General features: G+C 51.3%; 51 protein-coding genes (2 of these 51 cut by a window edge). 21 read left to right on the top strand and 30 right to left on the bottom strand.

Going from position 1 to position 57671, the window contains the following annotated elements:
• From purD to era, 7 genes are all read left to right on the top strand, one after another.
• Positions 1–295 carry the 3' end of a phosphoribosylamine--glycine ligase gene (gene purD, locus ACO08I_RS08100; protein ID WP_282775853.1) on the top strand. Its footprint begins 974 nt before the window's first position, so 295 of the gene's 1269 nt are visible here — the last part of the coding sequence; its start codon lies off the left edge, out of view; its stop codon occupies positions 293–295.
• Positions 296–310: 15 nt separating this feature from the next.
• On the top strand, positions 311–1840 hold the full coding sequence (gene alr, locus ACO08I_RS08095) for an alanine racemase (protein ID WP_421949026.1): 1530 nt from the start codon (positions 311–313) through the stop codon (positions 1838–1840).
• A gap of 100 nt (positions 1841–1940) precedes the next feature.
• Positions 1941–3929 (top strand): peptidylprolyl isomerase, encoded by a 1989-nt coding sequence (locus ACO08I_RS08090; protein ID WP_421949025.1) that lies wholly within the window; start codon positions 1941–1943, stop codon positions 3927–3929.
• Positions 3930–4008: 79 nt separating this feature from the next.
• The gene (locus ACO08I_RS08085; protein WP_044229894.1) at positions 4009–4863 is read left to right on the top strand and encodes a hypothetical protein; all 855 of its coding nucleotides are present in this window, start codon (positions 4009–4011) and stop codon (positions 4861–4863) included.
• Positions 4864–4865: 2 nt separating this feature from the next.
• The gene (locus ACO08I_RS08080) at positions 4866–6236 is read left to right on the top strand and encodes a peptidylprolyl isomerase (protein WP_282775859.1); all 1371 of its coding nucleotides are present in this window, start codon (positions 4866–4868) and stop codon (positions 6234–6236) included.
• A gap of 90 nt (positions 6237–6326) precedes the next feature.
• Positions 6327–6920, top strand: a complete 594-nt coding sequence (locus ACO08I_RS08075) for a hypothetical protein (RefSeq protein WP_282775861.1) — start codon at positions 6327–6329, stop codon at positions 6918–6920.
• 13 nt (positions 6921–6933) lie between these two features.
• Positions 6934–7824, top strand: coding sequence for a GTPase Era (gene era / locus ACO08I_RS08070; protein ID WP_421949024.1), 891 nt, complete (start codon positions 6934–6936; stop codon positions 7822–7824).
• Between the two features lie 4 nt (positions 7825–7828).
• Here the strand turns inward: era and ACO08I_RS08065 are convergent, their stop codons facing one another.
• Positions 7829–8143: a hypothetical protein gene (locus ACO08I_RS08065; RefSeq protein WP_421949023.1), complete on the bottom strand. Its 315-nt coding sequence runs from the start codon at positions 8141–8143 to the stop codon at positions 7829–7831.
• A 35-nt stretch (positions 8144–8178) separates the two neighbouring features.
• On the opposite strand from ACO08I_RS08065, the gene ACO08I_RS08060 reads away from it, so the two are divergent.
• A complete protein-coding gene (locus ACO08I_RS08060; RefSeq protein WP_421949022.1) occupies positions 8179–10017 on the top strand; it encodes a right-handed parallel beta-helix repeat-containing protein in 1839 nt (612 codons plus the stop codon).
• Here the strand turns inward: ACO08I_RS08060 and ACO08I_RS08055 are convergent.
• The 7 genes from ACO08I_RS08055 to ACO08I_RS08025 all read right to left on the bottom strand — a co-directional run bounded on the left by ACO08I_RS08055 (position 10014) and on the right by ACO08I_RS08025 (position 17290).
• Entirely contained in the window at positions 10014–10883 is an 870-nt protein-coding gene (locus ACO08I_RS08055; protein ID WP_421949021.1) for a biotin-dependent carboxyltransferase family protein, read from the bottom strand. The two genes, ACO08I_RS08060 and ACO08I_RS08055, sit on opposite strands and share 4 nt — an antisense overlap.
• Before the next feature lie 4 nt (positions 10884–10887).
• A complete protein-coding gene (pxpB, locus tag ACO08I_RS08050) occupies positions 10888–11517 on the bottom strand; it encodes a 5-oxoprolinase subunit PxpB (RefSeq protein WP_421949020.1) in 630 nt (209 codons plus the stop codon).
• Positions 11514–12272, bottom strand: coding sequence for a 5-oxoprolinase subunit PxpA (locus ACO08I_RS08045; protein WP_421949019.1), 759 nt, complete (start codon positions 12270–12272; stop codon positions 11514–11516). Before ACO08I_RS08045 ends, pxpB begins: the two co-directional genes overlap by 4 nt.
• Positions 12269–12745: a hypothetical protein gene (locus ACO08I_RS08040; protein ID WP_421949018.1), complete on the bottom strand. Its 477-nt coding sequence runs from the start codon at positions 12743–12745 to the stop codon at positions 12269–12271. The genes ACO08I_RS08045 and ACO08I_RS08040 overlap by 4 nt, the downstream gene beginning before the upstream one ends.
• A gap of 54 nt (positions 12746–12799) precedes the next feature.
• Positions 12800–13273: a hypothetical protein gene (locus tag ACO08I_RS08035; RefSeq protein ID WP_421949017.1), complete on the bottom strand. Its 474-nt coding sequence runs from the start codon at positions 13271–13273 to the stop codon at positions 12800–12802.
• 170 nt (positions 13274–13443) lie between these two features.
• Positions 13444–13878: a hypothetical protein gene (locus ACO08I_RS08030; protein ID WP_282775878.1), complete on the bottom strand. Its 435-nt coding sequence runs from the start codon at positions 13876–13878 to the stop codon at positions 13444–13446.
• Positions 13879–13972: 94 nt separating this feature from the next.
• Positions 13973–17290 carry a T9SS type A sorting domain-containing protein gene (locus ACO08I_RS08025; RefSeq protein ID WP_421949016.1) on the bottom strand — a complete coding sequence of 1106 codons (3318 nt, stop codon included), beginning with the start codon at positions 17288–17290 and terminating at the stop codon, positions 13973–13975.
• A 145-nt stretch (positions 17291–17435) separates the two neighbouring features.
• Between ACO08I_RS08025 and ACO08I_RS08020 the strand changes: the two genes are divergently transcribed.
• On the top strand, positions 17436–18389 hold the full coding sequence (locus ACO08I_RS08020; RefSeq protein WP_421949015.1) for a phosphoribosylaminoimidazolesuccinocarboxamide synthase: 954 nt from the start codon (positions 17436–17438) through the stop codon (positions 18387–18389).
• On the opposite strand, the gene ACO08I_RS08015 is transcribed toward ACO08I_RS08020, so the two are convergent.
• On the bottom strand, positions 18386–19597 hold the full coding sequence (locus tag ACO08I_RS08015) for an NAD(P)-dependent oxidoreductase (protein WP_282775884.1): 1212 nt from the start codon (positions 19595–19597) through the stop codon (positions 18386–18388). The genes ACO08I_RS08020 and ACO08I_RS08015 overlap by 4 nt on opposite strands.
• Before the next feature lie 256 nt (positions 19598–19853).
• Between ACO08I_RS08015 and ACO08I_RS08010 the strand changes: the two genes are divergently transcribed.
• Both ACO08I_RS08010 and ACO08I_RS08005 read left to right on the top strand, forming a co-directional pair.
• Positions 19854–20036, top strand: a complete 183-nt coding sequence (locus ACO08I_RS08010) for a DUF5690 family protein (RefSeq protein WP_421949714.1) — start codon at positions 19854–19856, stop codon at positions 20034–20036.
• Positions 20037–20145: 109 nt separating this feature from the next.
• Complete coding sequence (locus tag ACO08I_RS08005) at positions 20146–21204, top strand: alkaline phosphatase D family protein (protein ID WP_421949014.1); 1059 nt, start codon at positions 20146–20148, stop codon at positions 21202–21204.
• On the opposite strand, the gene ACO08I_RS08000 is transcribed toward ACO08I_RS08005, so the two are convergent.
• Positions 21176–21820 carry a hypothetical protein gene (locus tag ACO08I_RS08000; RefSeq protein ID WP_282775888.1) on the bottom strand — a complete coding sequence of 215 codons (645 nt, stop codon included), beginning with the start codon at positions 21818–21820 and terminating at the stop codon, positions 21176–21178. The genes ACO08I_RS08005 and ACO08I_RS08000 overlap by 29 nt on opposite strands.
• Before the next feature lie 178 nt (positions 21821–21998).
• Here ACO08I_RS08000 and ACO08I_RS07995 point away from each other — a divergent pair, with 178 nt between their 5' ends.
• Positions 21999–22895, top strand: coding sequence for a prohibitin family protein (locus ACO08I_RS07995; protein ID WP_282775890.1), 897 nt, complete (start codon positions 21999–22001; stop codon positions 22893–22895).
• Between the two features lie 98 nt (positions 22896–22993).
• Here ACO08I_RS07995 and ACO08I_RS07990 read toward each other — a convergent pair whose 3' ends face one another.
• Entirely contained in the window at positions 22994–24112 is a 1119-nt protein-coding gene (locus ACO08I_RS07990) for an alkaline phosphatase (RefSeq protein WP_421949013.1), read from the bottom strand.
• Between the two features lie 75 nt (positions 24113–24187).
• On the opposite strand from ACO08I_RS07990, the gene ACO08I_RS07985 reads away from it, so the two are divergent.
• The gene (locus ACO08I_RS07985) at positions 24188–24883 is read left to right on the top strand and encodes an HAD family hydrolase (protein WP_421949012.1); all 696 of its coding nucleotides are present in this window, start codon (positions 24188–24190) and stop codon (positions 24881–24883) included.
• Here ACO08I_RS07985 and ACO08I_RS07980 read toward each other — a convergent pair.
• A complete protein-coding gene (locus ACO08I_RS07980; protein WP_421949011.1) occupies positions 24861–25808 on the bottom strand; it encodes a sterol desaturase family protein in 948 nt (315 codons plus the stop codon). The genes ACO08I_RS07985 and ACO08I_RS07980 overlap by 23 nt on opposite strands.
• Positions 25809–26175: 367 nt before the next feature.
• On the opposite strand from ACO08I_RS07980, the gene ACO08I_RS07975 reads away from it, so the two are divergent.
• Entirely contained in the window at positions 26176–27210 is a 1035-nt protein-coding gene (locus tag ACO08I_RS07975; RefSeq protein WP_421949010.1) for a hypothetical protein, read from the top strand.
• A 541-nt stretch (positions 27211–27751) separates the two neighbouring features.
• On the opposite strand, the gene ACO08I_RS07970 is transcribed toward ACO08I_RS07975, so the two are convergent.
• The 3 genes from ACO08I_RS07970 to ACO08I_RS07960 all read right to left on the bottom strand — a co-directional run bounded on the left by ACO08I_RS07970 (position 27752) and on the right by ACO08I_RS07960 (position 30418).
• The gene (locus ACO08I_RS07970; protein WP_421949009.1) at positions 27752–29284 is read right to left on the bottom strand and encodes a T9SS type A sorting domain-containing protein; all 1533 of its coding nucleotides are present in this window, start codon (positions 29282–29284) and stop codon (positions 27752–27754) included.
• Positions 29285–29357: 73 nt separating this feature from the next.
• Positions 29358–29951, bottom strand: coding sequence for a T9SS type A sorting domain-containing protein (locus ACO08I_RS07965; RefSeq protein ID WP_421949008.1), 594 nt, complete (start codon positions 29949–29951; stop codon positions 29358–29360).
• Positions 29952–30262: 311 nt separating this feature from the next.
• Positions 30263–30418 carry a hypothetical protein gene (locus tag ACO08I_RS07960; protein WP_160213991.1) on the bottom strand — a complete coding sequence of 52 codons (156 nt, stop codon included), beginning with the start codon at positions 30416–30418 and terminating at the stop codon, positions 30263–30265.
• 533 nt (positions 30419–30951) lie between these two features.
• Here ACO08I_RS07960 and ACO08I_RS07955 point away from each other — a divergent pair.
• Positions 30952–33063, top strand: coding sequence for a hypothetical protein (locus tag ACO08I_RS07955; protein ID WP_421949007.1), 2112 nt, complete (start codon positions 30952–30954; stop codon positions 33061–33063).
• On the opposite strand, the gene ACO08I_RS07950 is transcribed toward ACO08I_RS07955, so the two are convergent.
• A complete protein-coding gene (locus ACO08I_RS07950) occupies positions 33007–34146 on the bottom strand; it encodes a transposase (protein WP_421948965.1) in 1140 nt (379 codons plus the stop codon). The genes ACO08I_RS07955 and ACO08I_RS07950 overlap by 57 nt on opposite strands.
• Positions 34147–34386: 240 nt before the next feature.
• On the opposite strand from ACO08I_RS07950, the gene ACO08I_RS07945 reads away from it, so the two are divergent.
• From ACO08I_RS07945 to ACO08I_RS07935, 3 genes are read left to right on the top strand one after another with little or no spacing between them, the layout of a single operon-like run.
• Entirely contained in the window at positions 34387–34905 is a 519-nt protein-coding gene (locus ACO08I_RS07945; RefSeq protein WP_421949006.1) for a T9SS type A sorting domain-containing protein, read from the top strand.
• 60 nt (positions 34906–34965) lie between these two features.
• Positions 34966–36402: a T9SS type A sorting domain-containing protein gene (locus ACO08I_RS07940; protein ID WP_421949005.1), complete on the top strand. Its 1437-nt coding sequence runs from the start codon at positions 34966–34968 to the stop codon at positions 36400–36402.
• A 46-nt stretch (positions 36403–36448) separates the two neighbouring features.
• A complete protein-coding gene (locus tag ACO08I_RS07935) occupies positions 36449–37474 on the top strand; it encodes a T9SS type A sorting domain-containing protein (RefSeq protein WP_421949004.1) in 1026 nt (341 codons plus the stop codon).
• A 244-nt stretch (positions 37475–37718) separates the two neighbouring features.
• Here the strand turns inward: ACO08I_RS07935 and ACO08I_RS07930 are convergent, their stop codons facing one another.
• A complete protein-coding gene (locus ACO08I_RS07930; RefSeq protein ID WP_421949003.1) occupies positions 37719–38159 on the bottom strand; it encodes a cytochrome B in 441 nt (146 codons plus the stop codon).
• Between the two features lie 235 nt (positions 38160–38394).
• Here ACO08I_RS07930 and ACO08I_RS07925 point away from each other — a divergent pair, with 235 nt between their 5' ends.
• Both ACO08I_RS07925 and ACO08I_RS07920 read left to right on the top strand, forming a co-directional pair.
• Positions 38395–38799 carry a DUF983 domain-containing protein gene (locus ACO08I_RS07925; RefSeq protein ID WP_282784593.1) on the top strand — a complete coding sequence of 135 codons (405 nt, stop codon included), beginning with the start codon at positions 38395–38397 and terminating at the stop codon, positions 38797–38799.
• 36 nt (positions 38800–38835) lie between these two features.
• Complete coding sequence (locus tag ACO08I_RS07920) at positions 38836–41190, top strand: prolyl oligopeptidase family serine peptidase (RefSeq protein WP_421949002.1); 2355 nt, start codon at positions 38836–38838, stop codon at positions 41188–41190.
• 2 nt (positions 41191–41192) lie between these two features.
• On the opposite strand, the gene ACO08I_RS07915 is transcribed toward ACO08I_RS07920, so the two are convergent.
• The 13 genes from ACO08I_RS07915 to ACO08I_RS07855 form a co-directional block, all read right to left on the bottom strand.
• Positions 41193–41819 (bottom strand): chromophore lyase CpcT/CpeT, encoded by a 627-nt coding sequence (locus ACO08I_RS07915; RefSeq protein ID WP_421949001.1) that lies wholly within the window; start codon positions 41817–41819, stop codon positions 41193–41195.
• 67 nt (positions 41820–41886) lie between these two features.
• Complete coding sequence (gene aceK, locus ACO08I_RS07910; RefSeq protein ID WP_282784598.1) at positions 41887–43614, bottom strand: bifunctional isocitrate dehydrogenase kinase/phosphatase; 1728 nt, start codon at positions 43612–43614, stop codon at positions 41887–41889.
• Between the two features lie 12 nt (positions 43615–43626).
• Positions 43627–44346 (bottom strand): VIT1/CCC1 transporter family protein, encoded by a 720-nt coding sequence (locus ACO08I_RS07905; RefSeq protein ID WP_421949000.1) that lies wholly within the window; start codon positions 44344–44346, stop codon positions 43627–43629.
• A gap of 9 nt (positions 44347–44355) precedes the next feature.
• A complete protein-coding gene (locus ACO08I_RS07900) occupies positions 44356–44892 on the bottom strand; it encodes a heme-binding domain-containing protein (RefSeq protein WP_421948999.1) in 537 nt (178 codons plus the stop codon).
• Positions 44893–45025: 133 nt separating this feature from the next.
• The gene (locus tag ACO08I_RS07895; RefSeq protein WP_282784604.1) at positions 45026–46252 is read right to left on the bottom strand and encodes a TolC family protein; all 1227 of its coding nucleotides are present in this window, start codon (positions 46250–46252) and stop codon (positions 45026–45028) included.
• Between the two features lie 94 nt (positions 46253–46346).
• A complete protein-coding gene (locus ACO08I_RS07890) occupies positions 46347–47120 on the bottom strand; it encodes a DUF2202 domain-containing protein (RefSeq protein ID WP_282784606.1) in 774 nt (257 codons plus the stop codon).
• Between the two features lie 95 nt (positions 47121–47215).
• The gene (locus ACO08I_RS07885) at positions 47216–48322 is read right to left on the bottom strand and encodes a cytochrome-c peroxidase (protein WP_421948998.1); all 1107 of its coding nucleotides are present in this window, start codon (positions 48320–48322) and stop codon (positions 47216–47218) included.
• A 63-nt stretch (positions 48323–48385) separates the two neighbouring features.
• A complete protein-coding gene (locus tag ACO08I_RS07880; protein WP_421948997.1) occupies positions 48386–50707 on the bottom strand; it encodes an ELWxxDGT repeat protein in 2322 nt (773 codons plus the stop codon).
• 20 nt (positions 50708–50727) lie between these two features.
• Positions 50728–51648, bottom strand: a complete 921-nt coding sequence (locus ACO08I_RS07875; RefSeq protein ID WP_421948996.1) for a hypothetical protein — start codon at positions 51646–51648, stop codon at positions 50728–50730.
• A gap of 3 nt (positions 51649–51651) precedes the next feature.
• The gene (locus tag ACO08I_RS07870; RefSeq protein ID WP_282784613.1) at positions 51652–52143 is read right to left on the bottom strand and encodes a hypothetical protein; all 492 of its coding nucleotides are present in this window, start codon (positions 52141–52143) and stop codon (positions 51652–51654) included.
• Positions 52144–52187: 44 nt separating this feature from the next.
• Entirely contained in the window at positions 52188–53657 is a 1470-nt protein-coding gene (locus ACO08I_RS07865) for a RagB/SusD family nutrient uptake outer membrane protein (protein ID WP_421948995.1), read from the bottom strand.
• Complete coding sequence (locus ACO08I_RS07860; RefSeq protein WP_421948994.1) at positions 53654–56629, bottom strand: SusC/RagA family TonB-linked outer membrane protein; 2976 nt, start codon at positions 56627–56629, stop codon at positions 53654–53656. Before ACO08I_RS07860 ends, ACO08I_RS07865 begins: the two co-directional genes overlap by 4 nt.
• Before the next feature lie 183 nt (positions 56630–56812).
• Positions 56813–57025, bottom strand: a complete 213-nt coding sequence (locus tag ACO08I_RS07855; RefSeq protein ID WP_421949713.1) for a T9SS type A sorting domain-containing protein — start codon at positions 57023–57025, stop codon at positions 56813–56815.
• A 155-nt stretch (positions 57026–57180) separates the two neighbouring features.
• On the opposite strand from ACO08I_RS07855, the gene ACO08I_RS07850 reads away from it, so the two are divergent.
• Positions 57181–57671, top strand: partial view of a hypothetical protein gene (locus ACO08I_RS07850; RefSeq protein ID WP_421948993.1) — the beginning only. Its footprint extends 913 nt past the window's final position; only the first 491 of its 1404 coding nucleotides appear in the window; it begins with the start codon at positions 57181–57183; its stop codon lies beyond the right edge, outside the window.

Raw genomic sequence — 57671 nt, 5'->3', positions numbered from 1 at the left:
ACTGGAAGTGGAAGAGCAAAGTGCCGCCACCGTCTTTTTGGTATCCGGCGGTTACCCGGAAGCCTATGAAAAGGGTAAAATCATCACGGGACTGGAGCAGGTAGAGGGCAGCCTGATCCTGCATGCCGGTACTAAAACCGAAGATGGGGCAGTGAAAACCAACGGTGGCCGCGTGCTGGCCCTGACTTCACTGGCAGGCAATTATAAAGAAGCTGTAAAGCAATCGCTGGAAAATGCCGCCCGTGTACAATTTGAAGGAAAATACTATCGTACGGATATTGGATTTGACCTGTAGCAGAAAGTTAGTTTGATGGGCCCGGTACAAGTGGAAATTATTGGAGGTGAAAACGGTAATGCTTATGCCCGGTTGCCAGCCGGTAGCCTGCCGCAGTTGCAGGGGCTGCTGCTCTATGCTCAGCAACGCCCGGCTTACGGCGGGCAATGTGTGCTGGTGGGGGACCGGGAAGCGCTCCCCGAATATTGGCAGTTACAGCTTCAGGATAGTACCGTGGACCAGATTATAGGCTGGGGGTTTAAGGAAGAGGTCAGCACGGGGCGTCCTTTTGTTGCGCTGAGCAGCCCTGCGGCAGCCCGCCAATACTTTGGCAGCCATCGTTTTTCGAATACTTTATTTCTTGTGTTTGCGGGTAGTGAGCCGGTATATAGCGACTTGTTGGGCTATTTAGGGGCGCCCCTGCATCAAGCCACACTGCTGGTAGACCTGGATGCCCTTTGCCATAATCTTGAGGTACACCGGTCGGCGTTGAAGCCGGGCATAGCGGTTGCCGTGATGGTCAAAGCCAATGCCTATGGTTCCGGTTTGATTGAAACGGGGCGGGCATTGGAGCGGGCGGGTGTGGATTATCTTGCCGTTGCTTATGCAGATGAAGGGCTTCAGTTGCGCCGTGCCGGGGTGGAATGCCCGATTATGGTCCTGAATACGGAACTGGCTGCTTTCGGGCATTTGGTGCAGGGACGGCTGGAGCCTGTAGTATACCAATACTCATTGCTCAGCGCGTTGGCTGCCCGCCTGGACGAATATCAGGTTGATATGTCAGTGCACCTGGAGTTCAATACAGGAATGAACCGCCTGGGTTTTGAGCCGGAAGAAGCTCAGGCCGTTGGTGATTTCATTTCAAGGCAAGCCCATCTCCGGGTAGCTACCACTTTTGCTCATCTGGCGGCAAGTGGTGCTCCGGAGCATGATCGTTTTACGGAGCAGCAGATGTTCAAATTTGCGGCAGCTTGTACTGAACTTGACCGTCACCTCGGCTATCGGCCCCGGCGCCACCTGCTCAATTCAGGAGGGGTTGCCCGTTTTCCGCAATACGATATGGACATGGTGCGTTTGGGGATCGGTGTTTACGGCGCAGATGAGACGAGCGTGCTGCAACCCAAACTGCAAACGGTCATGCAATTGCAGGCTTGTGTGTCGCAAGTTCGTACACTGCAACCGGGCGAGACCGTAGGGTACAGCCGGGCGGGGCAGTTGCCAGCTGGTGCAAGGGTTGCGACTCTTGGGATCGGCTATGCTGACGGTATGCCAAGGGCGCTTAGTCAGGGGCAGCATCAAGTGGTGATCAACGGGCAGCTGGCACCTGTTGCGGGCAACGTATGCATGGATATGTGCATGGCTGATGTAACGGGTATACCTGATGTGGAAGCTGGCAGCCTGGCTACCATTTTCGGGGTAGAACCATCTGTGCAGGTGGTGGCCCGGCGGCTAAAAACCATTCCCTACGAAGTTTTTACGAACGTGGGGACACGGGTGCGCAGAGTCTACCGGCAGACAGTTCGGAGGCATTCGGGAACAAGAGCAGCAGCTGCAACCCCGACTTAAACTAATAAGGAAGGCAGCAATATTTTTTAGGGTGCGGTATTTTGCTAATTTTGCGGCGGTCTCCCCCAATGCGAGAAAATTTAAACAAAAACGATCATTCATGCTCAACCTAATGATTAAGCGCTTTTGGATGCTAATGGTAGCAGTAGTATGCCTACCCGGGCTTAGCTCCGGACAGGATGACCCTGTCCTGTTCACCATTGATGGCAAGCCTGTGCATCAGTCTGAGTTTGTGTACATCTATTCCAAAACCAATGGCAAGAATGCCGATTTTTCAGAAACTTCTCTGGAAGAGTATCTTGACCTGTACGTGAAGTTCAAGCTGAAGGTGGCCAAAGCCCGCGAAATGCAGTTGGATACCATTCCTGAACTGATGAATGAGCTTAATGGGTACCGCCGTCAACTGGCCGATTCCTATCTGATCGACAAGGAGGTAACAGAAAAGCTGATTAAAGATGCCTACGAGCGTTCTAAGCAGGATGTAGATATCAGTCATATTCTTGTATCCGTTAAGCCGGAAGCGACGCCGGAAGAAGTTGCGGCTGCAAAAGGTAAGCTGGAACGGGCTATGAAGCGTATTCAGGAAGGGGAGGACTTTGAAATTGTTGCCCGTTCTGTTTCTGATGATCAGTCTGCAAAGAACAATGGCGGCCGGATCGGCTACGTCTCCGTACTTTTCCCCAATGGTTTCTACGAGTTGGAGAAAGCTGCTTATGAAGTACCGGTTGGCGAGCTAAGTGGGCCGATACGCACGGATGCAGGCTTTCATGCCTTGCTGGTGCATGACCGCCGGCCTGCCCGGGGAGAAGTAGAGGCCGCCCATATTTTGTTGCGCACAGATGGTGACGAAGAGGAGAAAGTGGTTAAGGCCCGTATCGATAGTGCTTATCAGGCACTGGAAGCAAGGGCGGACTTTGACGCTATGGCGAAAGCTATTTCTGAAGACTCACGTACAGCCTCGAATGGTGGGTATATAGGGTTCTTTGGTATTAATCGTTTTTCCAAAGATTTTGAAGAGGCGGCATTTGGACTAAAGGAGGAGGGGAGCTATAGCAAGCCTGTCAAAACCAGTGTTGGCTGGCATATTCTTAAACTAATTTCCCGCAGGGGCATACAACCTTACAACATCGAGCGGGGTCGTTTAGAAAACGAGATTAAAAAAGATAATCGTTTTGAGCAGGCTAAAGCGGCTATGGTGGCTCAGATCAAGGAAGATGCCGGCTTGAAGGAATACCCGGAAGCACTCAGTAATTTCACGGAAACACTGACGGATACGTTCCTGACTTTCCGCTGGCGAGCGCCGGAGACCCCTTCTGATGCTTTGTTGTTTCAGTATGGGCCTGATTTTCAGGTTACGGTAGGAGATTTTGCGGATTATTTGGAGCGTGCTTCCCGCGAGCGTATCCGGATGGGCCGGGGAAAAGATGTAGCTTCAGCAGTAAATACGCTGTATGGCCAGTACCTCGACGAGAGCGCAATGCGATACGAAGAGAAACAACTGGAGGCGAAATATCCTGATTTTAAGGCACTGATGCGGGAGTACGAAGAAGGAATACTGTTGTTTGAAGCCACTAAGCGGCTGGTTTGGGACAAAGCATCTCAGGACACCGTAGGCCTCGAAAAGTTCTATGAAAAGGTTAAAGGCCAGTACCGCTATGGTAACCGGGCGGAGACCAGTATTTACCGGGTTTCCAACGAGCTTAAAGATCAGATGGAGGACGTTCGTGCCTTCATCGCAGACAATGAGCCGGAAGCTGTGCTGGAAAAATACAATGATCCGGATGCCACTTTCCCTCTGATTACGCATGAATCCAAAAACCTGGACAAAACCTTGTACCCGGAATTTAAAAGCATGGAGTGGAAGAAGGGCGCCATGTCGCAATCAGAGCCCAACCCGCAGGCACAAAAGTTCAAGATTGTAAAAATTGAAGCGCTGCTGGAGCCCCGGACGAAAACGCTTGATGAAGCACGCGGCTATGTGGTAGCAGATTATCAGGACTATTTGGAGGAGCAGTGGGTGGAAGAGCTACGTGAAACTTACGAGGTGGATATTAACCGCAAAGTATTCAAAAAGCTCATTAAGGAATAGGAGGTATGCTGCAGGTGCGAAAGCCGGGCGGGCCCTTCGCCGTCCGGCTTTCGCCGTTTTATTATCCAAAAGACCGACAATGAGAAGGATAAGGTTTTCCGTGTTATTTCTGGGCGTATTGCTTGGCCTGTCCTCTTGCACAGCAGGGGATTGGGAAGCTCCTGCCGAAGACCAATTACTGGCTAAGGTCCATAACAAAGCGCTCTATATCTCTGATATGGAGGGCATGTTCCCGGAAGGTACCTCCGGCAAGGACAGTACCATCATCATTCAGATGTTTACCAACCGATGGATGCGGGAAGCGCTGCTATTGCACGAGGCCGAGCAAAATATCCCGGGCGATCTGAATATTGACAAGCTGGTACGGGATTACCGGGCTTCGCTGATCCGGCATAACTACGAGAAGATACTGGTTCAGGAACTGCTCGACAGCACAGTGACCGACGAGCAACTGGCGGAATTTTATGAGCGCAATAAACAACAGTATCAACTCGAAACCCCCATCGTCCGTTGTTACTTTGTCAAGGTGCCTATGCCTGTGCCGGAAGCGAACGAGCTGCGGCAGTTGTGGAATAACAAACAGGAAGATCTGAAGCCACTGGTTGATTACTGTTCCCGGCACGCTGAGGCATATTTGCTGACAGACAGCATGTGGTACAAAGTGGAAGACATTGCCCGGGAGATGCCCAAGGGCACAGTAACGGCTGATAACATCAGCGCCAAGCAGGACTTTAGTCAGCGTGACGATGAGTACCAATACTATTTTAAGGTATTTGAGGTAAAGAACCGGAAAGACATCGCGCCGCTTTCGTATATTAAAGGTCAGGCCAGGAAGGTCATCCTGCGCAACCGGAAGGAAAAATTACTGGAAGATAAGATCGAAGCTATGTATCAACGGGAGCTTCGTCGCAATAACATCAAGACATATTACTGATTATGGATACAGCAATGAAATATTGGATTAGCGCTCTGTGCTTTTTGTTCATTGGAACGAACAGCTGGGCACAACGTGAGGTGATTGACAAGGTCGTTGCCACCGTTGGAGGGGAGCTGGTCCTACTCTCTGAAGTGGAGGAGCAGCGTGCACTAATGGCTTCGCAGCAGTCTAATCTGCCTGATGACATCCGCTGCGACATTATGGACCAGATTATGGCCAATAAGCTGTTGCTCAATCAGTCTAAGCTGGACAGTATCATGGTCTCAGATGAAGAGGTGGAAGTACAGCTGGATGCCCGTATTGAGCGTATCCTTGGTTTTATGAACAATGATGTAAACCAGTTTGAGGAATATTACGGGCAGTCGATCAATGAGGTTAAAGCGCAATTTCGGGAAGACCTGAAAAATCAGCTGCTTGTAGAACGTATGCGGGGTAACATTATGGCGAGTGTGACCGTGACGCCATCTGAGGTGAAGACCTTCTTCAACTCCATTCCGAAGGACAGCCTTCCTTATTTCAATTCTGAAGTGGAGATTGGGGAGATCGTATACAAACCCAAAGTGAATAAGGAAGAGCGGGAGCGCGCCGTCAACTTGCTGGAAGAACTGCGCGAGCGGATTGTGGAAGGAGGTGAGAGCTTCGCTGAGCTGGCCGGAAAGTATTCCGATGATGGTTCTGCCCGTGCCGGCGGTGATCTGGGCTGGGCCAAGCGGGGGCGCTATGTGCCTGAATTTGAAGCGGCTGCCTTCCGGTTGGAAAAAGATGAAATCTCTCCGGTGATCGAATCTGAATTTGGCTTCCATATTATTCAAATGCTGGAGCGCCGGGGCAACTCTATACGGGTGCGCCACATCCTCATTAAGCCCGATATCACGGATGCCGACCTGGAGCTGGCCAGAAACCGCCTGGACAGCGTCCGCCACCTGGTGATGAATGACTCCATCAGCTTCTCTCTGGCCGTAAAGCGGTTTGGTAATGAAGATCAGCAGAGCTACAATAACGATGGGCGGATGGTGAACCCGGCGACTGGCAATACCTTCTTCGAAATCGGTGACCTGGACCCCGATATTTACTTCACGGTGGATACGATGGATGTGGGTGAGATTTCTGCCCCATTTATGTTCCGTGATCCAACTGGGGAGCGCTATTTTCGGGTAGTCCAGCTACAGTCCCGGTCCAGCCCGCACAAAGCGGACCTGAGAAAAGATTATTCCAAGATCCAGATGGCGGCTATCGAGGCTAAAAAAAGCGAGTTTATCAGCGACTGGGTGGGGGACAAGGTAGGGTCAACTTACATCGATATTGACCCGATCTTTAATGGTTGCCCGGTGTTAAGGAAGTGGACCGTCGATAAGACGGCAAGGCCCTGATTTTTGGCCGGGGAAAGGTGCTCCGGCCAAAACTTTATGCATTACTGTTGGTTGATTGCAGTAACAGAACATGCAAACTGCGAGAGCTATATGCACGATATAGAGCCTTACTACCGCTGGAGAGGGAAATATATTTCGGCTCATGATGAGCGCTCCCCATTCTATGGGCGGACCTACAGCGAATTTACCTTTTCCAATAAAGTCTACAATTACTTTATCCACCCGCAGTGGGATGAGTTTGGCTCGGATACGCTCTACCTGAAGGTCCTGTATGCCGATTATGATGAAGCATTCGCTATTATTGAGCTGATAGGTGAGTGGAACGATGCCCTTTCCAATGATATCATGTACCTTAAACGCGAGGTGGTAGACCGCATGTCTGATCAGGGCATCTACAAGTACATTATGGTTTGCGAAAATGTACTCAATTTCCACGGCTCTGATGATTGCTACTACGAAGAGTGGTATGAGGATGTGGTGGAAGAAGGCGGCTGGATCTGCTTTGTCAATACCCTGCCCCATGTGAAAGAGGAAATGAAAGACACCCAATTGCATCAGTTTGTTAACTTTGGCGATGCATTCAATGATATCAACTGGCGCCCCCACAAGCCTAAATTGTTTTTCAAGGCTATGGATGCGCTGGTACACGGTGAACTTCAGCGGTATTTGCCGGAGGAGCTGTGATTAATACAACTTCATGCATCAATCCGGATTTGTAAATATTATCGGCCGGCCCAACGTCGGCAAATCCACGCTCATGAATGCCCTTGTGGGCGAGCGTATGTCCATCATCACTAATAAGCCACAGACTACCCGCCACCGCATTATTGGGCTGGTGAGCGGTGATAACTATCAGGTGGTCTTCTCCGATACGCCCGGCGTGATTGAGACGCCTTCCTACCGTATGCAGGAGTCGATGAACCAATTCGCCTTCTCTACCTTTGAGGATGCTGATATCATGATGTTCGTCACGGAACCGGGCGAGCATTACGCGGATGACGACCCAATTATTCAGCGCCTGCAAAACGTCAAAGTTCCGTTCTTTCTGGTGATCAATAAGATCGACACAGTGGATGACGGTAAGGTGCTGGAGTTGATAAAACTCTGGAATGACCGGATTTCCTTTACAGAGACTATCCCGGTTTCTGCGCTGCAAAAGGTCAATACAGAGCGCCTTATGGAAGTGGTTATGAAATACCTGCCTGAGGGCCCTGCCTTTTATCCAAAAGACCAGCTGACGGACCGGCCGGAGCGCTTCTTTGTGAGCGAGATCATCCGGGAAAAAATTCTGCTGCTCTACCAACAGGAGATTCCCTACTCCTGCGAAGTAATCGTCACCTCCTTTAAAGATGGGGAAACGAAAAAGGGCGAACCACTTGTACGGATCGGAGCAGAGATCTTTGTTGCCCGGAAAACCCAAAAGTCCATCATCATTGGCAAGGGCGGGAGCGCCATTAAGAAGCTAGGCACGGAAGCCCGCAAAAGTATTGAGGAGTGGCTGGAAAGCAAGGTGTTTCTGGAGCTGCATGTCAAGGTGAAAGACAACTGGCGGGATGATGAGCGGTCTTTGAAGCATTTTGGGTATTAGAAATTCATCGCCTCACCTCATAATCTTTTCCAATCTCCACCTTATACTCCCGTATCGCCATCGCCTGATCATACTGCCGGGGATCAATACCGGTTTCCAGTAATTTCTCTATTGGAGCGCTGCAGTGGGCACAGCTCCCTTCCACGATCACATCACCGGCAGGGTTAAGCCAGAATTTTTCCGGCAACACTGCGTTGTCTTCCTTTTGGCGGCAGGCCGGGCAGAAGACGTCCCTGAGCGCAGCGGCGTAGCGGGGTTTGAAATTCCTGCCCATAATCAGTTGCAGGTCCTCTTCGGTGATGGAAATATCGACGTACATACGGCTTTTGTTATCTTCGGCGTAAATCTGCGTTTATGAAAATCTATGTATACAACGGTCTGGCCTTCGTATGGTTTGCGATGGCAATGGTGGCTTGCAGCCCTGATGTATCCAAAATTGAGCCCGGTATGGTCATCACACAGTCCACCAGCTTTGAGGCAGACACCCTGGTCTTGCCAAGCGATACGCTGGGCCGCCCGGTCCTCGTGATAGAAGGGGAAGGGCTCACGGTTGACTTTGGGGGTACCCTTCTTCGGGGGAGTTTGGCCGATAGCCTGCCTGATACCTTCACCGGCCTGTCGGTACTCGTGCGCAACAGCAAAAACGTGACCATCCGCAACCTTAATGCCCGGGGGTATAAGGTCGCCCTCATGGCGGAAAATACCGACAGCCTTTTGCTGGAAGACTGCGACTTCAGCTACAACTACCGGCAGCGGATGAAAAGCACCCCGGAGGCTGAAGACCTTAGCGACTGGCTCTATTACCACCACAACGAATCGGACGAATGGCTGCGCTATGGGGCTGCGGTCTACCTTAAAGGATGCGATGCGGCTACGGTACGCCGCCTCCGCGTCACCGGCGGGCAAAACGGGCTGATGATGACAAACTGCAACAACGGTACGTTTTACAACAACACCATTCACTTCAATTCCGGTATTGGGATTGGGTTGTACCGAAGCAGCCACAACCGTGTGATGCACAACCGGCTCGACTGGAATGTGCGCGGCTTCAGCTATGGAGTGTACAGCCGGGGACAGGACAGTGCTGGCATTTTATGCTATGAGCAAAGCTCAAATAACGTTTTCGCCTACAACTCTGCCACACACTCCGGAGACGGATTCTTCCTTTGGGCAGGCCAGCATACGATGGATACGGGCGAGGGCGGCTGCAACGACAACATCATCTTTGGCAACGACTTTTCCCATGCGCCCACCAATGGCATCGAAGTGACCTTCAGCCGCAATATCATAGCAGGAAACCGGCTGGAAGAGTGCCGCTATGGTATCTGGGGCGGCTACAGCTACGAAAGCCTGATGTGGGCCAATACCCTCAGCAACTGCGACTATGGCATCGCCATTGAGCATGGGCAGGACAATACCATTTTGTACAATAGCTTTGATAGCTGCGAGGTTGGGGTTAAGTTGTGGGAACGGGCAAAGCAGCCCGAAGACTGGGGTTATGCGCAACAGCGGGAGGTAGAAAGCCGGGACTACCGCATTCAGCACAACCTTTTTTACAAGACAACGGTACCGCTTGCCATTGCTGGTACGGACCGGGTTGCCATCAACGATGACAATCAGTTTTATGCTTTCCAAACCTTACTAAAGGCAGAGCAGCCGAACGACCGCCTTGTACTGGTGAAAAACCGGATTGGCGAGGGTAGCCTTGGAGATGCTGCGCCCTTTGCCCGGGATAATCCCCCGGCAGCGCTGCCTGCACCCGATGATCGCCGTGACCTGGCAAAGTTTGTGCTGGAGCAAGCGCCCCTGGAAAATTACGCACCCGCACCCTTACCTGATGGGATGGACGCCCTGCTTTCGGAATCGCATCTGCGAGGCAGGAAGTATATACTGGTCACTAAGTGGGGCCCTTATGATTTTCGCCGCCCTATAGTGTGGAAGCGGGCTGCGGATGATGAAACGATGACCTTTTTGCTGCTCGGGCCACAGGGCAACTGGCGCCTTACCGGAGGGGAGGGCTTTACCCGGGTGACGCCAAAAACGGGCACCTTCCCCGCTACCGTCACCGCCCGGATAGATCCTGACGCTACCGGTTATGCTCTTGATTTTGAGTTTGTAGGAGAAGCGGTTACTACGGAGTTTGGCAAGCATTTGAAGCGGGGCGCAGGCGTTTCCTTTCATTGGAGGAATTAAACGTGAAGCCTGAACTGAACCTGGTCTCCGGGGCGGCATTGAGCCAGTATGGGTAAGTCGTTGGTGGAGACCTGTGCAATCCGCAGGTAGCCACCGGTCGTCTGTGCATCCGCCATCAGGATAATGGGCTGGCCAGAGGGCGGAACTTGCACTGTTCCCGGCAGCACAGCAGAAGAAAGGAGCCCGGGCAGGTGGCCTGTTTCGGGCAATTGTTCTTTTAGGCGCAGCCCCATCCGGTTGGAATCTTTGCTCAGGGTAAACGGTTGGTCCAGGAATTGCGCTCTGGCTGAGTCGGAAAAAGCCCCCCACTCCGGCCCGGGAAAAACCCTGACTTCACCGTTTTTTGGGAAAATGGGCTGATCCTGTGGCGGAAACTGCCGGATTTCGATGTTTGGAGCGTTCTGAATTTTCAAAAGCTGGCCAGGTTGCAGTTGGCTATCTGGTGTAAGCACCTCAGACTGATAAGGTGGCGGGCTGCAACTGCCCAGCCATTTCTGCACCTGCCAGTCACCTCGGATAGCGAGATAGGTACGGCAACCCTGCTGCATGCTACCGATATTAAGAATGGCCTCAGGAGATACATTTACGGTAGTGTAACGAGGCATGGGATGCCCATTTAGGGTAGAACGGGCCAATGCTCCCGTCAGCGCAATCTGCGCCGGGCCGTGGAAGTAGAGCTTTGAGCCCAGGAGTGTACTTTCCACCACCGGCGTGCCAAGAGGATTGCCCACCAATTGATTGGCCAGGGCTGCGGATTGCCGGTCCATGGCACCACCCAAAGGCACGCCTTGTGACTGATAGCCGGGACGCCCTTCATCCTGTAGCGTATCAAACAATCCGGTCGATATGATTTCCACTTTCAGCATGACTTCAGGCTGGTTTGAAAATAACGGTGTCGCCGGGGCGCAGCAGGAAGGTATCCTCAGCTTCTGCATCAAATACTTTTAGGGAGGTTTGCCCAATGATCTGCCATCCGCCCGGTGCTTCAAAGGGATAGATGCCAGTTTGTGCACCGGCCAGCCCCACGGCTCCAGCGGGGACGGACTGCCGGGGTGTCTGTTTGCGTGGGCAGTGGATGGCTTCCGGCAATGGGCCCAGATAGGGAAAGCCCGGTAGAAAACCAATCAGGTAAACCCGGTATGGACGATTGCTGTGCAGGCTGATGATCTCCGGTTCGGAAAGGCCGGTGCGCTGCGCGACTTCCGGCAGATCGGCGCCATTGTAATCCACCGGGATTTCGAAGGTACGCCCGGCATGCCGGGTAGATGGTTCGGGGATTTTTAAAGCCTGGATTTTTTCAGCCAGTGTATCGAATGCAATTTGTAAAGGATTGAACACCACGGTGAGGGAGCAATAAGCCGGAATACTGTACTCCACACCTTTGATAGCCGCTTGCTCAATGGCTTGCTGCCAGGCATGCACTTTGGCATTTAGCTCCGGGTCTATACGCTGTTCCCAGTTGATGAGCAGGGCGCGGTCGCCAAAGGGTTGGAGGGTCATAGGTTGCCTTTTTGAATGCCAGATTGCCGGAAAAAGTGGTCGAGTGCCTGCAGGATGGGTACAGCCATGGGGTTGTCTCCGTGTATGCAGAGGCTATCGACCTGAAGAGGCAGGCGGGCACCGGTATTGGTGGTGACCATCCCTTCCATCAGAATTTGGCGGACTTGTTCGACGACTTCAGCAGGGTCGCGAAGGACTGCCCCCGATTGCTTTCGGCTTAGCAGTTGCCCGTCGGCGGCATAGCGGCGGTCGGCAAAGCCTTCCCGGATATAGCCCAAACCGGCATCGCTGGCAGACCGGGCAAGTGCGGAATCAGGCAGCCCCATCACTTGTAAATTAGGGTCAATGGAATGGAATACCGCCACAGCGAGCTGAGCCTGCTTTTCATCCCTGCAAAGCGTGTGGTACAGCGCACCGTGCGGTTTGATATAGGACAAATGCCCGCCGAGGCTTTCCACCATACCTTTAAGGGCACTGACCTGATACCGGAGCATCGCCTGTAGCTCCGCTTCCGGTAACTCCATAGGCATCCGGCCAAAGTTTTCCCGGTCGGGGTAGGAGGGGTGGGCACCGATGCGTAAGCCATGTTTTAGAGCCTGCCGGATAGCCTTTTCTATGTAGACCGGGTCTCCACCATGGAAACCGCAGGCGATATTGCAGGAGGACAGGTAGGGAAAGATATCCGCTTCATGCGGGAAGCGTTTGGTGCGGGTGCTTTCGCCCAGGTCAGCGTTGAGGTCTATTCCTAGATTCATCCTTCTTTTTTCGGAAAACGGTAACCTACGTTTAGTTTAAGGTAGGGCGTAATTTCGACACTTCTAAACCCTGTTAAGGCAGATATATCGCTTCCCCCAAATAAAGTACGGCCCATTCCAAAGCCGAAATCTAAGATAAAACCACGTTCTGAAACAGTTTTATAACCGACGTTAAATCCTAATCCAGAGCCCATTCTACTACCCCCACCGGCAAATAGTCCAATACTAAACCCATCGTTTCCTCTTTTCGGCATTAAATAATGTTTTGGGCCTACATAGCCTGCAAAGAAACCTGCAACTGGAAAGGTTATTAGATATCCCTCCAAACCGAAAGATGGATTTAAGGGGTATTCTACGCTGGCGGCCAGGCCCAGGGCAATTAAGGGAACTGGCGAAGCGCCGACATCTATTTGGGCATGTAGGGTAGATTTAGCTGTCAGGAAAAGTGCAAGAATGAATATGGTTTTTCGCATTGTACTGGGGCTTACTTTAAAAAGTTTCAGTGCTGATGAATAACAGGTGGATTCCTATTTATCCCGTTTCCGGAAGCGGTATCCTATGTTCAATTTGCCGTATGGCCATGCGTCTCCATCTCCGGTAAGGGTGCGGCCAGCACCGGTGGCTACGTCCAAAAAAATACGTTTTTCCGAAATGATTTTATAGCCAAGGCTGAAACCGGCACCAAGACTAAATCCGTTGGTAGCCCCCCCGGCTAAAAATCCAAGATAGAAACGGTCGTAGCCTCTTTTGGGGTCCAGATAATAACGGGCACTGGCATTGATGACCATGGAGTAACGACGGTTTAATCCGAAGGGGTCTGTGGTTTTATCATTTAGTCGAAAGTGCCCCTCCAAGCCTACCTGCCTGGCGATGGATTGTTCTATTGAAAAAGCTGGCTGAGCGATGATAATAGAATAAGGAGAGATACTTACATCAGTTTGTGCACGAGTCAGTCCTTGCGAGCAGGTTAAAAGAAGAATAGTAAAGAAAAAGTTTTTCATTGGGTTTGGGGGTTACTTTCCTAAAATGATCAGGGCAAACCAAATTTGCCCTGATCATCGGAGGGGTTAGTTTTTAATGACTTTAAACATCCTGGGCAGCCTGTCATGCGGGAAGCGTTTGGTGCGGGTGCTTTCGCCCAGGTCGGCGTTGAGGTCTACCGCATGCCGCATCAGTCCCTCTTTTGAAAACGGTAGCCAAAGTTGAGTTTCGCATAGGGCAATGGCAGGCCTCCATCCGAGAGTGAACGCCCGATACCAAAGCCCACATCAAAGAGTAACCCCCTTTCAGAAACAGTCTTATAGCCAAAGGTAAAGCCTGGCCCGACACCTAATTCCGTAGCCCCTCCAACGAAGATGCCGATGTTGAATCCATCGTAGCCCCGTTTGGGATTTAGGTAGTAACGGCCATTCAGGTTGGCAACAGCACCACCTTCAATTACCAGGAGATAGCCTTCGAGCCCAATGTAATCAGCGACAGGGACTTCAACTGTCCCGACAAAGGCTGGAATCAGCAAGCCAAATGGCGAGATACTGACATCAGTTTGTGCACTAAGGAGGCTTTTGGAAGCGGTAAACAAGACAATAACCAGGATTAGTTTTCGCATGATAAATACATTTTTTGATGAGGATGATAGAATTAAAATATACAGAGAGGGGCAGAGGCTTGTACTTCAGCCTCTGCCATCCTCTATTGTTTTTTTACTGTTTTACGACTTTGAAAAGCCGGGGCAGGCCCACATGCTCAAATCGTAAAAAGTAGGTGCCGGCTGGCAGGTCATACAAAGATACAATGCCGCGGGTAATTTCGCCATAGTTGACCAGTCGGGCATGCCGTACCGTCTGTCCTGAGGAATTGATAATCCGTACGGGCAGGAAATTGGTATTGTCCAGTCCGCGGATTTCCACCTGCACAAATCCATCGGTTGGGTTAGGATAAAGCTTCACTTCTTTTCCGAAGAAGGTGTGGCTCAGGGAGGATGTCATCTCGACCGTTACCAGCAGGCTTTGCTCACACCCTGCTCCGTCGCGTACCCTGATCGTATAGTTGCCGGGGGCTAGCCCTTCAAATAAATTACTGTCTTGAAAGGACCCATTGCCAATTTGGTAAGTCAGGTCGCCCTGCCCGCCGGACACATTGACCAGAATACTACCGTTTGGCTGACCTTCAGTAGCATTAGTGACCTCCGCCGACAGCTCAAGGGCGCAAGTGGCTAAGGTCACGAGTGTATCTGCCAGGCAGCCGTTGATGTCCCGGCCTACACATTCATAGGTGCCACCGATAAGATTGGAGAATACCGGGCTGCTTTGGAAAGTATCTCCACCGTTGATGCTGTATTCAAACTCTTCCAGGCCATTGGAGAGGTTGAGGATGATGCTGCCGTCCTCTGCACCAGGTGCAGATTCGTTAAGGATTGAGGCATCTATGGACAGCAGGCAGTTGAAGGTTGCACAGAAGGTACGCTGTGTCTGTGTTCCAAAGTTGATGTCGTCCCCAAGTTGGGCAAGGATGTTTCCTTCTCCATCAACGATTTCAAAATCACCGGCAGGCGGGCCGATCAGGCCGTCGCCCCAGCTGTCATAGAGGATAAACAGGTAACAGGCATCTGGCAGGCAAAATTTGGCTTCTTCCAGCGTGATTTGTTCCTGGTAGGGCCCTCCTTCGGCGATAATATTACCCATAAGGTCACGGATTTCCCAGGAGGTTTCCTCTGGATAGGAGTCTGTCAGCAGGCGCACGGTAACTTCCTGCCCATCGAGTACCGCTTCAAACTGTATTTCCCGGCTGTCGTTGGTCTGGTTTTCGTCATTGACCTCATTGGGGAAGCCCACGCTTACGGCAAATTCGTTGATGCCGTTGTTAAGCGGTGAAAGCTCAATAACGATGGTTTCTGTGGCTCCGGGAGCCAGACTGCCTTCCCATTCGATATCATCACCAATCATTCCATTTAGCCCGGTGGAGATAAAGGCAGAGAAGAGGGTGTCCACGCCGGCATTTTGAATGACAATCTCAACGAGGGCTGAGGTGTCACAGATATTCTGCTCCAGGCCCAGCACTTCGGCAATAGCGACATCATTACGGGGGAGCTGTTCTACCTGAACCCGGAGGGTATCATTAAAGTTAGCGGTATCCAGCGGGTGGCTGGTGAAAAGCAGAAAATCATAAGAGTCGATTGGCGTCATATTTACGGTTTCCGCAAACGTATGAAGGTACACGCTGTCTGAGGCGAGCGTATCCATAATGGTATCGGTGAAAACCATACCGTTTTCAAACTGGAAGCCAATGGTATAGCCAGACATAGGCTTGTAGCCAAAGTTCCGTACGGCAACCTGCACCGGTTCTGCATCAGTAAGGTAGCCGGAGGACTGCGGCGAGGTGAGGGCCTGAATGCCTACATCGTTGGAGTCCCGGCGGAGCTTTGCAGACATGATTTTGGTACTCCAAAGCCCATCCGGCCCCATGTATTCGCCGGTGAACCAGAAATCGGTACCGGTCAGGGGGTCGATGGCCATAGCCGCATAGTCCCCCCAGCGGGCGCCATTTTGTGAGCTCAGCCCTTCGGCAAATTCGTATTCTTCCACTGTCATAATGCCCAGGGGGTCTCCGTTGAGGCGGCCGGTGTAGCGCAGGGATAGCTCGCGGGTGGGCCCGCCAACGGAATAAGCCATGAGGATGTTGCCGTTGAAATCCATAGAAATCCCTCCGGCAAACCGGCTCAGCCCGTCATCTTTACTGTAGGTGCCCTCCTGGTAAATGGACCAGTCGCTGTTGCTGTTTTTTCGGAGCTCCATCCAGCGCAGCCCCGCCCGGTCCATGCCATCCACATCCACTGCGAAGTGGAGCAGGATGGATTCATGGGAACCGAAGTTGAGATAAGGCACCCGATGGAGGATGATGTCCTTAAGGCCGTCCACCAGTTGCCCGTTAGGTTGTTCTATGCAGTCGAAGAAGCTTCCATTAGGGCAGATTTCAGCATCAAAGGGTGCCCCAACCATATCTGAGGGGCCGGACACAAAGTTGGCGGCATCATCTGCCCAGTCGAGGTGGACTTCCCACAATTCCACTTTATCCTGCCCGCCATCCCAGGCATCATCGTACATTCTTACTACGTAGCCGGGTGCATCAGTAGGTGGAGGATTGTTGCCGTCCCAGTCTACCGGGGTAGCGACCTGGAAACCTCCGCCGGGGAATTTGGGGATGCCCAGGCGCTGCACACCGGGCGTTGCACCCTGAAGCATAGCTTCGCGCTCCAGGGCATAGATCGGCACATTATCATCAGAAGGCTCGTTGGTGGTGACGAGGTAGGCGTTATGCCAAATAGAATACTTGGGATAATCCGGGAAGCTTGGCGTTTGAAAGCGGTAGGCATACCACTCGCCCGCCGGGTCATCCGTTACTGAGACAGCCACGAGGAGGGCATTGCCCCCAAAATCCTGAAATTCCGAGATCATCCACCGTTCTGCGGCATGGTCCCAGAGCACGATGGGGTCGCCGAGGCCGGAAACACCAAACTCGGCCCAAAGTGCAGAGAGTGAAGGTAGGTTAAGGGTCAGGTTACCCTCAAGGTCATAGACGCGCAAAGTAGCTCCTCCGCTGGAGTTAGCCATTTGGATGTAGTGCTTGCCATTGAGGTCGCCGCAGGGGTCTGGAGGGGTAATTCCACCGGAGGCTGGCCGGTCGATGCCTTCGAATACGATAGACGGCTCCACCATCAGGTTTTGGCTGCGTAGTTGCTGGGCTTCGAATCTGGGGTCAGCGCCCTTGGGTAGTGCCGTAGCTGCGGCGTTGCGCGGAATATGCTGGCGCTGGGTGAAGTTTGGGATTTCCTTTGGAATCACCTTGCGGAGTTTGGCTTTTCCGGTGCGGTCCCGGCTGAAGTCAGCAAGTTCTGTAAGGGCAGGGCTTTTGCCTAAAAATTCAGCAGTGCTCCGCTCGGCGGGGAAAGTACGTTGCTGAGCCATTAATAGGGTGGGGAGGCTGAGCAGCAGCAAAAGTAGGGTTGTAGTCCGGTTTTTCATTATTCTTACAATGGTTTTGAGTGGGCAAGCGCAGTAGTGTATGGTTCGCTTTTCCCTGTTTTAAGACCTGAATATAGCAGATTGAAGGGGGCTCCGGGTAATTTGCTTTCAAAATTGTATTTACCTTTGCCAAAAATCTGAGCCAATGTCTAATCTAGCTGATGCTGTACTGGAAACGCATATGAATTTACCGGGCCAAACGGCGTTTTATCGCGGGAAGGTGCGCGATGTCTACACAGTAGGTGAAAAGTTGGTAATGGTTGCTTCCGACCGTATCTCTGCATTCGATTATGTACTGCCCTGCCCCATTCCTTACAAAGGGCAGGTGCTGAATCAGGTCGCCACCCATTTTTTGCAGGCTACAGCCGATATTGTGCCCAACTGGCTGGAGGCCGTGCCCGATCCCAACGTGGCAGTAGGGGCAGCCTGTGAGCCTTTTAAAGTGGAGATGGTGATCCGCGGCTACCTGGCTGGTCATGCCTGGCGGGAGTACAAGTCCGGCAAGCGCGAATTGTGCGGGGTCCCTATGCCGGATGGCTTGAAGGAAAGCGACCGGTTCCCGGAGCCCATTATCACCCCGGCGACCAAAGCCGAAGAGGGGCATGACGAGGATATCAGCCGGGAAGAGATTATCGCGCAGGGCATTGTGAGCGAAGCCGACTACATCCAACTCGAGCAGTACACCCGGGCGCTTTTTCAGCGGGGCACAGAGATGGCTGCAAAGCAAGGGCTGCTATTGGTGGACACGAAGTACGAATTTGGCAAGCGGGACGGTAAGATTTACCTCATTGATGAAATCCATACGCCGGACAGCTCCCGCTACTACTACGCAGAAGGGTATGATGAGCGGCAGCAACAAGGCGAGCGGCAGAAACAGCTCAGCAAGGAATTCGTGCGTGAGTGGCTCATGGCGCACGGCTTTCAGGGCAAAGAGGGCCAGATCATGCCCATTATGCCGGATGCATTCATTGAAGAAGTCTCAGCGCGGTACATTGAGCTCTATGAGCGCATCACCGGACTAACCTTTGAACGCACCGATACAACGGGCATTGAAGACCGCATTGAGCGCAATGTCCTGGCTTACCTGAAAAAAGCTTAGGCACTTACGCCCTCCACGTACCCCTTCAGGTATTGGAAGTGAGGGCCTAGTTTGCCGCCGGCTGCAACGGTAGCCCGCTCTATCACTTTGCTGTCCGGCTTCAACAGTTCGGGCAAAATATAGTCCATAAACTGTTGCCCAAAAGCCTTGGAGGCATCCCGGGGCAGCTCATTAGGCAGGTTGTCAATCGTCATCATGTCCACTGCATCAGGCTGATAAGGGGGCGTTTCGGTTCCGGTAGACGGATCAAAACCGAAGACGGGCTCCGGGATGGTACTGGGCCGCAGGGTTGAGGGGATGGAGGAAACCGGTGCAATATCGCAGGTTACATCCGCAATGACCTGAATGTTGAAGTCTGGCGCCTGCATATCTTCTTTTGTGAAAAAGGCGGGGGCTTCGTTGTCCCAGTAGATGCCATTGATCATCACGTCGGCCGCGGCAGCATAGGGCCCGAATATGCTTTTATAAGCAGCTGGGTTTTCGTAGAAATCCTGCTTTCGAAAGGGCTTTCCATCTTTGCGGGCAGCATAATCGGCGCAGGCCAGCACGGTGAATACGGCTTCGTCGTAGCTGTTGTTCAGGAAGTCATCAGGCTCCACTTCGCGCAGCCCCATATCGCGCAAAACGAGGGCCGCACCTTTGCCTACCCGTCCGGTACCGGTCAGCACGACCTTCATAGGGGGCCATTGCATCCGTTTATAAATTTGGCGGGCTTCGGCATAATCGAGGCAGTCTTTCATGCGGATCAGGTCGAACAGCCCGGTGCGCTTTCCGTACGTCAAAATGCCATTATGGGCGCCTACCATGCCAGCAAATTTACCAAAGGCAATCAGGCGCTTGCCCCGGTCATCGGTCAGGACTTCGTAGTCGATCAGGCGGATATTTTTTTCCAGGACCGCCTGCAGGAGCCTCCGGTTATAAGATTGCTCCTTGATGGTATGAGAGAAAAAGAAGTAAGTTTTGTTGGGGATCAGCTGGTCAACGGGCACTTCCTTGACGCCCATCAGTACCTGACAGGACTGCATATCCTCTGTCAGCCTTATGTTTTGGTGCCGGTAGGCCTCATCCGGGTAGCAGCGCCCCGGGGAAGGCTGAACGACGATATCCACACCTTCATACTTTCCCATAATGGAGGCACATTGTTCAGGAATGAGCGGAACGCGGGAGTCTGGCGGGATTTTACCCTCACGGATAATGCCAATTTTCATGAGCTATAATTTTGGTGACTGAAGGAGCTTTACTCCTCGTTTTATTTGGTTGCGGGTAAAAATATGGAAATCGGTGGGAACTGAAAGCAGGCAGGGCGATTATTCTGTTTCCTGTTTTTTGGCCAAGAGATACACCAATAGGCAAACAGCAGTATATCTTTTTGATTTACAAGGGTATGCCAAATATTTTTATAAAAAAAAACAGCATGTTGCCGTTATGCTGCAGCGCTTTGAAAGCCCTTGGTTTTGAGATACCCTGATTTACACTTTCTATCATAACATATTTCTTCCCCTGTTTCGGTACAAGAGCAATATCGGTTATCTGATGTATGTGGCAGATGCTTTTGGGGATTTATCAAGTGTGGCTATCTTTTTTTCAGGAACTTTGGGGCAGGCCATGTCAGATCGGCTGAGGTTCTTCACAGCAGGGGTATTTTAATCCTGCTTCTCGGTGTGCTGGCATTGGTGTGCTTTAAGCGAAAGGAACAAAGCTTATCGACACCGTTTTATGGTCTGAAACCTGCTTTATCATAAAACAAAACACCATCATGAAAAATCAACTGATTTTTTTCGTTCTGGCAATTTTTGCAGCAAGTTGCAATACGCAGGCATCAAAAGAAGCGCCCGCTGCTGCGCCGGTCACCCGCATTGCCTTTGGTTCCTGTGGGTATCAGGATCAGGTGCAGCCTGTGCTGCGGCTGGCGGCAGCGCAACAGCCTGATGCCTTCGTCTTTCTGGGCGACAATATTTACGGGGACACGCACAATATGGACACCCTCCGCAATAAGTACGAGCGATGGATGGCTAAGCCGGAGTATCAGGCGCTGAAAGACAGTACCACCATTTTGGCCACCTGGGATGACCACGACTACGGCTGGAATGACAGCGGGCGGCACTATCCGGAAAAGGAGTTGTCCAAGGCCATCTTTCTGGATGTCTTTGAAGTACCGGAAAGCGACGAGCGTTATACCCGCCCCGGGATTTACACGGATCACATGCTAAAAGCTGGCGACAAAACCGTTCAAATCATCCTCCTTGACACCCGCACCTTCCGGGATGATGTACGCCCTTACGAAGGGCAGGAAGTGGATACGGTAGCTTTTCACTACGAGCTTGGGTACTGGCCGTACGAAACGAAAGATTCCACGATGCTGGGCGAGGCGCAGTGGGCCTGGTTGGGCAAGGTACTGGAAAAGTCAGCGGATCTGCGGGTTATTGCCAGCAGTACGCAGTTTGGGATAACCTATAATGGCTATGAAGCCTGGGCCAACTTCCCGCACGAGCAGGAGCGCATGCTGGAACTCATCAAAGCCAAAAAAGCCAATGGCGTCGTCTTTATTTCCGGGGATGTCCATTACGCGGAGGTGTCTAAAGTGTCTTATCCGGGCTTGTATCCGATCTATGATGTCACCTCAAGCGGTATCACCTCTACCTGGGGTTTTGCCACACCCAACGACAATCGTATTCAGGGCCCGGTGATGGAGAATCACTTTGGCTTGCTGGAGATGGATTGGGGAAAAGAGGAGCTGCACATGAAGGTTATCGATGTGGCAGGGCAGGAACGCTTTACGGAGACGGTTAGCTATGATGAATTGAAGAGCTGGTAATTGCTTTGGAATATTGATGGTGGGCATCCTTGAAGCTTGATCGTCCCCCGAAGCTGCTCAGAAGTTCGGTTTTTTCAATAAAAGAAGTGTAGTCATAGATGTAATCTTCATAAGAGCTGTAGGACCAATGTTCCGGGTGTTTTACGAATCCGTGATGTACAGGATTGAAGTGAATGTAAAGGCAAACCCTTCTTAGGTAAGCTTCGTTGTCGATGAGTTTTCGTTTTGTGTTTTGCTGAAGTAGGCTACCCCTGCGCTTGTATTTTTTGTTATAGGCTTTGGCATAACCGATCATCAATTTTGACAATTGCCGGTGCACTATGAATCCTGCTTGGTTTTCCATTGATAGGTTCTTAATGGTAGAACTAATGCTCTGTGTGCCATCTTGATCTTTGTTGTACTGCATTATTGTCCCCTCGTCTTTGAGGCGGATTAACAGGTGAAAGTGATTTGGCATAAGGCACCAGGCAAGAATTTTAAGCACCGGATGGGTTCGTTCTACCAATTTAGTCATGAAGTAGCGATAATTGTCTGGTTCGCGGAAAAGGTTTTCGCTGCCATTGGCTCTGTTGTAAATGTGGTAGGCTTCACCGGGAATTAGAGGGTCTTTATGCATGGTTTTGGGGTTGGGTTCTATCTATATGTCGTGGAAAGTGGAAAATTCCATAAATCAGGGTAGTATTTTTTTTGCTCCCCCCAGACCGTGGAGGTTTTTTAAACCTCCACGGTCTGGGGGGAGCTAATAATGAACCAAATCCCCCCTTCAGAGGTCATTAATAAAAAACTTTGAAGCTATGAAGATAAAAACAATGTTAACCCTGGCGCTCTTTAGCCTCTTTTTCAGTAGCTGCGTTGTTATCCGCCCCGGTGAAGTGGGTGTGAAACAACGCCTCGGCAAGATCAGCAATGAAGCGCTATCAGAAGGCCCGAGGGGCTATAATCCTTTCACTACCAGTATCGTAACCCTGCCTACGCGAACCGTCAACCTGGAGATCAAAAGCAATTTGCCATCCAAGGAAGGACTGACCATTACTTCGGTGATGTCCATTTTGTATCGTATCCGCCCTTCCAGTGCCCCTACTTTGCTGAGGGATGTCGGCCGTGCGTATGAGAGCGAGATTATCCTGCCGGTTTTCCGTTCGGCAGCGGCGGATGTCAGCTCCCGTTTTCTGGCCAAGGATATGCACTCGGGCGAACGCTCAGTGATCGAAGCTCAGATACGTGACAGAATGGCCGAGATCCTGGAGCCCAAAGGGCTGATCGTTGATAATGTGCTGATGAAGAGCATTGTCCTGCCAGCCGGGCTATCCCGTTCCATAGAGGAAGTTTTGCAGGCAGAGCAGGATGCACAGCGTATGGAGTTTATCAAGCAGCGGGAGCAGCTCGACGCGGAGCGGCGGATTATTCAGGCACAGGGCGAGCGGGATGCTGCGGTCATTCAGGCGGATGCAGAACGGCAGCGGGTGGAAATACAGGCAGCGGGTGATGCAGCCGCTATCCGGCTTCAGGCGGAAGCACAGGCAGAAGCCAACGCCAATCTGCAACAATCCCTCACCGATGAGGTGCTCCGCAACCGGGCGATTCAGGCCTTTTTGGACATGGCGCGTTCGCAGAATACGAAAATTATCATCACCAATGGAGAGTCTCCCTTCCTGGGTTTGCCTGCCGAGGAACTGAATGTCGGGAATTAGAAAGATGATATGACCGTTACGCCACTTCAACACTGGCGCAACGGTCATATTTTTTCATATAGACCTGCAATTATTCTTTACTTATCAGGCCAAATCCATTAGGGTTCAGATGGAATGTTCAGCAGTTGCATTATGCGGCTGTGAACGGCTGTATTGTCAAGTGTGCCGGTAAATTGCTCTGCTCCGGGGCCGTAGGCAAAGCAGGGAATGGCAACGCCGGTGTGGTCGTTGGTGCTGAAATGCCCTAAGACCCAGCCGTCTTCCAGGTTGCCGTCCAGCAAAGACAGCCCGCCAGTCTCGTGGTCTGCCAGCACGATCAGCAGGGTTTCCGGATGGGTGTCGATAAAGCGTAGGGCCCGGGCTGCCGCTGCGTCGAGAGACAGGGCTTCATCAACTGTCATTTTCATATCATTGCTGTGGCCCCCACCGTCTACGCGCCCGGATTCGGCGACCAGAAAGAAGGGGTTGTCTGGCTGATGCAGAAAAGCCAAAGCATCTTCCAGCAAGTTGGCAAAAGCTTGTCTCGAGACTTCACTGCTGTCAGCTTTGAAGGTGTCTGCTGGAAAGATAACCACCTGACTGGAGTCGCTATCCACCCGGATGCGGTCAGTCAGGAGTTGGCGGCCTGTTGCCTGTAGTGTATCAAATGATTCTCCGAAGAGCTCCAGAAGGGCATCGCCTTCGCCGGCCAGCAAATGTAATGGAGCCCGGCGCATACTGCTTACGATTTCCCGGATTTGATCGCGCTCCGGCACCTGCGCATAGAATGCCGCCGGGGTGGCATCTCCTATATTTACGGAAGTGATAACGCCGGTGCGGTACCCTGCCTCTTGTAATCGTTTGGGCAGTTGGGGGAGGGGAGTATGGTCAGTTGCGACACCAATTTTGCGGTTGTCGGTTTTTTGCCCGGTGGCGTAGGCGCTCGCACCGGCGGCGGAATCGGTGCAGTAAGCATCTGCACTGCGCGTGTGTACCCGTCCGGTATGTTTTAGGTTGAAAAGCGTGAGCTGCCCGGCATTGGCCGTGTAGGCGGCATAAAGCTGGCTCAGCCCGGTGCCATCCCCGATGAGGAGGATGATGTTTTTTGGGGATGCTGGAAAGGTAGAATTTTGGGGCGTGTAGGCTGATTGGGGCAAAGGGTTGTGGTAGAAGCTTTTGGCGTACGCCTCTACGAAATGCCGGGCCCGGTCTACTTCGTCTGTACCAATGATGTCCACACCGTTTTTGATGAGTAGCTGCCAGGAGGAGGGAGTGTCCGGAGTACCCCAAAAGCGGAAGGGCTTGCCTTGCTCATGAGCACGCGCAACGATTTCTTCCAGGATCCGCTGCCGGTCGGGCGTAAGCTGCCCCTTGCCATTCCAGGAGGCAACGTCGTCTACAGGGATGCCGTCAACGCCACTGGAGGCTATCAGCTCTCTCTACAGGAAGTACTGGCTTCTGCGGCCGGTAAGGAAAAACGGGGTGCCATTGCGGGGCTATTGGGCAGGAACGGCACAGTGGCCGGGGAGCAGGTAGATGCGGCCTATCAATCCTTCAAAACGGCACTTGAAACGGCTTATGCCAATCTGGATTTAAAACCCATCATCGGCGCAACAAGCTTTCTGAAGCAATTGCGTAGCGCTGGCATTAAAGTGGTGCCCAACACCGGGTACAATGCGGCCACCGCTCAGTCGCTGAGTGACAAAATGGGCTGGAAAGCCGGTCAGGAATATGACTTGCTGGACACCGCAGATCAGGTAACGCAAAGCCGCCCCGCACCGGATATGATCGTACTGGCGCAGGCTAAGCTCGGTATAGCATCTGCGCAGCATATTATAAAAGTAGGGGACTCGGCTATTGATATTGAGGAGGGCAAAAATGCCGCCTGTGGCTACACGGTAGGCGTAACCACAGGCGCACAGACTGCTGCTCAAATTAGCGAAGCAGGGCCTGACTTCATTATTGACCGCCTGGAAGACCTGAAACTTAGGCTTCCGCTTTCGCTTTGACCTTTGCTGTGGCCTTCTCCTCTTTGGAGTCGGTTACAGGCAGGCCTGCCGCTTCCGCGTAGGCTTTCTTGTTCAATGTCAGGTTGGGGCTGCCAAAGAGAATCTTATACCAGGCTTTGGGAGACCGGTAGGTCGATAGGTCCTTGACGATGTCTATGGCTTCGTGGAAGACCAGGTAAACGGGGTTGTAAGAACCAACAGGCTTCAGTATGCCATAATCCGGCGTTTCCTCCTCCTCTGTAAAGGTGCCGAAAATCCGGTCCCAGATAATCAATGTGGAGCCGTAGTTCTTGTCCAGGTACTTCTCATTCGTAGCGTGGTGGACCCGGTGATGGGACGGCGTGGTAAAGATAAATTCAATAGGGCGGGGCAACTTTTTGATCAGCTCGGTATGCAGCCAGAACTGGTACAGGACTTCGATTTGGTGCACGATAAAGAATACCACAGGGTGAATGCCCATCAACGCGATAGGCAGGAAGAAGATGATTTTCAGTTGCTGAATCCAGGAAAGCCGGAAAGCAACCGTGAAGTTGTACTGCTCGGAGGAGTGGTGCGTCACGTGCGTGGCCCACCAGAAACGTTGCTCGTGCGCTACCCGGTGCGCCCAGTACCGGCAAAAATCCAGAACGACAAAGCAAAGCGCAAAGGACCACCAGGTAATGGGGATGCTCCATGGGACCAGATTATAACATACCAAGACCAGTCCGAAGGTAAAAACCTTTGTCAATGCGGAGGAGATAATATTGCCTATGCCTACGGCAGTAGCTGCAAAGGCATCTTTGGTGTCATAGTTGCGGCGCAATTTCCGGATCCGGATAAAGTATTCTACGAAGACCAACGCAAACATTACCGGGGCTGCGTAAATAATTATAGGAGGCAAGTCCATTGCGAAGACTTGCTCCAGGGTCAATTTTGGTTCGTTCATTTCCTGTTATTTGATAAGATTGATAGCCGAATATGCAAAGAAGGCCCTAAATACATGGAATCACAAAGATGTAGCGTAGAAATTTTGTCAACTAAGGCGGCTTGTACGAAATCAAACCTCAATAGAAAAAACGGGCGCTGCAACTTTTCGGCTTTTTAAACGCCTTTACGATAGTATGATGCATGATTACCTCTTCAACCCTTATTCCGGGCCCAGGTTCGTTGAATTTTTCTGGATGCTAATCTAAAAAATTGGGGGTTGAAGGCGCCTAACCGCATCTTTGAACCATAAAACAACCCGACACCGGGCCTTTAGCTCAAAAAGCTGCAGGCTCAAATTTTTGAAATCACCACGACAATCTGAAATTATGAAAACCATTTTTAGAACCCTGCTATTAGTCATTTGCCTGACCCCAATCGGGCTTAGCGCAGGAACACCTACCTTGTTTGACCAGTTTGGGCATACCGAGCTGCTGAAGCTGGAATTGGAGTTCAGCCTTGACACCATGTACGCCAAAGTGGATACCAATGAAGAGTACCCGGCCATCTTCCGCTACCAGGATGCGCATGGAAAATGGGTGGAACTGCCCAGCGAGATCCGCGCCCGTGGCCGCTACCGCCGCCGGGTATGTGATTTCCCGCCGCTGAGAATTGACTTTTCCAAAAGCGATCTCAGAGCTCGCGGGCTGGCAGAACACGATGATATGAAACTGGTCACCCACTGCCAGACCGGCAAAAAAGGAAAAGAAGCAGTCCTGCGGGAGTACCTCGTCTACAAAATGTACCAGGAATTATCCGATCATGCGCTTCGGGCACAATTGGTCGAAGTGACTTACAAAGACACAGAAAGTAATCAGGAACTGGTCAAATACGGCATTCTGCTGGAGGACATCGACGAACTGGCCGCCCGTAAGGCAAGTGTGGAATGTGACGAATGCTTTGGCTTGTCTACTGTCGAGTTTCAGCAGGAGAACCTGCGCACCCATGCCATGTTTCAGTACATGATTGGCAACGTAGACTGGTCTATCCCCATGTCGCGCAACCTCAAAATCCTGAAGCCTGTGGATGGCGGATTGAACACGGTCGTCCCCTACGACTTTGACTTTTCCGGCATCGTGAACGTAGGCTACGCTGTGCCAGCCCGTGATATTGGGCAGCACAAGGTGGGCGAAAGGGTTTATCTGGGCGCTGAACTCAGCAGCAGTGAATTGCATTCGACTGTTCAGCTTTTTAAGTCCAGGCAAGGCAATTTTGAGGCAATGGTAAGTGATTTTGACCTGCTGAGCCGTAATGACAAACGTGAAATACTGGAATACCTTCAGTCTTTCTACACTGCTCTGGACAATGGCACCGTTTGCGCTGAGTTCACAGCGAAAAACTGCCCCACTGTGCCGGGGAAGTAGAGGGAGCAATTGAGCAAAAGTAAAACAAAAGCCTGCCCGGCAAACTGTGGGGCAGGCTTTTGTTTTTGCATGGCATGCAAATCTATTCCGAAGGGCTGAAGGAAGCCCTGGCAAGTAGGATTTACGCAGCGCGAGCGAACCGAAACTGGCCTGTATGGCGCTGCTTAATAGAGTTTATTAACGCAAATTTTGTATGTCTCTGAATGGTCTTTTTCACCAGCTCTGCATCTCGTCCTCACCTTCGTAGCTTAGGCTACGAGGTTCCGGGCGTTCTTTGATCTGGCAAAAAATACTCATCCATACCCTATACAAAACCTACCTTAATAAACTCTAATGAATGGTTTTTTTGTACTACATGGTACAGTTGGAAATCAATACGTTGCACAATACTAAGGTTTAACAGGAGCCGTGTACCTTCCGTTGCCGGCAGGCAGGCGAGGACCGTACGCACGGTAATATGATGAGGGTAAAGCAGGAGGGCGTAGCGTCCTGCTTTATCCCTACTCAATTCAAGCTGTATGCCGCTCGTGGCAGATCTCTACTACTCCACCTTCACCACCTTCTCCTGCTGCAACACCCGCCCGGCAGAGGTATACTGCAAAATGTATAGCCCGCCCGGCAAGCCGCTGGTGGACAGCTCTGCGGATTGTGCCCCGCGCTGTAGGCGCTGGTGCAAAACTTGCTGCCCCTGTAGATTGAATAAGCGCAGCGCTGGCTCCTCGTAGCGGATGGCGTTGAGGAACTCCACTTGTATAGGGCCCCGAGCCGGGTTGGGGTAGGCTTTGAAGAAGACTTCCTTAAGCGCCGTCTCTCCCGTGCCTGGGATTTCCTCTACGCTGACGTAAAGGATGCTGTCTTGACAGCCGGGGGTGATGCAGCCATCGGCATCGGTCTTGACCAGCCATACGTCGGGGTCGGGGATGGGGTTGATGCTAAAATCTTGTATATAGCTACAGGCGATAATACCCCCATCGGAAGTTTCGGCAACCGCATTAAATGGTTGAGTGTCTGAAGGCAGATGCAGACCTTGGTAGTACCGTTTCCATATCAGCTCCCCATCGGCAGAGACCCTGGCCATCCAGGCTCTGTCTGAATCTTCTGAAGAGAGGCCTGCTCTAGGGGCTAATCCACACATTACAATATCCCCATTCTCTGTGACCGTCATATTCATGATCCCCGCGCTGCGCCAATCCAGGTATTTATACTCCCATATGACTTCCCCATCGCTGTCCAATCGTCTCAATAAAGGCCCTTCATCCGGGTGCACAAAGGGCTGCTGTATGGTATCGAAAGCCCAGCCCGTGACGAAGCCGCCGTCCGGGTAAGGGGCAATAAGGGCGGGCCAGTCATCCGATCTATCCACCTCATCGTAGGTGCGCACCCATTCCACTTCTCCTTCACTTGTTAGTTTTGCCACATGATAAGCTCTTCCGTAGTTGGACCAATCCAGTCCAGTGTAAAAAGCGAGCATGATGGAGTTGTCGTTTAGGATGGCGAGCTGACCGACAGTGGCATAGTCTATGCTATCTTCGATGGTTGTACTCCAGAGCATTTCCCCTTCCCCATCGGTTTTAATAACCGTACAATCCGAGAATCCCCCGAAGCTGCCTCCCTGGACTGCTGCAATAAGGTTCCCATCGTTATCTTGCTCTATTTCCACGGCTGAGTCCCAAAATGGTGCATAATACGTTTTCAACCATAGTGTATCTCCCCATTTATCCATTTTAGCAATGAAAGGAAGCTTATCTTCTATTGTAAGCCTACCACAAGCGTACATAAATTCCTCATTGCTATCAATAGAGTAATCAAAAATAGTATAATCCTCTACGTCATAATTGTACACTCTATGCCAAAGGCTGTCCCCGTAATTGTTTATTTTAAATAGGATAGGACAGTACTTAAAGTCTTCGTTACAATAGGTGCCACAATCTACATAAACTCCGTCTCCCACTGGGAATACCTTGAACGCGTTTTCTCCTGCACCATTGGTCAAATCATAGGTGTTGTGAAAGGTAGGCTGAGCAATACCCGCTATGGAAATGCATAAGCCAACAATCAATAATTGAAATTTCATGTCAAAATATATTGAACCTGCCCGGGCAGCATTAATTGGTTGCCCAGGCAGGTAAATGAGTCAAGAATTTTAGTTAACGGATTATCAATTGCTGTTGATAGCTTTCACCACTGCCAGCTTTGCTAGCTCGCATGAAATACAGCCCGGAAGGCAGACCTTGTAGTTTGATCTCCACTTGGGAGCCTTGCACTTGCAAAGTTTTCACACCAACTCCATGAGCACTAAATAGATCAATTGTCCAGTTTGCATCAGGTTCGCCAGGTAATAGCACACTAACCTGGTCTTGAGCCGGGTTAGGGATTACAGAAATTTGCTCTTTGCTCTCTTTGAGTTGAGAGGCAGGTAAGTGATTTTGATTAGACTGCATCAGCCCTTCTACCGTATCATCTTGGGCGATAGGCAGGTGAAATTGTGCTCCTGTCAGCCTACCCAACAATGCGCGGCTATACGTATAGGTAGCCGAAAGTGTATCCTCTGCCAGAAGTTGGAGGAAGGCCTCGTCTCCGTCCGAAAGCGTGTAATCTATGGGGTTAGAACGGTAGGCTACTTCCAGTTCCAACAGATCAGCAACGATTGATTGATCATCAGTCTCAACCGGTAATGCCTGTAAGTAGGCTTGTGCTGCTTCGTAACCTGTTACCCCGGAGGCGCTCCAATAGCTAAACATAAGCAATAACATTGTCAGAAAAAGCCCGCGGGGGGGGTGAAAAAGCGTAAAGATTCATATTAAAATAGTTTATTAAGGTAAATAATAGGTTGAGCGGTGTAATTGAGCTTTCGCGTAGGCTAATTGAGCGCTTTCTTTGTTGTGCCTAAAGGTACACTAATTACAGTGGCATTTCAGGAATGGGGCGCTGTTTATTTTGCTCACCCTGTGTTTTGTCACCAGGGCGACAATGTTAAAAAGCGCTTTCGTGAACCATCTCAATTATTTGTCCGCATAGTACTTACCACCAAAACCTATAGCACCCTCTCCAATTAATCAACAGTTCCGTATGCTTCCACATCACCGGCAATGAAGCCTTTCAAGCGTCGTACAATGCGGAATAGTGGAAGGAAGAACAAGCTCGCGCCCAGGCACAGGGCTGGTAATTGGCCAAGGGTAGGGGAGGCGTGCATTTGTGGCAGCTTCATCAATCAGTTAATAATTCAGAGTCGCTTTTAAGGAGTACTATGGCCCGGGTGGGAAGATAGAGATCGGGAGGAGCGGCAAGCCTGCCTGGAGTCTTACTACACTTATAAGATCGACTCAATGGCGTTGAGGTTCTACCACGAAGCCTTTAATCGAAAAAATTGACAAGGCTAATTAGATACGCAGGTTTGCGCGTTTTTATTGCGGTTTGCCGGGCGCAGGCCAATATTTTAGGCTGCAATTTTTGAGCTGATCTATCGGTATGCCGGAATTCATACCCCCTTTCTCCTTGTTAACATTGCACCTTTGCTATCATTTGCGTATCTTACCAAAAATCCGGACGCGCCCGTTCGCTCCTTTCTCTGAGGTGGATGGTTTACTTCCGCATCAGTTCTGCGCTCGCGTTTATTCGGTTGCCCGATAGATATGCCTGTTGCTGCTTTTTGAGGACTTGTGCTTCGGAAAGACGGAGGCTTTATGCCCTGAATCTGGCACACTTGATGCTTTATTTTCTTAACCGATAAATATATTACCTATGAAAAAAAGGCTGCACAGCAAAGACGATGAAGCGGCCTCTATCGCATTAGATGGTGAAGGCGGCTTGTCCGTACTGGGCAAAAACGGGCTGTCCGGCGGCAAAACAGAATACATGCTGGTGCGGTATGCGAAAAAAGAGCTGACCATACCTCCGGGGGATGGGGCTGCTTCGCCAGCATTGGCTTTTACAGAGCAGCGGGGGCAGCTGACAGATACTTCCGGTACTTCGGTAGAGGGTGTGCGCTTTTACAGTACAGGTAGTTTTCCGCCCTTGTATGTGCAGAACGACACACTAAGCTTTGTGACCGCCAGCGTAGACACGAGCAGCGCTACGCCAGACACTTTGCACCGCGTTGACATTACGTTTTTTGACAGCAAGACTTCCCTGATGAGCGCAGCCGGGCTGGACAAACTGGACAACTACCGAAATTATTATCTGGGGCACATCCCGGAAGGCCGGTCACGTGTCGGCCAGTACGGCAGGGTAGCGGTAACAGACTTATATGACGGCATCCACCTGCAAATGTTTGCTGATGAGAGCGGCATAGTGTACTACTTTGTCATAGAGCCGGGCGGGGACCCCGCAGATATAGAATTGGAGTTCAACGGCCAGGATGCCCTTTCCCTCAACGGCAGCAAGCTACAGGTAGGCAACTCGGTGGGCAGTTTTGACCTTCCGGCCCCAAGTGCCTTCCAGGTCAACAGCCAGGGGCAGGAGGTATCTACGGTTTGGGCCCCGGCGTACAGCATCGCGGGCAACCGGGTGAGCTTTAGCAGTACGGGGACTTATGACAGTGGAGAGGTGCTGGTTATTGAATTACGGCGAGGGGGAGCAACCGCTCCAGGTTTAACTGGTAACCTGGACTGGTGCACTTATATAGGAGGGTCTGCTAAAGGCCTGTATCAGGATGAAGCATTGAGTGATATTGACAGTGACGGTGAGCATATATATGCATTAGGAATCACAAATAATTTAGATTTTCCTGTAGAGACAGGGGCTATTGTTGACTTTTCAGAAAACAAAGAAAGTGTGTTGTTGAAATTTTCAACAGGTGGAGTTTTACAATGGGGTACTTTCTATGGAGGAAGCAGTGTTGAGAGTAGTTCTGCATTATTATCAGATGGGTCTAGGGTATACATAGGAGGTAGCACTACTAGTAATGATTTACCGCTACTTTCATCAGGGCCTAATGCTTATGTAAATAGTTCTTCTGGAATAGGAGGTTATCGAGGGTATTTGGCGAGGTTTAATTCAGAGCTTGGTCAATTAGCTTGGTCAACATATTTTGGTGATAATAATGCTAATTTTAATGAAATAAATGCTCTTGCAAAGAACCCTGTAACCTCAGCTCTAATGGTTACTGGAAATGCAGGAACTGGTTCAAATTTTCCTCTTTTGGATATCGGAAGTGGTTTTTTTGAGTCAAGTGGGCTTGAATTCTTATCAGAATTTAATATTGAAGAAAAAATAATTTGGTCTTCAAGGTTCGGCTCGACGAGCTGTGATATTTTTGATATTAAATATGATTCAAAAGGTAATTTATTTCTTACAGGAGTAGATAAAGACCTAACCTCATCATCAGATGATCTTCCTATTATTGGAAGTGGAACTACTTATACCCAAAGTCACACGAACGAAACTCTCAATGATGCAATTATTGCAAAAATTGATACTGATAGAGAGCTAGTTTGGAGTACGTTTTTTGGAGATTTAGGGAGTGATTCTGGTCGGTCCTTGGCTATTTCCAATGATGATAAAGTCTTTCTTTTAGGTCAGGTTCAAGGGGGCTTTTCAGCGTTCCCTCTATTAAACTACTCTTCTAGTTCTTATTTCGATGATATAAGGAACGATAACGATATGTTTATAGCGCGATTTTCAAATAAAGGTGAACAAGAATGGACTTCTTATTTTGGCGGGAGTCAAAATGATTTTGCATCTAAACTTGTTTATGATGAGGACAATGATCTTATTATTGTTGCAGGAATAACCCAAAGCACTGATATATCATCATCCTTTTTTAGTTCATCACTTTATCCAATAGTCCGTGGCAAATCAGGCGGCAATTTTGCCGATAGCCCTGAAGCGCTCGCGGATGGAATTAATTTTTGAAAGCTGTGCGCCGATGCCGAACGTGGCAATAAATCGGTCCAGCAATAAATCGTTGGCATACTGGGTTTTAACGTCTGCCATAGAAAACGCTTTGCGTTCCTGCGGCGGGGCGCTGAGGTAGTATGCTGCTTTAGCAAGCGATACGGCTGTGAGGGCCGTGTTGATATGGAAGTGCAGCTTTTGCGGACTGCGTGCCTGGCAGTGGGCCAGCCCTGCATGTTGCTTGCCATCCCTGTACAGGAACTCAATCTGAAAGCGGCACTGATAAGCGTGCAGTACCTCTGCGCCATCCATGCCCGTATCGGTGCAGGCATAAATCTTCGCGGATTTTACTTGCCCCTGATCGTCCAAGTGATGTACGATGACAACTTTAGCGTTGCGCTTCCAAGACTGTACATTTACAGTGGCCTGGTAAGCAACCCACGAACCGTCTTCTGCTTGTGCGCATGGCGTGAAATGGTCTTCGCGAAGGGCATAAGGATTGATCCGGCCGTCATATGTTTTAGGGCGCCCCCTTCTTCTTTTCAGCCTTGGCCCATTATAAAGGTAGCGCAGCCTTGCATCCTTGCGCAGGCGGGTGATCAGTTGGAAACCTTCGCCAAGCAGCGTATCCACGAAAGGCTCCCTGGCGAAATAGGCATCCGCAGTGACATACTTGGAAAGCCTCAACAGGGCTTCTTTGCGCTCACAAAGGATACGGGCATAGAAAGCAAGCTGCGATTCCCCCTCTTTCAGGCCTACTGTCTGGACGGCTTCGAGATGGAGGGCTGCTTTGTCCGCCAGGTCCACAGCAGCTATACCCGAAAACTCCAGGCCGCGCAGCTCGCGGCCGGCGCAGCCAGAGTAGAAGTAGCCTATACCCGCTGTATGCTTGCCGCTCTTTGGTACAAAGCAAGGGTCAAAAGCAATAGCCAAGTGCTGCCCAAGCTGTTGCGAAGCCAGCTCAGCATTGAACTCCAGCCAGCTAAAGGGGCGGGCGAAGTTCTGCCGGTAGGTATCTTCCCCGTATTCGCCCCAGCGTGAAAGGTTAGTGAAGTTGTACCGGCCTCGCACGGCTAGCCATAATGGAAACAAGTGCAGCATAAATCGGTATTGCCAACGGTTATTTGTAGAAATTTTTCGTAATATTTGTTCCGTGAGTGCTTTGACGCTCATAGGGGCAAAGTTGGTTTGAGTGTGTAGGAACTCCCAAATTACAACTTTCCCCTTTTTTATGCCTATGCGTCATTTTCCCCACGGACTATTGTTTATCAACAAGATGATTTAAATACTAACGGGCAGGATGACTCACTAGATGGAGTCTTAGTAACGTTTGATAGTGATTTGGCTCAGGGGTGGACTACTTATTTTGGAGGTTATGGGGATTTAGCACAATCAGGAAATGATATAAATGATAGAATTTTTTCTGCCACAATAACAGATGGCTCCTTGTTTATTGTGGGGTCATCAGGGGCATATAGTCCGAAATTGCCAGTGCAAGATCCAGGTGGAGGAGCTTACTACCAACCAGAACTTTCAGGTGATATTGGAGTTGATGGGTTCATAGCAAAATTAGATCTAGATGGGAATTCTATTACCAATTTGAAGGATGAAGAGTTAATTGGTAATCAAATTAAAGTATTTCCCAACCCTTTTAAAGAGAGTATAGAGGTAATAGTAATGAATGAGAGTCATTTTCAATATGATTACAGAGTGTATGATTTATCAGGCAAGCTTATGTTTTCTGGAGAATTTAATCAGGCGAGGTTCAATATACCTCTAAGCTCTATTCCTAAAGGACTATATTTTCTTGAAGTTCGGAGCACCGAAGGAATCGCTATCAAAAGAATAGTTAAACAATAAAATGACTTATTGCCATTGGCTTTTATAATTGAAAGCCAATGGCAATATCAATAATGACTTATGAAAGTAAAGACATCGTCGATTTCAATATTCATATTCGTATTTTTTTGTTCTAATTTAACACTTGCTCAAAACTGGCAAACCCTGAATGGTGGAACGGATTGGAATGTGGCAGATCTCTTTGCAGATACTGTTTCAGGGCAGTTATTCATTTCTGGAGCATTTCAACATACAGGGAATATTGAAGCTAATGGAGTTGCAGTTTGGGATGGTAGCGAATTTGAGACTTTTGGAACAGGGGTCGATAACTGTATTACTACGTGTCCTGTAGTCGTGAGTGTAGCCATGTGGCAAGGTGATTTGTTCTGCTCTCCGACAAGTTATAGTATGGGAGGCGTTCTTGATCCAAAAGGCTTAATGAGATGGAATGGAGAAATGTGGAATAAAGTTGGTGGGGGATTATCTTTTCTGAGTGGCAACAATGGCCTTGTTTATGATTTTTTACCACAAGATTCAAGTTTAATCCTGTTAGGTGGGTTTCAATTAGCGGGAACAGACACTGTTTATAATGTAGCTAGGTGGAATGGTGAGCAATTAACTTCATTAGGGTTTCCCTATGCAAATCCTGAGTTAGGAATCATTGGAAAAGTACAGTCTGGACTAATTAAAGATGGTACTCTTTATGTTGGTGGTAACTTTCAGAAAGAGTTAGGAATTGAAAATACAATTGATTTTGCATGGTTTTTTAATGGAAATTGGCATCAATCAGACCAGAACATCAAGGGAGGAAATGATGATATCGGTAAAATGATAACCTACAAAGGTGAGATTTATGTTGGTGGTAACTTTCGAGTTTCTTCAGGAAATGCAGGCAATGCTATAATGCGTTTTCAAGATGGTATATTTGTGGATGTTGGAGGCAGCTTTGATTCAGAGCTAGCTAACATTAGAGACATGGTGGTATTTGACGGTAAGCTTTTTGTTTTTGGGTTGTTCAATTCTGTAGGTGGTGGAATACCCGCTCAAAATATCGCCTCTTGGGACGGGGAAAAATGGTGTGGGTACGGGTTCGATTTTGACCATCTTATTCGCACAGCAGAAGTCCTAGGAGATCGTTTATATATCGGTGGCCCTTTTGACTCCATTAATTATCAGCCCTACAATCATTTAGCATTTTGGGAAGGTGAATTGGAGCCGACCGTATGCGGTAATCCGGTAAATACAGCTCCCATAGAGAAAAGGACCAAAATACGATTAAACCTCTTCCCCAACCCCACCTCTTCTGCCCTACATATACAACTACGGTACGCCCAATCCACCCAAGGCAAGCTCCAAATCGAGAACCTGTCCGGTCAAACCCTTCACACCGAAACCCTTGATATAAGCCCTACCCTCCAAAGTTGGCAGGTCAATGTGGCGGACTGGCCAAGTGGAGTGTATGTAGTACGTTTGCAGGCAGGGTCGGAGCAGGTGGTGCGGAAGTTTGTGAAGGAGTGATGCTGTTGTGATAACCTAAAATTTAGAACAATCAAAAAATGAAGTTATGAAGTTTTGTACTGCCTTGTTATCTCTGATTATTTGTTTTCAATGGACCAATATTGAAGCTCAAGGTATCTGGGCTGCAGATATGACTAAAAAGGTTTCAAACCAAACAGTCACTGTAAATGTGCGAATTTTCCGTAAAGGAGATGTTAAAGACAGCATTATGCTGGATTGGGGAGATGGCACAACGGAGGTGATCTCACCACCAGCCGTAGAATTTCTCAGTATTGGGCTGAATCTGGAAACCTACTTTGGGATTCATATCTACGAAGAGCCCGGAATATATGAAATTAGTTTCAGGGATTCCTTTTTAGTAGATGGCGTTGTTAACATTGAGGAATCGGGGAATAAATCGATCCATCTGGTAGACAGTTTGAATGTATTTCATGGGGACAGTCTATTTGATTACAATGATGCCCCTGAACCGTTGGGGATTCCAGCGGAAAGCCTTCAAAATGAAGGGAGGATGGTGTTTTTTTACAACCTCCACCAAACAGACATTCTTTTCCACCGTGAGAAATGGCTATTTGAATTAGCCCCTTTTCCCAGTGAAGGCTACACTTTTCCTGAATATACTGATTCGCTAGCCAACTATGGCGCTACTGTATTTTGGGATAGGCCAATAACCACTGGAATTTATGCATTTAATCTGAAAGCGAGTGAGTTCTTAAATTTTGCATGGCACGATTTAACCTTCTTGAGTACGACCAACCGGCTAATGATGGTCGAAATTGATAGCTCTCTTTTGGTAAATAATATTTTGCAGCCTATCCCTATTGATCAGTTGACTCTTTTTCCAAACCCTGCTTATTCCACTTTAAATATACAGCTCCAACAAAGCCATGCCACCCAAGGCAAGCTCCAAATCGAAAACCTGGCCGGTCAAATTCTTCACGCCGAAGCTCTGACTTTAAGCCCAACCCTCCAAAGCTGGCAGGTCGATGTGGCGGACTGGCCAAGTGGGGTATATGTGGTGCGCTTGCTGGCGGGGGCGGAGCAGGTGGTGCGGAAGTTTGTGAAGGAGTAAATCCATTTTTTATTGGATGAAGACATTGCTTGAGGGAGGACTCAGGGTTGCCTTACCAGTGCCTCAAGTCATAGATCTCTGATACTTAAGTTGAAGTTGTTTTTCGACTAATCGAGGCGAAGGTTCGCGACTTTAGCCCGAGCTAAAGGAGCGGTTCTTCAACGAAGAGTAGGCGGAAAAGAACGAAACTTGGGGTGTCAAGGATTTATGGCTTGAGGCACTAGATTAATTGGCCGGCGCGGGTCTAAAACCAGCCCGCACCAAGCCCACGGAACGGCCAGGGAATTCCCAGTAAGATGAGCAGCAGTCCGATCAGGTAGAAAACAAATACTGCCTTGCCAGCGGCAGTAGCATCCGCTTTGCGCTTTCCACGGCTGTAGCCAATGGTAATCAGGATGATGGCGAGCAGCATCGTCACCAAATGCTCGACCGTGTAGAAGCGGGTGATGTCGTTTTTCATAAATCCATCCTCAAAGTTGACTTTTACAATGGGAGCATATACAAAATACAACAGCAGCCCAATAACCAGCTGTACGTGAGTCAGGATCAGGCCAATGAGTGCAGAGGGCTTATTAAAAGCCTTGCCATTGCGCCAGGACTGAAAGCCTTTGATAATGGCATAGATGAGCGCCGCGAGCAGTAGCCATCTCAAGCCCGAGTGCGCGTGTTTTAACATGTTATACATAAGTTCAAGTTTTGGTCAATGGTGTAAAGGATACGGGCAAATCTACTATTTATGTGCCATTCTCTTTAGCTTTCGGTGCTGTAATTGGTATTTGGTAATGTCGTTGTAATCTTTGAGCCTGTACTCAACTTTTCGGGGGGCAGTCAATGTTCTACAAAAGATTTTATTCCTTGCTTGCGACAAAGGTATGAACTTATGAAGTTTTGTACATTTGTGCCCACAAAAGCTATCAGCCATGAAATTATCCTGGAAAGGAATCTGGAATTATAAATGCCCCCGCTGCGGGGAGGGTGATCTGTTTAAAAAGCCTTTTAAATGGACCGACCCCATTGACATGCATAAGGAGTGCCAAAATTGCAAGCTGGACTTTGAGCCGGAACCGGGCTTCTACTTCGGTGCGCTCATTATTTCCTACGGCATTTCGTCATGGATGCTGTTGCTGCCGGCGCTGCTCCTGGTACTGTATTACGACTGGTCCGTTATGGCCGCCATGGGCTTTACCCTGGCTTTCGCAGCCTTGACCTACTTCAAAATTATGCGGTTGTCCCGATCGCTCTACCTTCATTTCTCCATGCGCTACGACAAGAGCCTGGAAAACTCAGAAAACTCTGGCTCGAAGTACGACAAGACGATCTTTTAATCTATTTCATCGTACATTTAGCGGAAAAACATAACCATGCGTCTGTTTTTCCGCTTGCTTTTGCTCAGCTTTTTCCCTGTTGCAGCCCTGGCCCAGCCCGCTACCAATAGCGCTCCCCTTGAGATTGATCGCATTATGCAGGGCGAGCGCTTCGTAGGCTTCCTGCCGGAGCGAATTCAGTGGCACCCCAACAGCCAGGAAGTCTTTTTTACCTGGAACCCTGAGCAGGATACCTTGCGCTCCCTGTACAGTGTGAAACGGGGAGAAGAAAAACCGGCACCTGTGAGCCCGGAGCGGCAGCGGGAACTACCTGAGCCGGGCGCACATAATTCTGACTACACGCTCATGGCTTACGCCAAAGATGGCGACCTCTTCCTTTATGATATTGCAGCCGATAGCAGCCGGCAGCTGACCCACACCGGGCAGCGGGAGTCCGCCCCTTCCTTTACTTCGGATGACAGGCAGATCATTTTCACCGCCGACCGCAATCTCTTCGCCTGGCATTTACAGGAACAGCGGATTGAGCAGCTCACATACTTTGAGAAAGGCAGCGGCGGCGGCAGCGGGTCCCCTGATGCACAGCAAACATGGCTGGACGAACAGCAAATGGAGCTCTTCGAAGTCCTGCGCTGGCGGGATGCTCAGGACCGGTTGGAAAAGGAACGCCGGGAAGCCCTGCGCCCGGATCGCCCTCAGGTCATTCATTTGGGCAGCAAGTCGTGGAGTAATCTTCAGCTTAGCCCCGATCAGCGCTTCGTGACGCTCCGGCTGCGTACTGATGCCACAACAGAAAGCACACAGGTGCCCCATTTCGTTGACCCAACGGGCTATCTGGATATCAAAAAAGCACGCCCAAAGGTGGGCCATTCTCAGGATACTTACGAAATGGGCGTTTACGACCGGCAGCGGGATACGTTCTACACCGTTTCGACCCTGAGCCTGGAGGGCATTTACGACAAGCCTGCCTATCGCATGGCCGTCTACGGAGATACTGCCGCACAGTATGAATCTCCCAGAGCCGTCCTCCTGCATGGCCCGGTCTTCAGCGATCAGGGCAGGGCAGTGGTCGTCGTCCGCGCACTGGACAACAAAACCCGCTGGATTGCAGAGCTGGACCTGCCGACCGGTCAGCTCCGGCAAATTGACCGACAGCAGGATGATGCCTGGGTGGGAGGTCCCGGTATTTCCGGCTGGAATTTCTCAACCGGAACCTTGGGCTGGCTGGATGAGCAATCCATTTTCTACCAGTCAGAAGCCACCGGGTACTCACACCTTTATACCCATAACCTGGATACCGACGAGCGTACTGCGTTAACAAGTGGCGATTTTGAAATCCGTAACGCACAATTGTCCCGCGATAAGCAAACTTTTTTCATCATCGCTAATGCGGAAAGCCCCTTCGAGCAGCATTTTTATCACTTGCCTGTTAAGGGAGGCTCTTTGCAGAAAGTCACGGACGCGCCAGGGAAGTATGAGGTGGAAATCGCACCGGATGAAAAGACCCTCGCCCTGCGCTATTCCTACAGCAATCAGCCCTGGGAACTGTACCTGATGGACAATCAGCCGGGCAGTGCAATGCGCCGGGTCACTGAATCCACCACAAAGGCTTTTCAAAGCTACGCCTGGCGGGAGCCTGAAATCATACGCTTTAAGGCATCAGATGGGGCAAGCGTGCCTGCCCGCCTGTACCGGCCAAAGAAAGGCACGAAGAAAGGCAAAGCCGTCATTTTCGTTCATGGAGCGGGCTACCTTCAAAACGTACACCGGTGGTGGAGCAGCTATTACCGGGAGTACATGTTTCATAATTTGTTGGTGGACAATGGCTTCACGGTATTGGACATCGACTACCGGGGCAGTGATGGTTATGGCCGGGACTGGCGGACCGGGATTTACCGGCACATGGGCGGCAAAGACCTTAGCGATCAGGTGGACGGTGCTGCCTACCTGGTGGAAACGCTCGGCATTGACCCGGAACGAATTGGCATTTACGGAGGCTCCTATGGGGGCTTCATTACCCTGATGGCGCTATTCACTTCGCCTGGCACATTTGAATGTGGTGCGGCCCTGCGTTCGGTAACCGACTGGGCGCACTACAACCATCCTTATACCTCCAACATCCTCAATACACCGGTGGAAGATTCCATTGCCTTCCGCCAAAGCTCACCGATCTACTTCGCAGAAGGGCTGGAGGACCGCCTGCTTATCCTCCACGGCATGGTAGACGACAACGTACAGTTTCAGGATGTAGTGCGACTGTCCCAGCGCCTGATTGAGCTGGGTAAGGAAAACTGGGAATTGGCCGTATTTCCGGTAGAGCCCCACGGCTTCATCGAGCCCAGCAGCTGGACGGATGAGTACCGGCGTATTTTTAAGCTGTTTCAGGGTATGTAAACCTACTCTTTGAGAAAGATATAACCGCCTTTCTCAGCACCCCAAACCTGTGCTCCGGATGCATCAAAGCCCCGGTCCCAGCTGACGATTTTTCCGGGTATGACAGTGACTTCGGAAGTAGCATAAGCCGCTCCCCTCAGGGTGCTTTTGCAGCTGTCCCCCTCTGTACTTCCGGTGTAAGAGCCGTCAGCTTGTTGGGTTAGGATGACCGCGCAGCCTTCACGCAGGCGCAGGTCATCTTTGGATAGCGCGTTAAAGCTTTCCGGTACCTGCCAGTCGCCGACCAGGTCATCTTCATTATCTACGGTGTAGACGATGCTTTTGAAGGTCTTTTTGTCCACCTGTTCCAATTGGTAGATGCGCTGCCGGTAAGGTTTGGCAGGCATGGCACTCACGGCTTGCTCTACGTACAGCCAATGCCCCCGGTCCTGCCAAATGGGGTACATGTGCAGGGTGATATCGTAGAAGGCATCGTCTTCGGCAGCCTGAGCAGCGCTGGTAAAGGTGCCGGTCATCGCTTGCTGTAGCTGGTCAAGGGCCTTGGTGTTTGCTGTGTCGGTGGTGGATTTGGTGGTATTGCAGGCTGAAAGTAGCAGGGCTGTTGCCAGGGTAAACAGGTAGGGTCTCATTTTTTGAAGGTATTAATTGGTTTGTTAAATGGTCAGTTGGCATGGGGTGAAAGTGCAGCTCTGATTCTTACCTTGGGTAGCGTTTGGCAAACCGCAGCCGTTGCCGGTAGGGGAATACGTCAAAGAGGTAGCCTGCTTCGAGTTTCTTCTGGGTGTCAATCCAGAAACCAACATCGTAGAGGTCGCCATGCAGGCGGTAAAAAATATCCCTGATGTCGCGCCGCCCAATCAGGAAACGCCGGAACTCCTCCGGAAAAATGTCATTTGGGCCTACCGAGTAGAAAGGCTCTGAGGAGAGTTCTTCTTCGTAGGTTTCGGCCTCGGGGATGCGCCGGAAGTTGTAGTCGGTTAGCGGGCCAATTTCGTCGTAGTCGTAAAAGACGACCCGCTTCAGGCGTGTGACACCAAAGTTTTTGAGCAGCATATCGCCCGGAAAAATATTGACCGCAGCCAGTTGTTTGATCGCCTTGCCATAGTCGTTGATGACCTCCTCTGCTTCCTCTGTTGTAGCCTGATCGAGGAAGAGGTTGAGCGGGATCATCTTTTTCTCAATGTAGAGGTGCTTGATCTCCACGATATCGCCTTTGATTTTGACCTTGGAAGGGGCTTCTTCCATGAGGTACTGCAGGAGTTCATCCGAAAACCGGGACCGCTCAAACAGGAACTGCTCAAAGATGTGGCTGTCTGCCATACGCCCCACCCGGTCGTGGAAAAAGACCATCTCGTACTTTCGCTTTACTTCATCCTCTGTCACTTGCTTGGGAGCGGCGAAGCGGTCTTTGATCACTTTGAAGACCATATTGTAGGATGGGGTGGTGAAAACCGCCATCACCATCCCTTTAATGCCCGGCGCGTGGTCAAATTTATCGAGGGTACGCTCCATGTGCCGCAGGTAGTCCCGGTAAAGGACGGTTTTACCGTGTTTTTCGAACCCAATGGAGTTATAGAGTTCGCCCAGGCTCTTGGTGGGCAGTATAGATTTCAGGAAGTCGACGGTTTCGCTGACAATATCCACGTCTACGAGAAAGTAGGACCGGTTGTAGCTGAAGATGGAGGATACATCGTTGTAGTCGAGCAGGAGTGCATCCGCAAAAATGCCATTTTCCTTATGCAGGAGCGGAATGATAAACGGGGTGATCCGGTCTTCCAGGTGTAGCCTGCCCACGATATAGGCGCCTTTGTTGCGGTAAAATACTGACTTGAGCAATTCAATGCGGGCGTGGCGGGGCAATTCTCCGGGGGTCAGGCTTTCCCGTAAGGTATCGCAGATGTACTGAATGTCCCGCTCCATGTCTTCCCATTGAGCATCAAAAGTGAAAAAGTGGAAGACCTGCCGGAAAATATGTTCCAGAGGTTCAATCAGGAAGAACGTTTGATGAATGGGTATGGTAGAGCGGAACTCCCGGTAAGTAGCTGTTGCAAGGACAAACATGAGGTCTTTGTCGACACTAAGGCCCCGGTGGCTGTGCCTGAAAATGGAATTGTAGAAAGTCTCCGCAATATTCCGCGTGGCAAAATTGCTGACTTCCTCCAGATAGTATTGCTTGATTTTTTTCCAGGTGTCGTCATCACTCGACAAGCTGCCCAGTAATTTGACCACTTCCTTGGTGGTTTTGCCCACCTGATCCCGGTAAAGGGTTAGCCGTTCGCGGGCATCGGCCTGCATGCCCCTCCAGTCGCGGTGCTCGAAGCGGATCTGGGCGCGTTTGGTAACACGCTTGTAGTTATAGTAGTATTGCTGATAGCTGCGCAGGATGAGGTGAGCAGTGTCATAGGGTAGTAGTTTTTCAAACATAGCAGCAAAGGTTTAGCCAACAATTATACGTTCGAGAACGTCTCCTACCAAATAGGCAACACCAGCAGCCAAAGCACCCAGTGCCAGGGTTTCCAGTACGCCTTTCCATATGGAGGTTTCTGTAACGTAGCTTTTTAGTCCGCCAACAGTGGCAAACCCCAGGCAGGTCAGCGCACAGGTAGTCCAGAACAAATCGCCGGAAAACGGAAAAAAGTAATCATAAAGATACAAGGCCAGCGGAATGAACCCCACCAGGATAAACGCCACATAGGTGACGGCACCAATGGCCAGTGGCGAGCGGCGTTGCTCCATCATGAACAACTCCTCTTTCATCATTACATCTGCCCAACGGTCCTTGTCAGCCGTGAGGATGTCCACCACCTGCTCCAGCAGTGGCCCATCAAAGCCTTTTTGGCGGTAGATTTCCCGTACTTCCTCCCGCTCCTCTTCCGGCTTATGTTCAATTTCCCAGTATTCGGCTTTTTTATGCTTCTCGTAGTTGTGGGCTTCGGATTTTGCCGAAAGGTAGGCTCCCACAGACATGGAGAACCCATCTGCCAGCAAGTTGGCGAAACCTAGGATGAGAATCACAGAGCTGTCCAGCCCTGCCCCAACGGAGCCGGCAACCACCGCAAAAGTGGTCACGCTGCCATCAATACCTCCGTAGACAAACTCGCCCAGGTAATCCTGATGCCTTTGGAGGAAATTAGGGGCACTTGGTGCTGCTTCCATCACATGCGGTTATTCTGTGGGCATATCCTGATGCTGAAGTTCAGGCCCGGGGCTTTTTTTCGGGGCTTTCTCGCGGATACGCTTTGAAATATCCCGGTCGTCGGCCAATGCACTGAACCAGGTCACGAGGCGGCTGCGTTGCTCGTCCGTAAGGCGGGCTTCAGCATGGGTGAGCGGGTAGGCTTTCAGGGGCATATGCCCTTCTTCTACTTCTTCGGCACATTCCTCTGCTTTGTGGGCGCGCTTCTCTGCATCGTAGGCGGTCCAGGCAGAGAAATTAAGATGTTCCCGGCCTTCGTCCACATGCCCCTTCAGCCACCAGCCAACGGGTTGTATGTTAGCGTACCAGGGGTAGGTAGTGTGGTAGGAATGACAATCGTAGCAGGCATCTTTCAATAGCTGTGCCACATCCTGCGGAGGTTGCACGGCAGCAATCAGGTCTTGCCCGTTGGGAGCAGTCGGGTTGGCCTTGTCGATCTGGAAAAACTGAAGTGCCACAAGAGCCCCGAGCAATCCCAGAAGAATTCGCTTAACAAGTGTAGACATGGTAATTGGTTTTAGTCCTCAGCAAGGTAGTTAAAACTGTTTTTCCGAGCAAAAAATCAGGGTGGATTGAGTGGTAATTGCCGGGCTATATTTCCCGATGGCCATCCTGTCCTTAATACCAGTAATTTGGATATTACCGGCGTCCACTCAGGAACTCCAGTTCCAGGCGGAGCAAGTGGTAGTCCCTTAAGTTATAAATCCATTCGAGTTTAGTTTGCAGGCCTTGTTCAAGGTTTACGACGTAGTCGTGGTAGTCTACCGCTCCGCTTTTATAGGCTGATTCTGCTGACCGGATCTGCTCGTCTGCCAGCGGGAGCAGCTCTTTTTTTGAAAATTCCAACAGGTTTCTCTGAGCCAGGAATTGGGTAGTCAGTTCCCGCCTTTTGTTCTCCAGTGCCCTTTCGGTGGCATCGAGTTCAGCGACCTGAAGGGCGACAGCTTTTTCAGCGCCCTCTATTCTGGATTGTATGGCTTTGCGGCTAATGGGCAGGCTTAGGCCTAGCTGATAGCCCAAAAAGGGTAGTGTTTCGTTGATCATTTGGAGTTGTCCACCTGCCAGGATTTTTGGCATTAGCTGACTGCGCTCACGTGTGATATGTGCTTCTGCGAGCCGGACTTCCTGTTGCTTTTTAAGCAGGTGAGGGTGCCCGCCGCTGACATACCAGTTTGGGGTGGGGGCAGGTAAAGGCAGGGAGTCTGGCAGAGCGTAAAAGACGGAGTCTGAGTGAAGCCAGTTGTTAAAAAGGGTATGAGCGAGATCGTAAGCCTTTTGTGCTTCTTTTTGTTCGAGGCTGGCTTGTTTTTGCTTGCTTGTGGCAGAGAGCACCGGTATTTTCCCGGTTTCGCCAAATTCAAACCTGGCTTGCGCAAGATCGACGAGCCGGCTCATCAGCTCCTGTTTTTCCCGGTAGTGCTGCTGAAGGTTTTTTGTGAATACCAGCTGGTAGTAAGCTTTGGAGACTTCCCGCCTGAGTTCCCAGTCGGTCAGTTCTAACTCAGCGTTGCCCAGCAAAACGGCTTCCCGGAGTGCTTCCTCCCGCATTTTTGTTGTACCCGGCCAGTCAAAAGCTTTGAGAAAGCCCGCGCTGTGCAATCCGGTAGCTGGGTTTGCGGGGTCGACCATACCGCCTGCTATAAATAGCTGGGTGGAATTGCTGGGCCGTGCCGTGCCCATCAGCGCCTGAAGCCGTTCCAATGCTCTTTGGTCACGCTTGAGCTCAGGGTAATTCCGTTGGGCAATAGCCATCGCTTCTTCCAGCGTTACCGGAAAGCGGGCTTGTGCCGCCAAAGTACCTGTGTTGAGTATTTGAAGCAGCAAGGCCAGAAGGAGGCTCAGAAGAAGTGAGGAGTTCGTTTTCATGGTTCGTTTGGACGTTGATCTCGCTGCAAAAGTAATGCCCTTTTTCCGAAGCTTCAGAAAAAGGGCACTACTGTAGTTGATGAAGTGGGCCGGATTAAGGCTTAAGGTCGGTCTTTTTGCCCTGACAGCCTCCTGCTCCCTGCCCCTTTTTGCCACTGCAGCAAGCTTTGCCGGATTGGCCGGCCTGTTTGCCTGCGCAGCCAGCCTCTGCTTGTTGTTTATTGCCTTTACAGCCCTGCTGGCTCTTTCCCTTGCAGCCTTGCTGATTTTTGCCTGGCTGACAGGCTTTCGTGCTGCCCCTCATGATGGCATCGTAGTCGGCCGTGGTGATGTAGCTGGGCACATAAGCTTCACCTGCCTGTTCCAGGTTTTGAGAAAAAGCAACGAGGTGGTTGTTCGAAGCTTCCATAAGGCGGGTGTAGGTGGCTTTCAGGTTGGCATTTTCGGTTTCAGCAATGGCTGTTTTCAAATCTCTAATGTCCATTTCTTCAATCAGCGCACCTACCTGGAAGGCAGCAGTAAGCGATTGCTGGCCTTTTTGAGTCAGGTCGAGATAGGACTGTTGCAACGCAGCATTGCCATACAGCCCTCTTTCGCCCGAACGTACGGCTTTTGACATTTTTATGCCGTAGCGGTCCGCGAGCTGTTTAATCATTTCCAGGTGGCGCTGTTCCGCTGCTGCAATTTGCGTAAAGGCCTGAGCTTCCCACCGTTCTGCCATATCCATATAGACATCATAGGCCAGTTTTTCTTCTTCCGCCATCCGGGCCAGGGTTGCGCCTTCCTGTTGGTTGAGGACCAGTTTTACCTGTGCGCTGCCCAGTTGCAGGGATAGAACGGCTAATAAAAATACCAAGGTCTTTCTCATGGGTTCTGCTTTTACCGGAAAGGTAGGGCAGGCCCAATAAGGAGGCACTAACCCTGGTCATGCTCAGCGGTGATATAAATCATTCTTTTTGCTGCTCACGGCAGGGCTACGGAGCGGGGGCGGGTGGAAAGGGCGTGGAGAAAGGCTTTGAGTTGATTCCTTTCCGTTTCGGTGAGCCCGAGTGGCTGCAGGATGGGGGAGTGGGCAGGCTGCCTTGTACCGTCCAGCCTTTTGGGGATGATCTGCGGCATGCCCTGATCGTACATAAAGAGGACTTCGTCCAGTTCCACGATGTTGCCGTGGTGGAGGTAGGGGCCTGTAAAGACAACGTCTCTTAGGCTTGGGGTCCGGAATTTACCCATGTCCAGACTGTCGCCGGTGATGTTGAACAAGCCGAGGTCCTCTCCAGGGCGGCCAAAGTGGGACTGCCCGTTATTGTGGAACTGCTGGTCGGTCAGAAAGGGGCCATTGTGGCAATTGATGCATTTAGCTTTAGTGCGAAAAAGGTGCAAACCGGCAATTTCATCGTCGTTCAGCGCACTGTAGTTGCCTTCCATAAAACGGTCAAACCGGCTCTTACGGCTGCGGATACCCCGCTCAAAGGTAGCCAGTGCCTGAGCAATGCGCTCCACGGTAACCTCCGGGCTGCCAAAGGCCTCCCGAAAACTTTGCCGGTAGGTCGAGTCAGTGCTTAACTCTGCTGGCAGGCTTGCTAAATCCTGATTCATCTCGATGGGGTCCTGAATCGGGAAAAGGGCCTGCTCTTCCAGTGTAGCAGCTCTGCCATCCCAGAAAAAAGTTTCCCAGTGCCCTGCATTGAGCAAAGTAGGGGCGTTGCGGGTGCCTAACTGACGATCGTGCCCAAAGGAAGTCCGCCGCCCATCGCCCCAGCCGAGCTCAGGGTCATGGCAGGTAGCACAGGCAATTTGGTTGGAACCGCTCAGCACAGGGTCAAAAAACAGTCGTTTGCCGAGTGCAGCCCTGGCCTTGGAGTAGGGATTGTCAGGCGGGTAGGTTACTGCGGGTAAAGGGCCGAGTTCCCGGAAAGTACCGTTAGAATCCAGGGTAGGAGCGGGCCATTCCGCTGCAGGCCGGCTGTAGGCGTCGCGCAGGTCGGTGGCAGGCTTGCTGTACCGTGCTCCCAGAGCAACCAGCGTAGCCAGAATCAATAACGGGATGCTGTATTTTGGAAGATATCGCATTATTAAATTAACCACTGCCCGTTAAAAACGTTGACGGGCAGTGGTTCGGTATGTTGTTAAGGTTTATTGCTTTATGAAGCGCAGCGTGCCCCGGCGCTCTCCATCCCGCAGTTCGAGCAGGTAGGTGCCTTTGGCCAGTTGGCTGGCTTTGAAAGCCACCTGTTGGATGCCGTTAGGTACGGCTTCGGTCCAGATCAGTTGCCCCTGTGCGTTGTAGACGCGCGCGGTGCCATTGGACAGGCCTTCGCCCAGCGTGACATTCAGGCGGTCGCTGACCGGATTCGGGAAAGCGCTTAGGGACAAGGTTGCCAGGTCCCGGACGCTGCTTTCCATATCGCCAATGCCCGTAAGGTTGAAGACGAAAGTGCCTCCCTCGTTGGCATTGGTGTTCAGGGTCAGCGTGGCATCCAATGGATTGATTTCATTGGGCCGGAAACCAAGCAGAAAGGTATCCTGTGTGCCGGCGGGAATGCTTTCCTGTATTTCACTAACGAAGAAGTTGATTTCGTCGTCAAGCGCAATGCCGGTGACGAGGAGCGGAACGTTGCCAAGATTGGAAATTGTAAATTGCTCTACGGATTCCATGCCGACTTCAACGTTGCCGAAATCAACTGTGTAGCCGGTTTCGAGCAAGTTTTCATCCTGAGTGATTTCCAAAGTTGCGGTGGGTTCAATACCGGTGCCTTTTAGGACCAGATTGAAGGCGGTTGCATTGAGGTCGTTGGTAATCAGCGTTACTTCTGCAAAGAATTCACCTGCCTCAGTTGGGGTAAAGCTTACCGGGAACGCAAAAGCCATATTGGGATCGATTTGCCCTTCAAAATTATCATCTACCGTAAGGGTGAACGGGGCTACGACTCCACCGAAAGGGTCTTCAGCCGGGAAGAGTAACGTCCCATCGCCGTTGTTGCGCAGGATCAGTTGCTGGGTGTTCGTGGTGCTGATCAGCGCCTCGCCCAGGTCCAGCGTATCTCCACTGAGAATACGCTCTGTGTCTACTTCGGCTACAAAATCCGGCAGTGGGATGGGCAGCGTCCAAAGTTCATCTCCGGTAGAGCCATCTGTGGCCTCGAAAAACAAACGGTTGCCAACTTGAATAATGTCGTCAATATCACTATCGCCAGCCGGGTTGATGTCGGAGATCCGGAAAGGCTCATCCTCGGTAACCGGGAATTCATACAGCTCCTGCCCGAATTCCGGCGTGGTGGCACTGAAGTACAGCGCATGCCCGGTAAATACGATGTCATCTGGTTCTGAGCTGCCCAGTCCTGGATTGATGTCCGCCAGCAGGTCAATCGAGGCAGACAGTGGATTGCCCTCTTCCTCGACAAAAACCTGGAATAGTTCTTCACCGATTTGATCACTTTCTGCGGTGAAAATCATGGTAAGGCCTAACAGATCAGTGAAGTTGTCAGGATTGGCATCGCCGCCATTATTGAGGTCTTCCACCATGATAGTGCCGGCCTCGGTGCCATCGGTCACCCATAGCTCGTCCCCGTGAGTGCCATCATCCGCTTCAAAAAAGATTAACCCTCCAAAGGCAATCAGGTTACTCGGGCTGGAACTGCTGCCGCCAGGGTTGATGTCTTTCACCAGCACGGTGCCTTCCGTCGTGCCGTCTGTTTTCCATAGTTCGTTTCCGTTTTCACCGTCGTTTGCCCGGAAGAAGACTTCGCCGTTGAGGGCTGCATACTGAGAAGGGGAGCCATTGCCGCCATCGCGGATGTCTTTAATGAGCATCGTACCTTCAGCTGTGCCATCGGTTACCCATAGCTCGTTGCCCACCAAGCCGTCATTGGCAGTGAAGTAGACCTTGTCGCCCACTACAGTTTTGAAGTTCGGGTTGCCGGGGCCTGCGCCTTCCTGAATGTCGATGACCAGGTTGGTGCCCTCTGCTGTGCCATCGCTGGACCAGAGCTCTGAGCTGACGATACCGTCGTTTGCGGTAAAGTAGAGGAGGTCATTGAATTTCACGAAGTCAAACGGGCGGCCATTCTCTTCCCCTTCCTGAATGTCTTTGAGCAGAGCAGTGCCTTCCGGGGTGCCATCGGTGACCCAGAGCTCATCGCCCAGTACACCATTATCGGCCTGGAAGTAGATCAAACCATTGTACTCAATAAAACCAGCAGGGTTGGAGTTGCCGGCGGCAATTTCCGGGTCGGAGTTGAGGTCGCCCAGCATCATAGTGCCTGCTTCGGTACCATCGGTAATCCAGGGCTCTACGCCAACGTCGGGCGCTTCAGCACGGAAGATCAGCAGATCGCCGTAGGCGGCAAATTCACGGGGGGAGGCATCATCTCCGGGGTAGATATCCTTGACCAGTACCGGCTGAGCTGCCAGTCCGAAGGCCAGGAATGCAAAAATCAGGGTAAAATTGATTTTCATAACACAAATTTATTTAAAGATTATCGTCGTTCTGATTCCAGGACATATTTGCGTAGCACGCTTTGGGGCCCGCCGATTGCCGTTTCATCAAAGTATACGTCCAGCTGTATAGCGCCGGTGATTTCGTCATACGTGCCTCCGCCGCTAATCCCGATTTCAAAAGGGGGCAGCCCGGAGCTCGCCGTACGGGTGATGGTGACCTGTTGTTCAATGACCTCCACTGTGCCAAAGGTGGCGCCCTCGTTTGCCGGAATAAACCGCAAAGCCTCGGGTATGCGGATGAAATGAGAGGCCGAAGAAACATCGAAATCGCTGTAGATTCTCACCATGTTCAGGGCATTGGAGCCTTTGTCCGGATTGGGATGCCCAAAGCCGAGGACGTCAGGTGTAGTCCGGCTGGCATAGGCAAAGGCGAAGAATTCATTGGTCCGTCCTGCGGGGACGGGCTCCGCGCCAAAGGAGGTGTAGCCCCAAAGCTGGGGGAAGGTGATATTGGGTGCCCAAATGGGCAGGTCTACTGTGCCACCGAGGGTGAAGTCGATGGTGAGCGTATCCCGGCCTTCCGCAATCTGTACGCCTTCCGTGGGCAGTAGCCGCAGATGGATAGAGCGGTCAAGCCGTTCTGAATCCTCGTTTCTCGGTGCGCGGATCCGGAGGCTGCCATTGAGCAAGCCGGGTTGCAACAGGAACCGGTTGCCGCCTTCTATTTCAAAATCCGTACCGGGTACGGCATCGCCACTGACGGCTACTTCCACTTCTACAGGTGTTTCCACCGGTTTGTTCAGGAGCAGCTGCACATCCAGGAAACTATCGACAACGACCGCCTCGGAGAGGTTGCCGAAGCCGGCTATTGGTGGCGCGGGGTTGCCGGCCGGCTGTTCTTTTTCACAGCTCATCAGCAGGAGGGTGGTGATGATCAGAAGTGGGAAAAAAGGCTTCATAGGCTATTCTTGAAAAATCAGTTCGAAGGTACGGCCTCGTTCTGAGCCGGGGAAACCAAGGTGAATAAAGTCCGGGCTGACCTGTTCCAGCCGCAACTGTATCCGGCTTGGGGCAGGCAAGGTGTCGAGCCGCTCAAAGCTTAGCTCGTAATCAAAAGAGCCGGGTGAGAGAATTAAGTTGCGCCCGAGGGCTGATTCTCCATCTTCCCCGGTCAGGGCCCAGTGCATGCCTAATATCAGGCTGTCCGGCGCTTCGTAGGTTACCATTACCAGCACGTCCTCCATTTGGGGTGCAGCCGAAAGGGCAATGGGGATGATCAAAAGGGAATCCTCTGTAACCGTAGCACTGAGCTCCACACTGTCCTTCGCCGGCTCATTCACCTGATTGTCGTAGTTGAACCGGATGAAGGCATTGCCGGGGTCAAAGATATTGTCTTCCCGTTGGGTGGGGCGGGGATCCTCGCAACTCAGTAAGCTGAGTAGTGCGATTCCCATAAATATCGCAGTTCGTTGCATCATCGTTGCCATTAAGCTCTTCATTAATACCCCTGATTTTGAATTAAGTTCGGATTAGCATTCAACGCAGACTGAGGGATGGGCAACGCAAAGCGGTAATCCGGATAAGCAAGGTCACAGTTGGGATTGGCCGGCAGGCAGTCGTCCCGCTCCACGCTCCGTCCGGTGCGCTTGAGATCGAACAGCAGGTGCCCTTCCAATGCCAGCTCGCGGCGGCGCTCCTCAAAGATTTCCTGTTGTAGCTCAGTGCCAGTCAATGTAGTTGGCGCAGCATCCTCTACAGCTCTTTGGTGGATGAGGTCGTAATCCGCCTGAGCTAGAGCGTCCTGCCCCAATTTCGCATAAGCCTCTGCCCGAAGCAGGTAGATTTCAGAGAGCCGCAGCATGGGGAAATTGCTGATGGAATTGGGCTGAAGGGCGTATTTGCTGCAATAAACCTGACCTTCGACCTCTTGGTATAGTTCGCGTCGAATGTCGCCCTCCTCAAATCGGCTGAGTAAGTCCTGAGTGACAATGCAGAAGGGTGGGGTTTCCGGGTCGAGGGGGACACCAACTACTCGAGCCATAGAGGTAATGAGGCCTGAGGAAGTGAGGTCTACATTTCGGAAGCGCTGCAGGTCGAGGTACCAGAGCACTTCGGGGTTGAATTGCTGTTCGCTCCAGGTATCCACATAGTCTTCCGGATTAAGGAGCGTAACCTGCCCGGCATTAATTACCGCTGTGGCTTGTTCTACCACACCTTCCCAGTCACCCTGATAGGCATAGGCGCGAGCGAGCAGCCCCCGGGCAACAGCAGGCGTCAGCCATATTCGGTCAGTAGTGCGGCTGGCGTTGGGGCCCAGCAGTTCAATAGCTTGAAGGAGATCCGCTTCTACCAATGCGTAGCCCTCCGCAGCGGTACGGCGGGCCGGGCGCTCCGTCACCTCAAACGGGCGTTCTGCCAATACAACACCCGGGTGGCTGCCGTCCTCAGTGAACCGGTAAGGCTGTGCGTAAAGCCGCAGCAGGTCAAAGTGGGCGATTGCACGCAGCGCCAGGGCTTCCCCCAGCAGGCTGTTTCGGCGGGCTTCCTGATCGGTTTCTAAGGTTTCCAGTGCCTCGATAATGTTGTTGGCCTGATTAAGCAAATTATACAGCACTGCGTAGAAATCGTCAAAATTGTTGTCATCATAACCTGACCCAATAGTGAAGAAGTTACCTTCCCGAAAAGTGGTAATGATACTACTCTGATTGCCCACTACTCCATCGGAGCCTGCGGCAGCCGGGTTGGGCTGCATATTGCCAGCCAGTTCCGGATAGGCAGTGAAGTATTGCCGGTAATAATCATTTACCCCCAGCGTACTATACACCCCGATTACGGCAGCATCCATACCATCGAGCGTACTTAAGGCCTGATTTTTTGAAATCTGATCCTGAGGCTCAATGTTCAGGAAATCCTGGCAGCTGCTCAGCATCAGCAGGAAAATCGCAAAGGTTAGTGCCTTCTTCATCATAGCGTTACATTTAAACCAAACATAAAACTGCGGGCTTCCGGAAATCGGAAACGGTACTCCGCGATGCCATTACGGTTGGCCCGGCTTCGGGTGGAGTAAAGGTAGCCGAGGTTGTTGGCCTGTGCGGTGAGTGAAAAGCTGCTGATGCCCATGGCGTCCAGCCAACGGTCGGGGAGGCGGTAGCTGAGGTTGAGGTTGGCCAGGCGCAGGAAGTCGTTGTCAAACAGGTAGCGGGTGCTGTTGTACTGCAAGGTGTTGTCGATGTGCAGGCGGGGGGTGTCGGTAAGGTCGCCCGGCTGCTGCCACCGGTCCAGCTGATTAGCGCTTTGGTTGTTAAAGCTGATCTGCCGGCCATCGGTGAAGGTCAATCCGTCGACCAGAATGTCGCCACCGTAAGAGTAGCTCACCAGGAATGCGAGGGAGAGCCCTTTCCAGGCAAAGGTATTCGTTATCCCACCGTACCAGTCCGGCGCACCCTGCCCGATGGGCACCCAGTTGGCAGGGGCATTTACGAGATCATCATCGTCGGTGATGCTGCCATCAGGCAGATAGTAAAGAGGCTTACCGTTGTAGGGGTCCACGCCTGCGAAGGGCACCCCGTACAGCACGCTGGAATTTTGGCCCACCACCAGCCCCCGGCTGTTCAGTGCTGAAGCCGGGAAGCGCTCGGCCTCAATTCGGGTAAGCTGATTGCGGTTGCGCGCCATATTGAAGCGGGTGGTCCATCGGAGTTCGCCCTGCATATTCACGGTTTCCACGCTGGCTTCCCAACCAATATTGCGCTGATCGGCAGCATTGGTCACGATGTTGGTAAAGCCACTTTCCAGGGGAACCGGAATGGTATAAATGGCGTCTTCGGTGTAGTGGCGGTAGTGCTCCACGGTGAGGCGGAGGCGGCTTTCCAGCAATTCCAGGTCCACCGCAAAGTTGTACTTACGGACCAGTTCCCAGGTCAGGCCTTCATTGGCGGGTGCGGTAGGCGCAATGCCGATGTTATTGCCGTACAGGAAGGCATCGTTATAGCCATAAAGCCCGCGGGCGCTGTAGGTGCCCAGGCGGGAGTTGCCCGTCAGGCCATAGGACGTGCGGAGCTTGCCGAAGTTGAGCCATTCCAGGCGCTCCATCCAGGGCTCCTGTGTGAAGGCCCAGGCTGCACCGGCGGAGAGGAAGTTGGCCGCCTGCACATCGCCTCCAAAAATAGAGGACGCATCCCGCCGCCCGCTCAGGGTAAGGTAGTACCGGTAATCGTAATCATAGCTGGCCTGTGCGTAGAAGGATTCGCTGGCATCCTGATAGTTGGACTCATCGGCGTCGATGTTTTCTTCATCCACCGTCCAGAATTCCCGGAGTTGATCAGAGGGGAAATCCGTAGCGGAAATACGCTGCCGGTAGGTGATCTGCTTGTTACGCTCTACGCCGGCAAGCGTATTCAGATGGTGATTGCCGAAGGTACGCTGATAGTTCAGCTGCCCGTTGGCGACCCATTGCAGGTTGCCCCGGGTGAAGCGCCGTGCTATGCCGTTCCGGGTGCGGCCGGAGCCATTTAAGGCAGATTCGTACTGATATTGCAGCTGTAAATAGCCGTCCATTCCACCCGACACCCGTACTTCCAGCCCCGGCAGGATTTCGTAGTTTAGCTGCAGGTTATTGTTGATGTTGAAAGCATCGTGGAAGAACTCATTTTGAGCCAGTGCTGCCACCGGGTTGGGCCGGTTGATGAAAAAGCCACCATTGTTGAAGGTGCCATCCGGATTGACCGGGGAAAGATTGGGCGGATAGGTGAAAGCCCCAAAGTCGCTAAAGGACTCCTTACGGACGTAGCCGCCGGAAAAGCCGAAGCGCAGGTTGAGTTTATCGCTAAGTGCGGTATTCAGGTTGGACCGTACCGTGGCCCGTTCCAGCCCGTTGCCCCGGGAGATCGCATTTTCTTTGTAGTAGCCTGCCGAGAGGAAATATTTGGTCCGCTCGTTTCCTCCGCTCAGGCTTAGATTGGCATTGAGCACGGAGCCCTGCCGCTGTGTCAGGGCCGGCCAGTCCGTTTCGATATCAACTGGTCCGGCATCGGCGGGGTTATCATTGGAATTGAAAAGGGTTTCCCGGGCCAGGCTGACATACTCTTCCGTATTCAGGTATTCCACCTCATTGATCAGGTTGGAGAATCCGGTACTCACCCCTCCCGAAATTTGTGTTTTGCCCGCTTTGCCCTGCTTGGTGGTGATGAGGACCACGCCGTTGGCGGCATTGGCCCCGTAGATGGCAGTGGCGGAGGCGTCCTTCAGCACCGTAATGGATTCAATGTCCTCCGGGCGGACGAACATCAGCGGGTTGATCTGTTGGTCGAGGGAAGTGCTAAAAGGCGTGTTGGCCGTATTGGTTTCTGAGACATCATAGAGCGGTACGCCATCCAGCACAAAAAGAGGTTGCCCGGAAGCCACGACATCGTTTCTGCGCACAGGGGGCAGAGAACCATTGCCACGGATGCGGACTTGTACCGGCAGGCCCGGCTCACCCGTATTCAGCTCCACCTGTACGCCAGCTACCTGCCCCTCCAGCATTTTGTCGAAGCTTTCTATGGGGCGTTGTGGCAGGAGTTCGTCTCCCTCCACTTGTTCGTAGCTGCCCACCAGGTCTTTTTGCTTTTGCTCGCCCGCGTAGGCCGTGACCACGACCTCGTCAATCAGCTGCACATCCGGGTTCAGGATGATATCGAGGCGGGAACGGTTGCCCACGGCTACGGTCTTAGGCTGCATACCCGTGTAGGAAAAGGTCAGCCGGGCTTCCCCCTCCGGAATATCGAGCGTGTACTTCCCTTCGTAATCCGTAGCAGTGCCCCGGTCCGTGCCCGCAAGCAGGACGGTGGCCCCGATCAGGGTTTCCCCATCCGCGCTGCGCACGGTACCGGAGACGGTGCGTTGTTGGGCCACAGCAACCGTGGACAAAAGCAGCCCCAGTAAACACAAAATCCTGCACATGGATTTAGACTTTGTTTAAATTAAGAAGGGCAAAGATAGGAAGGCTCGGGGTTTTGTGGTGGCTGTGCAAGGTGTTTAACGGAAGAATACCTAATGTTGGGGAGGGGGTGGAGGGCTTCATCATATCAGCCCTCCGATTGATCAGGTTTGAATAGAGTCATAGCGCTACAGAAAGTAGCGGTTTCATCGTTTCACTACCTGCTGGACTTGAACACCCGCTTTCCCAAGGGTTTTAAGCCAATACACACCAGCTGGCATAGCGCTCATGTCTATTTGATTGGTGAAGGGGCTGCTAAAAACTATCTGGCCATTAGCGTTGTAGAGTGTGATTACCTCTGGCAGGATATTTGCCTTCAGCGTTAGAAATAAGGTTTGACTAGTAGGGTTGGGGTGGATGTTAGACCACCATTCTACTGATGTTTGCTGGGTGTTTGTAATAAGGTCTACGGTTAGGCTGTTCAGTTTGATGCAAAATCAGCCCTACGTATTTTGCCAAGCAAAAGTATGCCCACACTTCCGTAGCTTTAGAGTTCGACCAAAAAAACACATTAATGTGGGCACGACTCAAAGCTACGATAAAACATTCAAGGTCTCAAGCAAAAGAGCAGACCATCGGGCGCCGTCGCCTGAAAGGCCAAATCAAAGACCGGGATGCAAAAATAGCCCGTCAGGACGCTGAGATTGCCCGCCTGCGCAAGATTGCAGAGCCGGAAAAAGTCTTTAACCATTCCTACCCGGCCCAGATGATGGTGCTGGCCGTTTATATAGTGGTGCACGCTGGTGGCTCTTTACGCTGTGCGGCGAAGAGCGCAGCGTTTTTTGCCCAAATGATGGGCTGGCCCTTATACGGTAAGCCCAGCCCTACTACAATCCGCAACTGGGTTTTGCGCTGCGGCTATTACGCCTTGGAGTATACCCGCGATTTGCAAGGCGATTATGTAGTCATCATTGACGAGAGTATCCAAATCGGCAAAGAAAAGCTCTTGCTCATGCTGGGCGTCAAAGTCGATGCCGGCCAGTGTTACAGCGCCCCGCTGTGCGG

It is taken from the genome of Phaeodactylibacter xiamenensis (assembly GCF_965229835.1).
Taxonomy (GTDB): Bacteria; Bacteroidota; Bacteroidia; order Chitinophagales; family Saprospiraceae; genus Phaeodactylibacter; species Phaeodactylibacter xiamenensis.
Note: the sequence above shows the minus strand (reverse complement) of the source record. Positions and strands in the feature narration are given on the sequence as shown.

Coding starts and splice junctions, on each gene's coding strand:
- ACO08I_RS07965 (WP_421949008.1), bottom strand. CDS start 29,951: ATGTTTAGCTATTGGAGCGCCTCCGGGGTAACAGGTTACGAAGCAGCA.
- ACO08I_RS07955 (WP_421949007.1), top strand. CDS start 30,952: ATGAAAAAAAGGCTGCACAGCAAAGACGATGAAGCGGCCTCTATCGCA.
- era (WP_421949024.1), top strand. CDS start 6,934: ATGCATCAATCCGGATTTGTAAATATTATCGGCCGGCCCAACGTCGGC.
- ACO08I_RS08090 (WP_421949025.1), top strand. CDS start 1,941: ATGCTCAACCTAATGATTAAGCGCTTTTGGATGCTAATGGTAGCAGTA.
- ACO08I_RS07960 (WP_160213991.1), bottom strand. CDS start 30,418: ATGAAGCTGCCACAAATGCACGCCTCCCCTACCCTTGGCCAATTACCA.
- ACO08I_RS07985 (WP_421949012.1), top strand. CDS start 24,188: ATGAGCACGCGCAACGATTTCTTCCAGGATCCGCTGCCGGTCGGGCGT.
- ACO08I_RS07940 (WP_421949005.1), top strand. CDS start 34,966: ATGAAAGTAAAGACATCGTCGATTTCAATATTCATATTCGTATTTTTT.
- ACO08I_RS07890 (WP_282784606.1), bottom strand. CDS start 47,120: ATGAGAAAGACCTTGGTATTTTTATTAGCCGTTCTATCCCTGCAACTG.
- ACO08I_RS08030 (WP_282775878.1), bottom strand. CDS start 13,878: ATGCGAAAACTAATCCTGGTTATTGTCTTGTTTACCGCTTCCAAAAGC.
- ACO08I_RS07875 (WP_421948996.1), bottom strand. CDS start 51,648: ATGAAGCCTTTTTTCCCACTTCTGATCATCACCACCCTCCTGCTGATG.
- ACO08I_RS07895 (WP_282784604.1), bottom strand. CDS start 46,252: ATGAAAACGAACTCCTCACTTCTTCTGAGCCTCCTTCTGGCCTTGCTG.
- ACO08I_RS08075 (WP_282775861.1), top strand. CDS start 6,327: ATGCACGATATAGAGCCTTACTACCGCTGGAGAGGGAAATATATTTCG.
- ACO08I_RS08085 (WP_044229894.1), top strand. CDS start 4,009: ATGAGAAGGATAAGGTTTTCCGTGTTATTTCTGGGCGTATTGCTTGGC.
- ACO08I_RS08060 (WP_421949022.1), top strand. CDS start 8,179: ATGAAAATCTATGTATACAACGGTCTGGCCTTCGTATGGTTTGCGATG.
- ACO08I_RS07970 (WP_421949009.1), bottom strand. CDS start 29,284: ATGAAATTTCAATTATTGATTGTTGGCTTATGCATTTCCATAGCGGGT.
- ACO08I_RS07885 (WP_421948998.1), bottom strand. CDS start 48,322: ATGCGATATCTTCCAAAATACAGCATCCCGTTATTGATTCTGGCTACG.
- ACO08I_RS07930 (WP_421949003.1), bottom strand. CDS start 38,159: ATGTATAACATGTTAAAACACGCGCACTCGGGCTTGAGATGGCTACTG.
- ACO08I_RS08025 (WP_421949016.1), bottom strand. CDS start 17,290: ATGAAAAACCGGACTACAACCCTACTTTTGCTGCTGCTCAGCCTCCCC.
- ACO08I_RS07915 (WP_421949001.1), bottom strand. CDS start 41,819: ATGAGACCCTACCTGTTTACCCTGGCAACAGCCCTGCTACTTTCAGCC.
- ACO08I_RS08065 (WP_421949023.1), bottom strand. CDS start 8,143: ATGTACGTCGATATTTCCATCACCGAAGAGGACCTGCAACTGATTATG.
- ACO08I_RS08005 (WP_421949014.1), top strand. CDS start 20,146: ATGAAAAATCAACTGATTTTTTTCGTTCTGGCAATTTTTGCAGCAAGT.
- ACO08I_RS07980 (WP_421949011.1), bottom strand. CDS start 25,808: ATGAACGAACCAAAATTGACCCTGGAGCAAGTCTTCGCAATGGACTTG.
- pxpB (WP_421949020.1), bottom strand. CDS start 11,517: ATGACCCTCCAACCCTTTGGCGACCGCGCCCTGCTCATCAACTGGGAA.
- ACO08I_RS08055 (WP_421949021.1), bottom strand. CDS start 10,883: ATGCTGAAAGTGGAAATCATATCGACCGGATTGTTTGATACGCTACAG.
- ACO08I_RS07900 (WP_421948999.1), bottom strand. CDS start 44,892: ATGTCTACACTTGTTAAGCGAATTCTTCTGGGATTGCTCGGGGCTCTT.
- aceK (WP_282784598.1), bottom strand. CDS start 43,614: ATGTTTGAAAAACTACTACCCTATGACACTGCTCACCTCATCCTGCGC.
- ACO08I_RS08080 (WP_282775859.1), top strand. CDS start 4,866: ATGGATACAGCAATGAAATATTGGATTAGCGCTCTGTGCTTTTTGTTC.
- ACO08I_RS07995 (WP_282775890.1), top strand. CDS start 21,999: ATGAAGATAAAAACAATGTTAACCCTGGCGCTCTTTAGCCTCTTTTTC.
- alr (WP_421949026.1), top strand. CDS start 311: ATGGGCCCGGTACAAGTGGAAATTATTGGAGGTGAAAACGGTAATGCT.
- ACO08I_RS07920 (WP_421949002.1), top strand. CDS start 38,836: ATGCGTCTGTTTTTCCGCTTGCTTTTGCTCAGCTTTTTCCCTGTTGCA.
- ACO08I_RS07950 (WP_421948965.1), bottom strand. CDS start 34,146: ATGCTGCACTTGTTTCCATTATGGCTAGCCGTGCGAGGCCGGTACAAC.
- ACO08I_RS08035 (WP_421949017.1), bottom strand. CDS start 13,273: ATGAAAAACTTTTTCTTTACTATTCTTCTTTTAACCTGCTCGCAAGGA.
- ACO08I_RS08000 (WP_282775888.1), bottom strand. CDS start 21,820: ATGCATAAAGACCCTCTAATTCCCGGTGAAGCCTACCACATTTACAAC.
- ACO08I_RS08020 (WP_421949015.1), top strand. CDS start 17,436: ATGTCTAATCTAGCTGATGCTGTACTGGAAACGCATATGAATTTACCG.
- ACO08I_RS08045 (WP_421949019.1), bottom strand. CDS start 12,272: ATGAATCTAGGAATAGACCTCAACGCTGACCTGGGCGAAAGCACCCGC.
- ACO08I_RS08040 (WP_421949018.1), bottom strand. CDS start 12,745: ATGCGAAAAACCATATTCATTCTTGCACTTTTCCTGACAGCTAAATCT.
- ACO08I_RS07935 (WP_421949004.1), top strand. CDS start 36,449: ATGAAGTTTTGTACTGCCTTGTTATCTCTGATTATTTGTTTTCAATGG.
- ACO08I_RS08015 (WP_282775884.1), bottom strand. CDS start 19,597: ATGAAAATTGGCATTATCCGTGAGGGTAAAATCCCGCCAGACTCCCGC.
- ACO08I_RS07860 (WP_421948994.1), bottom strand. CDS start 56,629: ATGTGCAGGATTTTGTGTTTACTGGGGCTGCTTTTGTCCACGGTTGCT.
- ACO08I_RS07975 (WP_421949010.1), top strand. CDS start 26,176: ATGAAAACCATTTTTAGAACCCTGCTATTAGTCATTTGCCTGACCCCA.
- ACO08I_RS07870 (WP_282784613.1), bottom strand. CDS start 52,143: ATGGGAATCGCACTACTCAGCTTACTGAGTTGCGAGGATCCCCGCCCC.
- ACO08I_RS07865 (WP_421948995.1), bottom strand. CDS start 53,657: ATGATGAAGAAGGCACTAACCTTTGCGATTTTCCTGCTGATGCTGAGC.
- ACO08I_RS07905 (WP_421949000.1), bottom strand. CDS start 44,346: ATGGAAGCAGCACCAAGTGCCCCTAATTTCCTCCAAAGGCATCAGGAT.
- ACO08I_RS07880 (WP_421948997.1), bottom strand. CDS start 50,707: ATGAAAATCAATTTTACCCTGATTTTTGCATTCCTGGCCTTCGGACTG.
- ACO08I_RS07925 (WP_282784593.1), top strand. CDS start 38,395: ATGAAATTATCCTGGAAAGGAATCTGGAATTATAAATGCCCCCGCTGC.